This window comes from Rhodobacter sp. NTK016B (assembly GCF_017303295.1).
Lineage (GTDB): Bacteria > Pseudomonadota > Alphaproteobacteria > Rhodobacterales > Rhodobacteraceae > Pararhodobacter.
Genome location: NZ_JAFKOK010000006.1, coordinates 52,916 through 108,736, shown reverse-complemented (window position 1 = coordinate 108,736; position 55,821 = coordinate 52,916). Strand labels below are relative to the sequence as shown.

Sequence of the window (55,821 nt, the reverse complement as noted above, 5' to 3'; positions counted from 1 at the left end):
ATCGGGTTCCTCGTGGTCTTCCTGCCTGCGGGTTACGTCTTCTACCGGCTTGCCCCGATCCTGCCCGCGGCGGCCATCGGCAACCGCCTCACCCTGCGCGAGGCATGGTTCCAGACATCGACCGGCGGCGGCGCAATCTTCGGGCTGACCCTGATTTCGGTACTGGCCAGCTGGCTGGTTCAGGTTCCGGGCACGCTCCTTGGCCAGATCAGCGTGCCGCTCGGCCTGTTATGCATGGCTGTGGTGCAATGGCTGGTGATGCTCGTCGGGGTCAGTATCATGACCACCCTCTACGGCCATTACATCGAGAAGCGAGACCTGAATGCCTGACCTGCGCCAATCCGGACGCCCCGAACTTCTGCGCGGGGTCGTTCATCCGTGGCACCACGACATTTTCGGCCACATGAATGTGCGCCACTACGCGCCGTTCTTCGACGACGCCTCGTTCTTCCTCTACACCACGCTGAACATCCCGATCTCGTGGATGATGGAGGAACACGGCGTGCATATCGTCTCGGCCAAGGCCGAAACCAATTTCATTCAGGAACTCAAGGCGGGTGACAGTTTCATCATCGACGGCGCCGCGCGCCGGCTGGGCGGCAAGTCGATGACCTTCCACCTGCGGATGATCCATGCCGAAACCGGCGCGTTGCACGCGACCTATGACCTGACCGAAGTTTTTTTCGACCCCAAGACGCGAAAATCCGCCCCCATGCCCGAGGCCGTGCGCACGCGCCTGACCCCGCACCTGATCGCGGATTGACAAAAGGGGCCGCCTCGCCGGCCGCCCCATCTTTAATCCAGAAATATCCCGGGGGGTGAGGCCGCAGGCCGAGGGGGGCAGCGCCCCCCTGCTGCCGGGATCAAAGCACGTAGCGGCTCAGATCTGCCGAGCGCGACAATTCGCCGATATTCGCCTCGACATAATCGGCGTCTACCGTGACCGTTTCGCCGCCCTTGTCGGGGGCAAGGAAGCTCAGCTCTTCGAAGACCCGTTCCATCACCGTGTAGAGTCGGCGCGCGCCGATATTCTCGACACTCTGATTGACCTCGGCGGCGATCTTCGCCAGCGCGCGGATGCCGTCCTCGGTGAACTCGATCCCTACGGCCTCGGTCTGCATCAGGGCCGTGTACTGGCGGGTGAGGGCATTGTCGGTCTCGGTCAGGATGCGGACGAAATCGTCTTCGCTCAACGCGCGCAGTTCGACCCGGATCGGCAGGCGGCCCTGAAGTTCGGGCAGCAGATCCGAAGGCTTGGCGACGTGGAACGCGCCCGAGGCGATGAACAGGATATGGTCGGTCTTGACGGCGCCGTGCTTGGTCGAAACCGTCGTGCCCTCGATCAGCGGCAGCAGGTCGCGTTGCACGCCCTCGCGGCTGACATCGGCGCCGCGCGTTTCGGCGCGGGCGCAGACCTTGTCGATCTCGTCGAGGAAGACGATGCCGTTCTGCTCGACCGCTTCCAGCGCGGCGGCTTTCACGGTTTCCTCGTCCAGCAGTTTGTCGGCTTCTTCGCTCAGTAGGATCTCGTGGCTTTCCTCGACCGTCATGCGCTTCTTGACCGTGCGCTGGCCAAAGGCCTTGCCGAAGATATCGCCTAGATTCATCCCTTGCGCCTGCATGCCCGGAAGCTCCAGCATCGGCATCGCGGGCGGCGCGTCCGAGACTTCCAGCTCAATCACCGTATCGTCCAGCTCGCCTGCGCGCAGCTTTTTGCGAAACAGGTCCCGCGTGCCCGAGCGCGCCTCTTTGCCGGCGATCGCGTCCAGCACGCGTTCCTCGGCGTTCTGTTGAGCGCGCGAGGCCACTTCGCCCCGCATCGCTTCGCGGGTCATCACCATCGCGCTGTCGACCAGATCGCGGATGATCTGCTCCACGTCGCGCCCGACATAGCCGACTTCGGTGAATTTCGTCGCCTCGACCTTCAGGAACGGCGCCTTGGCCAGCTTTGCCAGACGGCGGCTGATCTCGGTCTTGCCGACGCCGGTCGGGCCGATCATCAGGATGTTCTTGGGATAGACCTCGTCGCGCAGATCCGCGCCCAGCTGCTTGCGCCGCCAGCGATTGCGCAGGGCCACGGCTACGGCGCGTTTGGCGTCGGCCTGGCCGATGATGAAGCGATCCAGCTCGCTGACGATTTCGCGGGGGGTCAGGTCGGTCATGGGAACTCCTTCGTGCGTCTCCCACTTGGGCGCTCACCGCCCGGATGGCAAGAGGCAGGGCGGTTTCCCGCCCCGCCCCGGCCCGCAAGCAGGCGCGTTCAGTCCTTCAGAAAGTCCAGAAGGGCTGCGTTGAATGCGTCGGGATGGCTGGTGTTGCAGCCATGCGGCGCGTCGGGGATCGTCACCAGTTCGGCATGGGTCACCATCCGGTGCGTGCGCTGGCCCGACCCTTCGAACGGGACGATCCCGTCGGCCAGCCCGTGCAGCACCAGTGCGGGGATTTCGATCTTGATCAGGTCGTCGCGGAAATCGGTCGTGGCCCAGGCCTGCATGCATCCCAGAGCTGCTTCAGGCGAGCTTTGCAGGCAGAGATCGAGCGCTTCCTTGCGCTCGTCCTCGGTCACCTTCAGCGTGTCGCCTGTGGTGAAGAAATCCTTGGTGAATTGCTCGAAAAACGCCTGCCGGTCGGCGGTCAGATTTGTCTCGAATTCGTTGGCCGTCGCATCGTCCAGCGGGCCTTCGGGATTGTCGTCGCTCTGTTTCAGATAGGGCGGCACGGCCGAGGCGAAGACCACGCTATGCAGCCTTTCCGCGCCATGCGTGGCGACATAGCGCGCGACCTCACCACCGCCCATGGAAAACCCGACCAGCGTCGCATCGCGCAGGTCCAGATCGGTCATCAGCCGGTCCAGATCCTGCGTCAGCGTGTCGTAATCATATCCGGTCGCAGGCTTGTCGGACCGACCGAAACCGCGCCTGTCATAGGCGATGACGCGGTAACCGGCCTCGCTCAGGGCGGGGATCTGCTTGGACCACGCGGCCGAGGACAGCGGCCAGCCATGGATGAGGACGACGGGACGACCCGTCCCGCCGGTATCCTGATAATAAAGGGGCATGCGGTTTTCTCCTGTTCATTGTCAGACAGAAAACCGGCAGGCCCGGGTCAGGGTTCCTTGCGGATCGTTTCGACCGTCAGGTTGCCATTGGTGTAGACGCAGATCGAGGCGGCGATTTCCATCGCCTTGCGGGCGATCTTTTCGCCGTCCCAGTCGGTCTCCATCAGGCCCCGCGCGGCCGAGGCGGCAAAGTTCCCGCCCGACCCGATCGCGGCGATGTCATATTCGGGTTCCAGCACGTCGCCCGCGCCGGTCAGCACGAACAGCTCGGCCCCGTCGGTGACGATCAGCATCGCTTCGAGATTGCGCAGATACTTGTCGGTGCGCCAGTCCTTGGCCAGCTCGACACAGGCGCGCGCCAACTGGCCCGGCGTCGCTTCCAGCTTGTTTTCCAGCCGCTCGAGCAGCGTGAAGGCGTCGGCGGTCGAGCCCGCGAACCCCACGACGATTTCGCGCCCCGGGGCGCCCACGCGGCGCACCTTGCGAGCGGTGCCCTTGATCACGGTCTGGCCAAGGCTCACCTGCCCATCGCCCGCAACCACGACCTGTCCGCCCCGGCGAACCGCCAGAATCGTCGTGCCGTGCCAGCCGGGAAACTTGTCGTCTGCCATTACGCATCCCTTTCCTGTTCCGGCCCTATATGGCTTCGGGGTCGCGCTGTCGCAAGGCACGGCCCCTCTGGCAGCGCCCGCGCAGCGCGGCTAGTCTGCGTGCATGACCATGGTGCACCCCCCCGTTTTCCTGCCCGACCCCGAGGCCACCGACGCGCTGGCGGCGCGGCTGGCCGCCTGCGTGGGGGCGGGCGACGTGCTGCTGCTCGACGGGCAGATCGGCGCGGGCAAGACGCATCTGGCGCGCGCCCTGATCCGTGCACTGGGCGTGGCCGAGGATGTGCCGTCGCCCACGTTCACGCTGGTGCAGGTCTATGACGCGGCGACGACCGAGATCTGGCACGCCGATCTCTATCGGCTGGGCGATCCGGACGAGGTGATCGAGCTGGGCCTCTCGGATGCGTTCGAAACCGCGCTTTGCCTTGTCGAATGGCCCGCCAAGCTGGGGCCCGAGCGGCCCAAGGGCGCGCTGGAGCTGCGGTTCACGCTGGAAGGGGACGGTCGGGCGGTCGCGTTCCTGTCCGATGATCCGGCATGGGAGGCGCGGCTTGCAGATCTTTGAACCCAACGGCGCGCCCCGCGTCTTTGGCGTGGCCCCCGGCGCGGATTTCCCCGCCGAGCTGGCGCGCGGTTTGCGGGCGCGGTTTGCCGGTCAGCCGCCCGAGGCGCTGGCGCGCTGCGACGTGCTGGTGAACACCGCGCGAATGCAGACCCGGCTGAGGGAAGCGCTGATGACCCAAGGTCCGGGCTTTCTGCCCCGGATCCGGTTGCTGACCGAGATCGCGGGCGGCGAGGTCGATCCGCCCCTGCGCACCCGGTTCGAACTGTCCCAGCTGATCCGCCAGTTGTTGCAGGCCGAACCCGATCTGGGCCCGACTTCGGCGGCCTTCTCGCTGGCCGAAAGCCTGTTCGGCCTGCTCGACGAGATGCAGGGCGAGGGCGTGTCGATGGAGATCCTCGACGATCTCGACGTGTCGCAGCATTCGCTGCACTGGGATCGCTCGCTGCGCTTCATCCGGCTGATCGCGCGGTTTCTGGGCCCGGCCTCAGGCGGGCAGGCCCGGCTGCGCGCCGCCGTGACGCAGCTTGTCGCCGACTGGCAGGACGCGCCGCCCGCGCACCCGATCATCGTCGCCGGTTCCACCGGTTCGCGCGGGCCGAATGCGATGCTGATGCACGCGGTCAGCCGTCTGCCGCAGGGCGCGCTGGTCCTGCCGGGTTTCGATTTCGACCTGCCGGACGCGGTGTGGCGGCAGCTTGATGAGCCGCTGGAATCCGAAGACCATCCGCAATTCCGCTATGCACATCTGATGGCCGCGCTCGACCTGCCGCCACGGGCGGTTCAGGGCTGGTCTGAGGCCCCGGCGCCCGATGCCGCGCGCAACACGCTGATTTCGCTGGCGCTTCGGCCCGCACCTGTGACCGATCAATGGCTGCGCGACGGGCCTGCGCTGGGCGATCTGCACAAGGCCACCGCGCATCTGTCGCTGATCGAGGCCCCCAGCCCCCGCGCCGAGGCACAGGCGATTGCGCTGTGTCTGCGCGACGCCGCCGTGTGCGGCAAGCGTGCTGCGCTGATCACCCCCGACCGGACGCTTGCGCGCCGGGTTACCGCTGCGCTCGACCGCTGGCACCTGACACCCGATGATAGCGCCGGGCGGCCGCTGGGCCTGTCTGCGCCGGGCCGCTTCCTGCGCCAGACGGCCGAGTTGCTCACCGGCACCGTGACCGCCGAGGCGCTGATCGCGCTGCTCAAGCATCCGCTCGCCCATAGCGCGGGCGGGCGGGGCGATCACCTGCGCCATCTGCGCGATCTGGAGCTTTATCTGCGCCGCTTCGCCGTGCCTTTCCCCGACGCCGACGCGTTGGCCGATTTCGCCGCCAGGGGGCCCGAGCGCGGTGACTGGGCCGCGTGGCTGTCCGGGGCGCTGGAGACAAGGCCCGAGGAGGGTGAGCGCCCGCTGGAAGACTGGGTCGCGGCGCACGAGGCATTCGCCACGCTTCTTGCCGGCGGCACCGAGGAGGGCACGGGCGAGCTGTGGCTGAAAGAGGCAGGCCGCGCCGCCCGCGCGCTGTTCGACGAGCTGACGCTTCACGCCCCGCATGGCGGCGCCGTCACCGGGCGCGATTATCTGGCCATTCTGGACGCTCTGTTCGTCGGCAAAGAGGTGCGCGAGATCACCCAAAGCCACCCTGAGGTGATGATCTGGGGTACGCTGGAAGCCCGCGCGCAGGGGGCGGATCTGGTGATCCTTGGCGGGCTAACCGAGGGGACATGGCCCTCGGCCCCCAGCCCGGACCCGTGGTTCAACCGGCAGATGCGGCGCGATGCCGGGCTGTTGCTGCCAGAGCGCCAGATCGGTCTGTCCGCGCATGATTTCCAACAGGCCGCCGGGGCGCCCAACGTGGTGCTGTCGCGCGCCGCGCGCAATGCCGAGGCGCAGACCGTGCCGTCGCGCTGGCTCAACCGGCTGACCAACCTGATTGCGGGGCTGCCGGGGCAGGGGGGCGATGCCGCGCTGGCGGCGATGCGCGAACGGGGGCGCCACTGGCTGCAGCAGGCACAGATCCTCGACGCCGATCTGCGCGCGGTGCCGGAGGCCAGCGCGCGCCGCAACCCGCGCCCTGCGCCCGCGCCGCCTGCAAAGGCGCGGCTGAGCGGGCTGCCGGTGACGCGGGTCGAGATGCTGATCCGCGACCCTTACCACATCTATGCCGAGCGGATTCTCAAGCTTTCGCGGCTGGACCCGCTGTCTCCGCAGGCCGATGCGCGACTGCGCGGCACGGTGCTGCACCGGGTGCCCGAGGAATATCTCAAATCCCATCCGCCCGGCACGCCGCCCGACCGCGAGGCCTTTCTGCGGATCGCGGAACAGGTGCTGGACGCGTATTGCCCCTGGCCCGCGACCCGCCAGCACTGGCGCGCGCGGCTCGATCCGGTGGCGCAGGATTTCGTCACCTGGAACGCGGCGCTTCCCGGCACCCCGGTGCTGAGCGAACAGAAAGGCGCGATGACACTGGCCGAGCCGCCCTTCACGCTGACCGGGAAACCCGACCGCATCGACCGACTGCCCGACGGGCGGCTGCAGATCTACGATTACAAGACCGGCGCGCTGCCCGGCGCGAAGGAGGTGGTGCATTTCAACATCCAGCTCAAACTGCTGGCGCTGATGGCGATGCAGGACGCGTTCGGCATCGGCGCGGGCGACGTGGCTCTGGCTGAATTCGTCTCGCTCGGTTCGAAATTTGCGCGGCGCGACGGCGAGGCCGACCCCGACAGCGTCGCCGATACCCGCGCGCGGCTGTTGCGTTTTATCGCCACCTACCGCAAGCCGGATCAGGGTTTCACCGCCCTTCGCGCGCCGAAATTCGAAGACCGCGCAGGCGATTACGATGCGCTGTCACGGCGCGGCGAATGGGAGATCACCGACCGGCCCGAAACCCTGCGCGTCGGAGACCACGATGAATGAAGCCTCGCTGAACCAGATCCGCGCGGCCGATCCGCGGGCCTCGACATGGCTGTCGGCCAATGCCGGTTCGGGCAAGACCAAGGTGCTGATCGACCGGGTGGCGCGGCTCTTGCTGAACGGCACTCCCCCGCAGCGCATCCTGTGCCTGACCTATACCAAGGCCGCCGCCAGCGAGATGCAGAACCGGCTGTTCGCGCGGCTGGGCGGCTGGGCGATGCTGGACGACGCGGCGCTGATCGCGCAGCTGCGCGAGATGGGCGAAGCGCATCTCGACCCCGACATCCTGCCCCGCGCCCGGCGCTTGTTCGCCCGCGCGATCGAAACGCCGGGCGGGCTGAAAATCCAGACGATTCACGCCTTTTGTTCGGCTCTGCTGCGCCGGTTTCCGCTGGAAGCGGCGGTTTCGCCCGATTTCACCGAGATCGAGGAACGCAGCCTGCAGCAATTGCGCATGGATCTGCTGGATCGGCTGGCCAGCGGCCCCGATGCGACCATCCTGCGAGCCGTCCTGACCCTGCTGGGGGAAGAGGCGTTCGCCAAGCTGCTCGCGGATCTTGGCCGCCACCGCGACGCCTTTACCGGCGATGCGCCCGATCTGGACCGGCTGTTCGACGTGCCCAAAGGCGCGACCCTGGACGGGATGCTGGCCAGCGTTTTCGACGGGGACGAGGGGGATCTCTTCGCGCGTCTGATCCCCAAGCTGCGGCAGGGCGGGGCCAACGACAACAAGCTGGCGGATGCGCTGTTCGGGCTGGTGCCGGGGCTCGAAGCGCTGCCAGTGCTGGAAGAAAAGCTGCTGACCGGGGCCGGGGCGAAAGAGCCCTTCACCGCCAAGACCGGCAAACACGCGACAAAGCCCACGCAAAAGCTGATCGGCCCCGACGATCTGGATGCGCTCGATCAGCTTGGTGAACGCGTCGAGGCCGCGCGCCTGCTGCGCCTTTCGCTTGCCTCGCGCGATGCCACCGCCGCTTTGCATGCCTTCGCGCGCGCATGGCTGCCTGCGCTCGATGCCGCGAAGGCCGCGCGCGGCTGGCTGGATTTCGACGACCTGATCCGCCTTGCGCGCGATCTGCTGTCGAAAAGCGAAGTCGCACAATGGGTTCTGTTCAAGCTCGATGGCGGAATCGACCATATCCTTGTCGACGAGGCGCAGGATACCTCGCCCGGACAGTGGCAGGTGATCGACCTTCTGACGCAGGAATTCACCGGGGGTGAGGGCGCGCGCGAGACCGAGCGCACGATCTTCGTCGTCGGCGACCGCAAGCAGTCGATCTATTCGTTTCAGGGCGCCGACCTGCAGGGGTTCGAGACCACGCGCGACCGTTTCGACGCGCGTATGGCCGCGTCGCAGCAGCATCTCAACCGGATGGAGCTGAAGCACTCGTTCCGCTCGTCGGACGCGGTGTTGCGGCTTGTCGATCAGTGTTTCGCGCAGGATGCCGGCGGCCTTGGGGGCACGCCCGAGCATCTGGCGTTTCATCCCGCGATGCCGGGCCGCGTCGATCTGTGGCCCGCGATCCCCAAGCCCGACAAGGCCGAGGAAACCGACTGGGAAGATCCGATCGACCGGCCGTCCCCCGACAATGCCGAGGCCGAACTGGCCCGCCGTCTTGCCGCCGAGATCCGCGCCATGCTGGACCGGGGCGAGCAGATCCAGACCGGTGACGGCCCGCGCCCGATCCACGAAGGCGACGTGCTGATCCTTGTTCGCCGCCGTCGGCTGCTGTTTCACGCCATCATCCGCGCCTGCAAGGCCGAGGGCCTGGAAATCGCCGGGGCCGACCGGCTGGCGCTGGGCGAGGTTCTGGCGGTCAAGGATCTGATCGCGCTGTTGCGCTTCCTTGCCTTGCCCGAAGACGACCTGTCGCTGGCCACGGTGCTGCGGTCGCCGCTGTTCGGGCTGGACGAAGACGCGCTGTTCCGTCTGGCGCAGGGGCGGCCGGGCTATCTGTGGGAAAAGATGCGCAAGGACCCCGCCGGTCATGAGGCGATCCTGAGCGTGCTGAACGACCTGCGCGATCAGGTCGATTTCCTGCGTCCCTACGAACTGATCGAGCGCGTGCTCACCCGGCACGATGGTCGCCGCCGCATCCGCGCTCGTTTCGGCGCCGAGGCCGAGGATGCGCTGGAAGCCTTCGTCGATCTGGCCATGGCTTACGAGCAGGGGCATGTCCCCTCGCTCGACGGGTTCCTTGGTTGGCTCGATGCCTCGGATGCCGAGGTTCAGCGACAAGCCGAAGGCAAGGGGCGCTGCATCCGGGTGATGACGGTACATGGCTCGAAAGGGCTGGAATCGCCCATCGTCATCCTGCCTGACACCGCCTATCGGCAGGACCCGCGCGGCGGTGCCGTGACCGTGGCTGCGGGTGTGCCGATCCTGCGCGCGACGAAGGACAACGCGACCGATCTGCAGCGCGAGGCCGATCAGCACGATCTGGATCTGCGCAGCGAAGAGGGCGACCGCCTGCTCTATGTCGCGCTGACGCGGGCGGAAAGCTGGCTCATCGTTTGCGGCGCGGGCGAGGTCGACAAGCCCTGCTGGTATCAGAGCGTCGCCAATGCTCTGCCTGCGCTGGGCACTGTGCCGCTGGAATCACCCACCGGACCGGGGCAGCGGCATGTCCATGGCGACTGGCCCGAAGCGCAGCCCGGTTCCGCGCGCCAGACGACCGAGGCCGCGCCGTTTATCGACCTGCCGCCCGTGCCCGTCCTGCCGCATCGCGCGCCCGTGCTGACGCCGTCCGCGCTGGGCGGGGCCAAGGCGTTGCCGCTGCTCGATGGCGGCCCGCCCGAGGATAGCGAGCAGGCGATGGCGCGCGGCACGCTGATCCACGTTCTGCTGGAACATCTGGCGCCCCTGCCGCCCGATCTGCGCGCCGAGCGGGGTGAGATCCTGATCGCCGGGCATCAAGGCGGTCCCGAGGCATTGGCGCAAGCGCTGGCCGTTCTGGACGCGCCCGCGCTTGCGTCCGTCATGGGCCCCGACGCGCTGGTCGAGGTGGCGCTGTCGGGCACGTGGAACGATCAGCCGATCTGGGGCGTGATCGACCGGCTGATCGTCACGCCCGACCGGGTACTTGCGGTCGATTTCAAATCCAACCGACAGGTTCCTGCCAGTGCCGATGCGGTGCCCGAGGGGCTGTTGCGGCAAATGGGCGCCTATGCGCATCTGCTGTGCGGGGTTTATCCTGATCGCCGGGTCGATTGCGCGCTTTTGTGGACCGCGACCGCGACGCTGATGCCGCTTTCGGCCGAGGTGGTCGTGGCGGCGCTCGAACGGGCCGCCCTTGACCCCGATCCGGGGGGTTCCTAGTTAGAAGCAGACCCGAAGTTAAGCCCCCCACAGCACCCGATTCCGTCAGGAGATTCCGACATGGCTACTTTTCCCGTGACCGACGCCACTTTTGACGAGGAAGTGCGCAACAGCGACCTGCCCGTCGTCATCGATTTCTGGGCCGAATGGTGCGGCCCGTGCAAGCAGATCGGCCCGGCGCTGGAAGAGCTGTCGGAACAGTTCGAAGGCCGCGTCAAGATCGCCAAGGTCAATGTCGATGAGAACCCGCAGGTGACCGCCGCCATGGGAATCCGTGGCATCCCGGCGCTGTTCCTCGTCAAGGACGGCCAGATTGTCGCCAACAAGGTCGGCGCGGCGCCCAAGGCTGCGCTGCAAAGCTGGATTGAAGGCTCGATCTGAGCCCTTCACCCAAGTTGGCAGGGAAACGCCGGGTCGGAGGACCCGGCGTTTCTCGTTTTAAGGGGGCGCATGTCCGCCGGTCGTGACCCGCTCCGTCAGGCGCTGGCGCGCAGAACCTGCGCGCGGCTGCTTTCCGGTGCCGGTCGTTCGCGCGGGGCGAAAGTGATCATGACCGCCCCGGTCGAGGTACGCCGCGCATCGACCTGCAGCGTCTCGCCATCCGGCAGCCGCATCAGCCCGCGGATCGCCGTCGCTTCCGAGCGCGGGGCGCGGGTCAGGGCCGCGACCTTGTTCCACAATTCGGGGTCGTCCCCGGCCTCGCGCCAGTTTTCCAGCGCCTCGGGCAGGGTGACGGCGGTCAGGGTCTCTTCCCCGTCAAGCGTCCAGAGTTCGGAAAAAGCGGTATTGGTCAGCAGCAATTCGCCATTCGGCGCAAAGACCGCGATCGCATCGTCGAGCTGGTTCAGCACCGACTGGCTCGTTTCCATTTCGGCGCGGACATTGCGCGTCAGATGCGTTTCCGAGGTGATGTCCTCGATCAGGAAGGCCAGCGCGCCGTCGGGATGGGGATTGGCGCTGACGCGGAACGTCTGGCCCGAAGACAGGCTCCATGTTTCTTCGAAACCGCCGGTGGGCGCGCTCATCTCGATATCCAGCAAGCGCTTGGCCCAGCTGCGATAATCACGCGGCTCGGGCAGGACGTGCTTGTCGCGCATCCGGTTGAGGAACCCTTCGATCCCCGGCTTCGACAGCAGGAATTCGGGTTCCAGCCCGGTCAGATCCGTCAACGCCGGATTGAACATCTGCAGCCGGCGCGAGCGGTCGAAAACTGCCAGCCCGATCGGCAACGTGGCGAAGGTCTTGGTCAGCGTCTGCACGAATTCATGCTTCGCGCGTTCGGCCCGGTGGGCGGCGTCGGCGGGCACGGCGAAATTCAGCGTGCCCGAGGGATGTTCGACCCGCGAGATATCGAACCACGACTTGCGCGCGCCGATATGGGTGGCGCGGGCCGGCGGGCTGCCGGGTTCGTTCACGCTGTTGAACAGAACCGGCATCGGCCACCGCAGGGCTTCGCCCGGCCGCGCGTCGGTCAGGCATTTCAGATAGGCGGCATTGGCCCAGGTGATGCGCGACTCGCTGTCTTCGCGCCACAAAAGAAGCGGGGCTTGTTCCGTCACCTCACGCAGCAAGGTCAGTTCGTCTTGCAGCGCGCGATAGCTTAGCCGGTCCAGCACAACACTGGCATCTTCGGCGCGGGTGTCGATCACCACCACCCGGACCGCGCCGGCGACCCATTCCAGCGTCAATTCCAGCCCGTTGTCGTCGCGGCCCGGAACCCGAGCCTGCTGAGAGACGGGCAACCCGTCGAGCCGGTCCTGAAAATCGGGGAATTCGGTCATCAGGAAGCGCGACAATCGCGTCCAGTCCTCGCCCGCGCCCTTGTCACTGTGCCGCAGGGAATCCAGCAGGGACGCGCCCCGCGGATTGACATCGATCAGCGCGCCGGAATCGATCAGAAAGGCGGCATCGCCGCCGGGACCGAGTGGCTGAATTGCCGAGCCCCGCGGCCCGCGAAGCGCGCCGACCAGCAACAAAATACCCAGCACCGTCAGCGCCGAAGTGCCTGTAAGAACGAGCGCGAAGGTTAGTGACGCGGGCATGAATTCCCCCAAATTCGCGGACCAGGAGACGCGGCGCAGTCGCTTTCGCTTGACGAAGAGCCGATTCCCGGGAGGAACCCAGATTTCGTCAGAATGGTTAAGTCGGGGTAAACATCGGCAAGAATCCGCCTGCCATCAATGGATAGGCGCGTTATCGCCCAAGGCACGGCGCGGATCGGCCTGAATCGCCGATAGCGGCCAGCGGACCTCGGCCAACGCGCCGCACCGCACGCCCGGCGCCATGCGAGGATGTCCGTTGCCCGCGCAATTGCGAAACCGCACCTCGGCCCCGGTCCGAGCCAGCAGCGTCTTGGCGATGAACAGCCCCAGCCCCATCCCTTCGTATTCGGGCCGCGTCTGGTCACGCGGGGTGGCGCCATGGCGGTCGCGCAGATAGGGGTCGCCGATCCGGGTCAGCAGATGCGGCGGAAAGCCCGGGCCGTCATCGATCACCCGGACGGACAGGGAATCGGGTGTAAGATCGGCCTCGACCCAGACGCTGGACTGGGCGAAATCGACCGCGTTCTGGATCAGGTTGCGCAGGCCGTGGATGATCTCGGGGCGGCGCTGGATCTCTGTCAGCCGCGCTTCGGCGCCCGCAATATCGACAATCAGCGCCTTGCCTCGGTCGGCATGCGGCGCGGCGGCTTCCTCTAGCACGGTCTCAATGGGCGCGTGATGGACATGCAGGTCGGTCTTTCCTGCCTGACCCATTGAGCGCAGGATCGCACGGCAGCGGTCGGCCTGTTCGCGCAGAAGCCGCGCGTCGTCCTTCAGGTCGGGATCGTCGAGCGCGTCGATCAGTTCCGACGAGACCAGCTTGATGGTCGCCAGGGGTGTGCCCAGCTCATGCGCGGCGGCGGCGACCACGCCGCCCAGATCGGTCAGCTTCTGTTCACGCGCCAATGCCAGCGAGGTCGCCAGAAGCGCCTCGGTCAGCGCATGCTTCTCGGCCGCGACCGAGCGAGAATAGAGCCCGATAAAGGCGATGCCGATCACCAGCGCGATCCAGAACCCGAAGCGAAACAGGTCCGGCAGCACCAGAATATCGCCGTTCACCGTGCGCAAAGGCTCGAACGAGAAGGCCAGCAGCGAGGCCAGCGCCACCGCCAGCCCGCCGAGGATCAGCACCGAGCGCAGGGTCAGCGCGGTCGCGGCGATGGTCACGGGCGCAATCAGCAGCAGGCCGAACGGGTTGTTCATGCCTCCGGTCAGGAACAACAGCAGCGCAAGCTGCGTCGTGTCAAAGACCAGCGTCAGCAGCGCTTCAGATTCCGACAGCCGGCGCGAACGCGGAAAAACCACGGTCGACAGCAGGTTGGACGCCGCCGACACCGCAACGACGGCCAGACACAGGCTGAGCGCGAAATACAGATCGAACACGTAATGCGCGATCAGCAGCGCGAAAACCTGCCCGCTTGCCGCCAGCCAGCGCACGCGAGTCAGGGTCTGCAGGCGTACCCACTGGCCCTGAACATCGCGGTTCATCAATCCCTGGGCTTGTCTGTCCATCGGCGTCCTGTTGTCGCGGAGAGGGATTTGCGCCTTGTTACGCTCGCTGGCCTGAGGCATCAAGCGCGGGAAAGCGACATGAGGAATGCCGGAATGACACGCAGCTATGCCATCGGGGCCGCCGCCTTTGTAACGCTGATGCTTGTGACGCTGGCGGTGCTGGCCTTTCTGCAGCCGCCATGGATGCGCCAGCTTCTGGGCATGTCCGACGATCCCTTCGCGCCCTGCCGGACCTCGGTGGCGATGGGCGGGCTCGACCAGATCGGCGGCCCGTTCGAGCTGATCAACGCTCAGGGCGAGACGGTCACCGATGCCGATGTGATCACCGAGCCGTCGATCCTGTATTTCGGCTATACCTTCTGCCCCGATGTCTGTCCGCTCGACAGTGCCCGTAACGCGCTGGCGACCGAGATTCTCGAAGCCGAGGGCGAGATCGTGCAGCCGGTCTTCATTTCGGTCGATCCCGCGCGCGACACGCCGGAAGTGGTGGGTGAATTCGCTTCGATCTTTCATCCGCGCATGGTCGGCCTGACCGGAAGCGACGAACAGGTCCGCGCCGCGTCGCGCGCTTACCGGACCTATTTCAACCGCAATGACGGCGAAGGCTCGGACGAGTTCTACCTCGTGGACCATTCGACCTTCAGCTATCTGGTGCTGCCGGGTCACGGAACGGTCGAAATCTTCCGCCACGACGAAAGCGCCGAAGCGGTCGCCGAAAAGACGCAGTGCTTCCTGTCGCGCGCCTGAAACGGGTCCGGTTCCTGACGGGCCGCCGCGGCGCGAGGGGCCGGATGCCGCAAAACGCATCCGGATTTGATTTTCGCGCGTAAGCTGACTAGATCGTTTGAAGAAACGCGAGGACCTGCGCATGAGCGACGACATCCTGCTCGATCTTGGGGACGACCCGTCCCTTCTGTTGGTCGATGATGATGAGGTGTTCCTCAAGCGCCTCGCCCGCGCGATGGAGCGGCGCGGCTTCGTGGTCGATACCGCCGGGTCCGTCGCTGCGGGCAAAGCGCTCGCCGTCTCGCGCCCGCCCGCCTATGCGGTGATCGACCTGCGGCTGGAAGACGGCAACGGGCTCGACGTGGTCGAAGCGCTGCGCGCCAAACGTCCCGATGCCCGGATCGTCGTGCTGACTGGTTATGGCGCCATTGCCACCGCCGTCGCGGCGGTCAAGATCGGCGCGACGGACTATCTGTCGAAGCCCGCCGATGCCGGGGAAGTGGTCAACGCCCTGCTGCAGCGCGAAGGCGACGTTCTGCCCGAGCCGCCGGAAAACCCGATGTCCGCCGACCGTGTCCGCTGGGAGCATATCCAGCGCGTCTACGAGCAATGCGACCGCAATGTCAGCGAGACCGCGCGCCGTCTGTCGATGCACCGCCGCACGCTGCAACGCATCCTCGCCAAGCGCTCGCCGCGCTGAGCCGGGCGCTCTTTCAGCCTTTGCTGTCGATCTCGGCCATCAGCCGGGCGTGACGGGCGATGTAGTCGGCGCGCACTTCGGCCGGCGGGCGGGGCTTGATCGTGATGCCAGCGACCGCGTCGTTGGGGCGGCCGAAAATCCGGTTGGCCTCGCCTTCGGAAAAGCCCGCGATCTGTGTCGCTTCCAGCCAGGCGCTGAGCGTGTCGGCGCGCTTGATCCGGGCCTTGACCGTTTTCGGCAGCGCCGAGGGCAGGCCGAAGCGCAGATGGATTGCCGTCGTCAGCCGCGCGTCCAGCAGGCCATAGCTGGGCCCCACCGCCGCCTTCACGGGCGAGATCATGTCGCCGATCACGTATTCCGGGGCGTCGTGCAGCAGCGCCGCCAGACGCCAGCGTGCGGGCCAGCCGGGATTGAGCCGCTCGACCAGCGTTTCCACCAGCAGCGAATGCTCGGCCACCGAATAGGGCCAGTCGCCGGTCGTCTGCCCGTTCCAGCGCGCGACGAAGGCCAGCCCATGCGCGATGTCCTCAAGCTCGATATCCATCGGCGTCGGGTCCAGCAGATCGAGCCTGCGGCCCGACAGCATCCGTTGCCAGGCACGCGGCTGCTTCATGATCGTCTCCGGGAAGCGCGAGGGGGGGACTCGCGTTGAGGGGCGGCGCGGGGCCGTTTCCCGGTCGATACCCAATCGCGCGCCGTCTCTCAACCCGTCAGGCAAGGGGCCGGGCGGGAGGGCGGGCGTGGCGGTTCGCGAAACACCAAGACCCCCCGCCCCGCCCGCAGGAAAGGCCTGACGGCAGCGGGATGGCGCAACGCAAAAGGGCCACCCCGTCGGGTGGCCCTTTGGTCAGATGTCTGACGCGGTCCTGAGATCAGGCCACGGCATCCTTAAGCGCCTTGGCGACGGTGACCTTCACCGCGCGGTCGGCGGGCTTCGTCAGCGTCTCGCCGGTGGCGGGGTTGCGCACTTCGCGCTCGGGGCGAGCGCGGCAGGCAACTTTGCCGATGCCCGGCAGGGTGACGGCGCCGCCGGCGGCGACTTCGCTGGCGACGATCGAGGCCAGGGTATCGAGCGCCGAGGCGGCGGTCTTCTTGTCGGCGCCCATCTGTTCGGCGAGGGTCGCGACGAGCTGGGTCTTGGTCATCGGCTTGGTGGTCATTCTCTTGCTCTCCGTATGTCAAGCGACGGTGGCGGGGTTCTGAGGTCCCGCTGATGTGGTGCAGCGCGTCTATCTTCTGCGCGCGGATCAGGCAATCGCAAAGGCACTGGTACAGGCGAAATTACACCGAAAACACGGCGTTTCGCTTGGAAATCCGGCCTTACAGAAAGGCCGTTTCCTCGAAGCTGCGCAGTTTGCGAGAATGGATGCGATCCAGAGGCATCTCGCGCAGACGTTCCATCGCCCGTACACCGATCAGAAGGTGGCGCGCAACCTGCGTCTTGTAGAAAGCCGAGGCCATGCCGGGCAATTTCAGCTCGCCATGCAGCGGCTTGTCCGACACGCATAGCAGGGTCCCATAGGGCACGCGGAAGCGGAAACCATTGGCCGCGATCGTTGCGCTTTCCATGTCGAGCGCGATGGCCCGCGACTGGCTGAGCCGTTGCACGGGGCCGGAATGGTCGCGCAGCTCCCAGTTGCGGTTGTCGACAGTGGCGACGGTGCCGGTCCGCATGATGCGCTTAAGCTCGTAATCCTTGAGCTGCGTCATCTCGGCCACCGCTTCCTGCAGGGCGATCTGGATCTCGGCCAGCGCGGGGATCGGCACCCAGATCGGCAGATCCTCGTCCAGCACCTTGTCCTCGCGCAGGTACGCATGAGCCAGCACGAAATCGCCCAGCGACTGCGAGTTCCGCAGCCCCGCGCAATGGCCCACCATCAGCCAGGCATGCGGGCGCAGCACGGCGATGTGGTCGGTCGCGGTCTTCGCGTTCGACGGGCCGACGCCGATATTGACCAGCGTCACGCCCTGACCGTCCTTGCGCTTGAGGTGATAGGTCGGCATCTGCGGCAGGCGCGTCAGCATCGGTATCTTGCCGTCTTCGCTGTCGATCACGTGATTGCCCGGCGAGACGAAGGCGGTATAGCCGCTGTCGGGATCGGCCAGTTGAAGCCGCGCATAGGCTTCGAATTCGTCCACGTAGAACTGGTAATTGGTAAACAGGACGTGGTTCTGGAAATGCTCGGGGTCGGTCGCGGTGTAATGCGCGAGCCGCGCCAGCGAGTAATCCACGCGCTGCGCGGTAAACGGCGCCAGCGGGATCGACCCGTCGGCGTTGCGCACGCCTTCGCCGTTGACGATGTCGTCATTGGTAATCGACAGGTCCGGCACGTCGAACACGTCGCGCAGGGTAAAGGCCAGCTCGCCCGCCATCGCCACATCGTCGCGCCCGGCCATGGCGAAATGCAGCGGGATCGGCGTGTCGGAATAACCGATGACCACCGGCTGGCCGTGGTTCTTCAGCAAAAGGTCGATCTGCTGTTCCAGATAATGCCGGAACAAATCGGGCCGTGTCACGCTGGTGGCATAGGTGCCGGGTTCGGGCACATAGCCGAAGGCAAGGCGGCTGTCGGGCAGGTCGAACGTCGTCGTGGTCAGGCGAATTTCCGGATAATAGGCGCGCGAACGGGCCTTGGGCATCCCGTCGGACACGGCTTCGCGGAACTGGGCGGCCAGAAAATCGGTCGCGCGGTCATAGAGCATCCGCAGATGCGCCACGGCCTCTTGCGCGTCGGTAAAGGATTGCGGCTCGGCATCGGGTGCCGTCTGGATCGGCAAAGAGCGGGTCGGTTTCATGCATCATCTCGTTTCTTATAAGTGTCCCCTCCCTGCCGCAGGGTTGCGGCGGGCCTATGACACAAGGCTGAGGGGAAAAGTGGTTCCATGCTCCAAGATGGCGGTGAAAGCCGTGTTCGGCAAGGGGTATCGGGAAACCTGACGCAGCGCTGTGCGGCACGGCGCCGGGCTTATCCGCGCTGGACGCCGTCAGGCTGCGCGCAGTTCCGCCCGCACCTGCATCAGCAGCTGTCCCAGCCGGTTGAGCCCCGTTCCCTCCGCGCCGCAGCCCCAGTAGCCGTCGCCGGGCGCGTTCTCGACGATCGGGCGCTGGCCGGTCGACAAAAGCAGGTCGCGCGGAACCGGATGCGTGGCGAATTTCACCCGCAGCGCGTCCAGCATGATCGCGTCCTTCACCGCGTCCCAGTCGTCGCGCAGCGGCAGGTCGCGGGTCATGCCCAGCCCCTTGGCCTGTTTCGGCGTCGACGCGCGGCGTATCTTCTCGCGGTAGCGCGCGTCGTGGAATTTCTGCGCCTGAAAGTAATGCTCGACCGTCGGCCAGTAGACGCCCGCCATTGCCACCCCATAGGGGGCGAAGTTCGAGAATTCGGCATAGGGATCGGTCTGGGCGTAGAACCAGATAGTGTCGGGCGAATGGGTCATGTCGGGTCGTATTGTCGGATATTGCCGTGATCTTGTCATCGGTCGTCCGGCGCGACGGACCGGTTCAGTGAAGACGCATCGCAAAATCGTGGCGGCAGCCGAAAAGCACCCGGAACGCGCCATGGTGTCGTCCTGCTTGAAGCCTCAAGGAGCAGGGTAAACAACGCTTTAGCCATGAGGCCGGGGTACGGTGTCCGGCAAGTTTCATCTTTCCCTGACCGTTTCCGCTTCGGCCATGTCGCTTGCCGCCGGGTCGGCGTTGGCTACGGGCCCGGTAACGATATCCGAGCGCGTCTCCCTCGCCGCTTCGATCAGCGCAGAGCGGGGCTGGACCAGACAAGCGGGCTGGGCGCCCGCATCGACACCGCGACGCTGCGCGTGGGTTTCCGGTTCTGAGATCAGAGCATCAGACAGAAGGACGGCCGCACCTTCGGGCACGGCCGTTTGCGTTCAAAGCGGCAAAGGTTACGCCCGCTTCGCGCCGATCCGGGCAACCCCCAGCACGTCGAGCACCTTCGCTTCGATATCCGCCGCCGTCAGGCCCGCCGCCTCGTACATCTGCGCGGGCGAGGCCTGGTCGATGAAGATGTCGGGCAGAACCATCGAGCGGTACTTGAGGCCGGTATCGAACACGCCCTCCTCGGCCAGAAGCTGCGCGACATGGCTGCCGAAACCGCCGACAGCGCCTTCCTCGATGGTGATCAGCGCTTCGTGGTCGCGGGCCAGCGTCAGGATCAGATCGCGGTCGAGCGGCTTGGCGAAGCGGGCATCGGCGACGCTGGGTTCGATGCCGCGGGCCGACAGCGCCTCGGTCGCCTTCATCACCTCGGACAGGCGGGTGCCGAAGGACAGGATGGCGACGCGCTTGCCCTCGCGGATCATGCGGCCCTTGCCGATTTCCAGCGGCACGCCACGTTCGGGCATCTCGACGCCCTCACCCTCGCCGCGCGGGAAGCGGAAGGCGATGGGACCTGTTTCATGCGCGGTGGCGGTGGCGACCATGTGGACCAGTTCGGCCTCGTCTGCGGCGGCCATGACCACCATGTTGGGCAGATTGGCCAGATAGGCCACGTCGAAGCTGCCGGCATGGGTGGCGCCGTCCGCCCCCACGAGGCCGGCGCGATCGATGGCGAAGCGCACGGGCAGGTTCTGCAGCGCGACGTCGTGGACGACCTGATCGTAACCGCGTTGCAGGAAGGTCGAATACATCGTGCAGAAGGGCTTGAGCCCCCCCGCCGCAAGCGCCGCGCAGAAGGTCACGCCGTGCTGTTCGGCAATGCCCACGTCGAAGCAGCGTTCGGGGAAATGCTCGGCGAACAGATCCAGCCCGGTGCCGGTCGGCATGGCGGCGGTGATCGCGACGACCTTGGTATCGGCCTGCGCTTCCTTGATGAGCGATTGCGCGAAGACTTTGGTGTAGCTCGGCGCGTTCGAGGGCGCCTTGTGCTGCTTGCCGCTGATGACGTCGAACTTGGCGGTTGCGTGGCCCTTGTCGTCGGCCAGCTCGGCGGGACGATAGCCTTTGCCCTTCTTGGTCAGCACATGGATCAGCGTCGGCCCCGAGGCACGGTCATGCACGGTGCGCAGAACCGCCAGCAGGCTGTCCATGTCGTGGCCGTCTACCGGGCCGATATAATTGAAGCCCAGCTCTTCGAACATCGTGCCGCCGACGGTCATGTGCTTGAGCATGTCCTTGGCGCGATGCGCGGCATCCTGGAACGGCGGCGGGAAGAAACCCAGCGCGCCCTTGGCGACGGCTTTCAAATCCTGCAGCGGTTTCTCGGCATAGAGCCGCGACAGATAAGACGACAGCGCGCCGGTGGGGGGCGCGATGGACATCTCGTTATCGTTGAGGATGACGAACAGCCGCTTGCCCATATGGCCCGCATTGTTCATCGCCTCGAACGCCATGCCCGCCGACATCGAGCCGTCGCCGATCACCGCGATGGCGTCGCCCAGCGCCGGGTCGGGCGTGCCGCCCAGATCATGCGCGACCTTGAAGCCCAACGCCGCCGAGATCGAGGTCGAGCTATGCGCGGCGCCGAACGGGTCATAGGGGCTTTCGGTGCGCTTGGTGAAGCCCGACAGCCCGTCCTTCATGCGCAGCGTGCGGATGCGGTCGCGGCGCCCGGTCAGGATCTTGTGCGGATAGGATTGGTGCGACACGTCCCAGATCAGCCGGTCGCGCGGCGTGTCGAAGATCGCGTGGATCGCCACGGTCAGTTCGACCACGCCAAGACCCGCACCCAGATGTCCGCCGGTTTCGCTGACGGCGCTGATCGTCTCGGCCCGCAACTCGTCCGCAACCTGTCTGAGCTGGGAATCGCTCAGCCGTTTCAGGTCGGCAGGACTGTGCACGGTGTCGAGGAGCGGAGTGGCGGGTCGGCTGGTCATGTACGCTCCGGAACTTATCTGTCGCGGCTGATAACGAAACGGGCCGCCTGCCGCAAGGAATCCGCCCGCGCGCCATAAGGCGCCAAAGCGTCACAGGCCTGTGAGATCAGCCCCGAGGCGCGGTCCTTGGCGGCCTGAAGGCCCAGAAGCGAAACGAAGGTGGCCTTGCCCGCCTCGGCATCCTTTTGCAGGCGCTTGCCGGCGGTCGCGGCGTCGCCCTCGGTATCAATGATGTCGTCGGCAATCTGAAAAGCAAGCCCCAGAGCCTTTGCATAGGCAGAAAGCGGCGCGGTATCGGCGCCTGCCAGCATCGGTCCGGCGATGCAGGACCACCCAAACAGCGCGCCGGTCTTGCCCTGCTGCAGGTGGACGATCTGGTCCAGCGTCAACGGCGTGGCGGCGGTTTCGGCCTCGATATCCAGCGCCTGTCCCAGCACCATGCCCTGCGCCCCGGCGGCGCGGGCCAGCGCGCCGGTCAGCGCTGCGTCGCCGGTCAGCGCGCACAGCTCGAACGCCAGCGTCTGCAGCGCGTCGCCCGCAAGGATCGCGGTCGCCTCGTCATAGGCGATATGCACGGTGGGGCGACCGCGGCGCATGTCGTCGTCATCCATCGCCGGCAGGTCGTCATGGACCAGCGAATAGGCATGCATCGCCTCGATCGCGGCGGCGGCGGCAAGCGCCTTGCTGCGGTCCACGTCGTGCAGCGCGCAGCTTTCCAGCACAAGGTAGCCGCGCAGCCCCTTGCCGCCATGCAGCGCGTGGCCCATGGCATCGCGCACCCGGCTGGGCGGCAGCGCTTCCAGCGCGGTGGCGAGGCGGCCAGCGACGGCGATGGTGGCCGCGCTCAGATCGTCGGGAAAGCTCATTTCGCGTCGAAAGGGGCGGTGCCGTCGGGCTGGCCGTTTTCCGCCAGCGTGATCTGTTCGATCCGCGCCTGCGCCTGCGCCAGCTTGCTTTCGCAATGCTTCTTCAACAGCGCGCCGCGTTCGTAAAAGGCGATGGATTTCTCAAGATCGACATTGCCGCTTTCGAGCTGTCCGACGACCTGCTCAAGCTCGCGCAGAGCCTCTTCGAACGACATCTCGGCCACGTCTTTCATGCGCCCTGCTCCATCAGTACCCGGACATGCGCCAGCGCCGAGGCGGCGAGCGCGTCGAGGTTATATCCGCCTTCCAGCGCGCTGACCACCCGGCCTGCGCAATGCTGCTTTGCCATCTCGCAGATCCGCCGCGTGATCCAGACGAAATCGTCCTCGGTCAGGGCAAGCTGGGCCAGCGGGTCGTCGATATGGGCGTCGAACCCGGCCGAGACCAAGATCAGCTCGGGTCGGAAATCCTCGAGGCGAGGGAAGACCATGCTGTCCCAGGCGTGGCGGAAATCGTCGCCCCGCGTGCCCGGCGGCAGGGGCAGGTTCACAAGCGTGCCGTGGGGGCCGGTTTCCTCGGCCCTGCCGGTCCCGGGCCATAGCGGGAACTGGTGCGACGAGACGAACAGCACGCGCGGATCGGATTGCAGCAGGTCCTGCGTGCCGTTGCCGTGATGGACATCGAAATCCAGCACCGCGACGCGTTTCAGCCCGTGATGGTCGAGCGCACGTTTCGCGGCGATGGCGACATTGCCGAACAGGCAGAAGCCCATCGGCGTGGCGGTTTCGGCATGGTGGCCGGGCGGGCGGATTGCGGCAAACGCGTTGTGCGCCTCGCCCGCCATCACGGTATCCAGCGCGGCAAGCAGCGCACCCAGCCCGCCCAAAGCCGCGTCCCAACTGCCGGGCGAAAGCCAGGTATCGGCGTCAAGCTGGGCTTGTCCGCTCTCGGGGATCGCCGCGCGGATCCGGTCGACGTATTCCTGCGGGTGACAGCGCAGAAGCTCGGCTTCGGGTGCGGGCTGGCTGTCGCGGCGGTCAAGCTCAAGCGGTGCCAGCGCGTCGAGCACGGCCTTCAGCCGCGCCACGCGCTCGGGGTGGCCATCGGGGGTGACATGGGTCAGGCAGGCGGGATCGGTGAAAAACGCGGTGCTCATGGGAAAGACGCTAGCGCCCGACCCCGGTCACGGCAAGCGGCGCTCAGTCCAGCCCGGCAATATCGCGCAGATCGGTCATCCGGCGCGAGAACACATGCTCGAAGGAATTGGCGCGGGCGAAATCGACGGCGCGGCGGCTGGCTTCGATGATCTGCACCCGGTCGCGGTCAAGCTCGGCGATGCGCGCGGCCAGCGCGCCGGGCCGCCCGTGACGGCAGACCCAGCCCGCCTGCGATTCCCGGTGCATCCGTTTCCATGTCCGGTTGCCATAGCCCACGATCGGCAGGCCGCAGCCCAGCGCCTCGATATAAAAGCTTTGCGGCGACGACAGGCGGCGCGGCGCGAGGAACAGGTCCGCCTGCTTGCGCAGATGGGGCACCAGAACCGGGTCAAAGGGGCCGGGTTCCTTCAGCGACATCACGTCCTGCAATCCCAGCGCCGCGATACCGTCATGGATGCGCCCGCTCAGGGGGCCGGTGCCGAACATCTCAAGCCGGAAATCGACGCCATGCTGGCGCAGAAGAAACGCCACCTGCAACAGATCGGCGGCGCCCGACATCGGCTCGACATGGCCGAACCATGCCAGTTTCAGCGGCTCACCCAGATGCAGCCGGGTCGCGCGGTCCGATTGTTCGCCGGGACGCGCGGTCATCGGTACCCGCATCCGGTTGTCGTGGTAGCGAAGCGAGCGCGCGGCGATACGGCGATAGGCGGTTTCGGCGGGATAGCCGTCGAAATGCACGCCGTCCGCCGCCGCCAGCGCCCGTCTGAGCGCCCGTTCATGGCGCAGGTTCCACAATGTCGCGCCCATCCGGCGGCGGATCGAGGGTGTCGCGGCAATGGCATGGCGGATGCGCCCGCCCAGCGCGTCCTCGACGGTGTAGACCAGCTTGCCGACCCGTTTCTGCATGGCCTTGGGCAGATCGAGATACTGCATGTCATCGGCGGCGACATAGAGCATCGCGGCCTCGTCCAGCAGGGTTTCGGGCACCGGCGCGTCGGGATCGAGCACCAGCAGCTCGAACCCGAGCTGCGCCACCGAGTAGCGCATCGGGGTGTCGATATGGGTGGCTCCGCGCCGCATCACGCAGCGCACGGCGCCGGGCCACAATTGGCAATGCAGTTTCATCCCCTCGACGAATTTCACGTCGAGGATGACTTCTCCGCCCGGCAATTCGATCATCGGAGCGGGGGAGAGCATGACGAGGGAGGCCATACTGCCGATAAAACCCTTGGCTACCTGTACGCACGCAGAAAACGCTGGAAAGTCAGGAAAAGTCCATCCTAAATTGCACCCGGCGCAGCACAGGAGACCCGGCACCATGCCCTTCAAGCCTCTTTCCGCAGCGCTCCGGGCGCTTGTTACACTGATCGTTCTGGCCGTTGCCGGCACGGCCGGCGCGCAGATCGACACCGCCGCCCGCGAGGGCCGGCGCGCGCTGGGCATGAACCTGGCCGAAGTGGTCGGCTGGTCGACCGAGCTGCCGTTCATCGACGTGATGCACAGCGCCGCGCGCTGGACCGGGCATACTGGCAGCGGCTGGGGCGGGATGGACGCGGACGCGCTGGAGGCCTCGGGCGCGCTGGATGCCGATGGCTGGGTGCCGGAATTCCCGCATTCCGTACGGCGGCTGTCGACCTTCGTGCTGGTGGACCTGCCTGCAGAAATGACCTCGGCTGCCGGAACGTGGCACGCGACGTGGGAGGGCACGGCGTATCTCGGCTTCACCGGCGCGGCGCGCAATGTGCGCTACGGCGACAATTCGGCGACCTTCGAATTCACGCCCGGTCAGGGCTCGGTGCTGATCGAGTTCAACCGGGGTAGTCTGCGCAACCTGTCGATCGTGCATGAGCGCAATCTCGAGCGTCACGCGGCGGGCGAGATCTTCAACCCCGACTGGCTCGCGCGGGTGGCGGACATGGAGATCTTGCGCTTCATGGACTGGATGCTGACCAACAATTCCACGCTGTCGCATTGGCGCGACCGTCCGCAGGTCGGCGATTACACCTATGCGCGTCACGGGGTGCCGGTCGAGATCATGCTGGCGCTGGCCAATCAGACCGGGGCCGAGCCGTGGTTTACCCTGCCGCATCTGGCCGATGACGATTACGTCCGCCAGTTCGCGCAGATGGTAAAGGACGGGCTGAACCCCGATTTGCGCGCATGGTACGAATTTTCCAACGAAATCTGGAACTGGGGTTTCACGCAGGCCGACTGGGCCGAGCAGAACGCCCGCGCACGTTGGAATCGCGACTGGGCTTGGGTGCAGTTCGGCGCAGTGCGCGCGGCCGAGGTGATGCGTGTGATCGACACGGTCTATGCGGGTGACGAGGATCGGCGCGTGCGCGTGCTGGGCCTGTTCACCGCGTGGCTGGGGCTTGAGCATGACATGCTCGAAGCGCCCGATTACATCGCCGAGGATCCCGCGCATCGTCCCCCGCACGAAGCTTTCGACGCGCTGGCGGTCACCGGCTATTTCAGCGCCGAGCTGCATTCCGAGGACAAGGCGCCGCTGATCCGCGACTGGCTGCGCGAAAGCCGGGCCGAGGCCGAAGCCGCCGCCCGCGCACAGGGGCTTTCGGGCGGCGCGTTCGACGATTACGTCGCCGCGCATCGCTTCGACCGGGCGATCGACCTGGCGGCGCAGGAACTGACGGATGGTTCGGTCTCGGGCGATGCCGAACATTCGGTACGCGACCTGATCGACCGCACGCTGACCCATCACGCGCAGGTGGCCGAGGAATACGGCATGGCGCTGGTGATGTACGAGGGCGGCACGCATGTGGTGGTGTCGCCGTCCGAGCATTCGAATGAAGACCTCGTCGAATTCTTCGAGGCACTGAACTATTCCGAGGCGATGGGCGTTGTCTATGGTGTGCTGCTGGAGGGCTGGCAGCGCCTGACGCCGTCGCCCTTCGTGGCGTATATGGATATCGGCCAGCCCTCGATCTGGGGAAGCTGGGGACATTTGCGCCATCTGGACGATGATACGTCCCGCTGGCGCGCCTTGATGGAAGCAACCGCACCGTGACCGCCAATCTGAGCGTCATTATCCCTGCCAATAACGAAGAACGGTATATCCATGCCTGTCTGTCGGCGCTTCTCGCCAGCGAGGGGCCCGGGACGCTGCAGGTGATCGTCGTGGCGAATGGCTGCACCGATCAGACCGTTTCGCTGTCGATGGCGCGCGGCGCGGCCTTCGCGGCGCGCGGCTGGCGGCTGGAAGTGCTGGATTTGCCCGGACTGGGCAAGATGGGCGCGCTGAATGCCGGCGATCAGGCCGCGGCCTATCCGGCGCGGGTGTATCTGGATGCCGATGTCGTGGTCTCGCCGCCGCTGCTGGCGCAGTTAGGCGAGGCGCTGGATGACGACCGCGCGCTCTATGTCTCGGGGCAACCGCATGTCACCGCGCAGGGATGGCTGTCGCGGGCTTTCGCGCGGTTCTGGGTGCAGGTGCCCTTCGTTGCCAACGGCGTGCCGGGTTTCGGGCTGTTCGCGGTCAACGGTGCCGGGCGCGGGCGCTGGGACAAATTCCCCGAGATCATCTCGGACGACACCTATGTGCGCGTCCATTTCGCGCCCGATGAGCGGATCAAGGTGGCCGCCAGCTATGACTGGCCGCTGGTTGAGGGATTCGAGACGCTGGTGCGGGTGCGGCGGCGGCAGGATCAGGGCGTGGCCGAGCTGGAACGCCTGATTCCCGACAAGATGGCGAACGAAGCCAAGGACACGCCGCCGCGCGGCTGGCTGATGCAGCGCGCGCTGGCCGATCCGATGGCGTTCGTGGTTTACGCGGCGGTCAAGCTGGCGGTCCGGCTGGGCTGGGCGCGTCAGGACGGCTGGGTGCGCGGGCGCTGAGCGAAATGCTCGGCCAGCTTGCCGGCCTCGATATCGATATTGTGGCGCATCAGCACGCGGGCACGCGCGGTCGATCCCATCCGCCTGAGCTTGTCGTCGGCACAGGTGGCAAGCTGGGTGATGGCCTCGGCCAGTTCCTCGGCATCGCCGGCGGGGACAAGCCAGCCGGTGCGCCCGTCCTGCACCAGTTCGGGCACGCCCGCGACCCAGGTGGCGATGGCAGGACGCCCGGTGACCATGGCCTCCATCACGACCATTGGCAGGCCCTCGGCGAAGGAAGGCAGGGCAAGCGCGTGCGAGGCTTCGATTTCGCGCCGCACACCCGCTTCGTCCAGCCAGCCGGTCAGGGTGACGCGGTCGCCAAGTCCGGAACGCGCGATCGTACGCTCGATCGGCAGGCGCATCGGGCCGTCGCCGACCAGAACCAGCCGCGCATCGACGCCGCGCTTGGTAACCAGCGCCATCGCTTCGATCAGGATAAGCTGGCCCTTCTGCTCGACGAAGCGGCCGATATTCACCATCTGGATCGGGCGCGAGGACGGCATCGGACGGGCGGATTCGTAGTGATGCGGCTCGATCCCGCAATGCACGACCTTGATACGCGGCCAGTGGCGATATTCGACCAGACGGCACAGCTGAGAGCGCCCGAAGGACGAAATCGCCACAGTGAAATCCGCCTTGCGCAGCTTCAGGGGCAGCGCGATGGCGGCCGGTTTGTCGAATTCCTCGGGGCCGTGCACGGTGAAGGAAAAAGGCTTGCCGCTGATTTCCGCGACCAGCATCGCCACGGTGGCCGAGTTGGTGCCGAAATGCGCGTGCATTCGGTCGATCCGCAATTCCTCGATGCGGCGCGCGACATAGGCGGCCTCGAAGAAATAGATCAGGTGCTTGAACAGCCCGGCTTCAGACCCGCGGCTGGCCTGAATCGCAAGGAACAGCGCCTTGTAGATCCGGACAGGGCCGCGCAGGCCGATGATGAAGATGGCCATGATCATTGACGCCACGCCCTTCGACAGAACGTATTCGGTCGCGCGCTTTTCCTCGCGGTCCGAAGGGTCGGGCAGATCGCCGTCAAAGGCGCGCATCGCGAAGCGTTTGACCGTCACGCCGCGCCGTTCAAGCGCGCGCATCTCGCGGCGGATGAAGCTTTGCGACGGCGACGGGTAGGTATTGAGGATATAGGCTACTTTCACACCGGCACCTATCTGTGGTTGATCAGGGGCTAGGGGGGAAACAAGGCAAATTCAAGAAAGCCTGAGGGTAATGAAGCGGCGCCGAACAGGTCATATTGGCGCCTCAATTAACCTTCAGGTAGATGGTGTGCCGTCATCACCCTGTCTTTCGGTGCAGGGTGCTTTAACTATTTAGCGGAGTACGCCGACGTGTCCCATGCCGCCACGATGACCAGCGAGCCCGAAAAAGCCAGCCTGACCGGACGCATCATGCGGTCCTCGATGTTCACCATCGCGGGGTTCGGCTTTCAGCAGGCGATCCGCTTCGGCTCGAACCTGATCCTTGCGCGGCTGCTGTTTCCCGAAGCCTTCGGGACGATGGCACTGGTGACGGTGCTGCTGGTCGGTCTGACCATGCTGTCGGATCTGGGCATCCAGCCCGCGATTCAATCGTCCAAGCGCGGCGACGAGCCCGATTTTCTCAATACCGCCTGGACCTTGAACATGATCCGCGCGGTGGTGCTGTTCGCCGCTGCCTGCGCGCTGGCCTGGCCGATGGCGTGGTTCTACGACGAACCGATGCTGCTGCAACTGATCCCGGTCGCCGCGATCAGCATGCTTTTGCTGTCGCTCGAGCCGACGCGGGCCGAGACCGCCTCGCGCCACATGCTGCTGGGGCGGGTGACCCTTCTGGAAATCTCGGCGCAGGTGATCTCGATCGCGGCGATGCTGCTTCTGGCATGGTGGACACAATCGATCTGGGCGCTGGTCGTGGGCAACCTCGTGAATGCAGGCGCCCGCGCGGCGCTGGCCTGGGTGATTCTGCCGGGGATCGTGAACCGCCCGCGGATCGAGAAAGAGGCCGCGCATGAGCTTGTGCATTTCGGCCGCTGGATCTTTTTCTCGACCATGGCGGGCTTTCTGGTTCTGCAATCGGACAAGCTGATTCTTGGTCGCTTCCTGTCGATGGAAGAGCTGGGCCTCTACAATATCGGCTTCTTTCTGGCCGGGTTTCCGCTGATGCTGGGCCAGCTTCTGGTGCAGCGGCTGATGATCCCGATCTATCGCTCGTCTCCGCCGTCGGAATCGCGCGAGAATTTCCTGCATCTGCGCCGCATCCGCTTCATGCTGTCGGTGATGCTGTTCCTTGGCGTGGCGCCGCTGGCGCTGGGCGGGGTGTATATCGTCGATCTGCTCTACGACGCGCGCTATGTCGAATCCGGCGCAGTGACGATGCTGGTCTCGATGGCGCTGCTGCCGCAGATGCTGGGCCTGACCTATGATCAGGTGACGCTTGCCTCGGGCGATTCGCGCGGCTTCTTCACGCTGAACGCAACCCGCGCCGTGGTGCTGGTGGTGCTGCTTCTGGTGCTCGTGCCGATGCTGGGTATTCCCGGCGCGCCGATCTCGATGGCGGCGACCGCGCTGATCAGCTACCCGCTGCAGGTCCGGCTGGCGCGCAAGTACGGCGCATGGGACCCGCTGCACGATGTCATCATGGCCAGTGCCGCGGCGCTGCTGCTGACGGTGATGCTGATGGTGCATGGCGAGCGGCTGGCGGCGATTTTCGCCGGCTGATCGCGCCCAGCCCTGTCTTGGCGGCGACAATCACCTTGCTTCTGCCCAATTTGTGACAGGCTTCCCGGTCACCTTTTTCCTGGAAATGGTATAGAGAGCGCGCAGCGCCGTTTGCGAGCGCCTGCGCGCCAGAGGGTCAGGTATGGTCAACACGCGTATTCTGGAAGAACGCCTTGGCTGGCGCACCACCGAGGACGGCGAGGCGCCGACACCGCCAAGCCGCGCCATCGGGCATCAGCCGATGTTGCAAGGCCGGGTCGACAGCGCCACGCGCGGACGCGGGCGCCGCGTCGGCCCCAGCCGCCTGAACCGCAAGAGCGAGGCTGAAGAGGCCTGGGCCTCGATCCCCGTGATTCTCGACGATCTGGACCGGCTCGCCGCCCGGGGCCATGCGCCCTCGATCGCGCGGGGCTCGGCGGCGGCGGTGGCGATGGATCAGCTGCGTACGCAGATCCTGCGGGTGATCGACGACAAGGGCCTGCGCCGGATCGGCATCACCTCACCCGCGCGGGGCGCCGGGCGCAGCTTTGTCGCGGCCGGTCTGGCCGCCAGCATCGCCCGGCTTGATGCGATGCGGGTGGTTCTGGTCGATTCCGATCTGGAATATCCGGGCCTTGCCGACCTGCTGGATCTGGACCCGCCCGGCCCGCTGGAAGCGGTACTTTCCGAACAGGTCGCCCCCGAAGAACAGCTGCGCCGCGTCGGCGGCGACGATCACGGCGGGCTGGCGCTGGCGCTGAACGCCGCGCCGGTGGTTCAGGCCGCCGAACGGATGATGACGCCCGAAGCCATCCTTGCGCTGCGGGCGATGATCGATTGCGTGGCCCCGGACGTGGTGATCCACGACCTGCCGCCGCTTCTGAACGATCCGGTCGCCCCGTCCCTGCTGTCCCAACTCGACGCCGTGCTTCTGGTGTCGGATGGCAAACGCTCGACCGCGCAGGACGTGCTGGAATGCGAGCGCGTGCTGGAAGGGCAGGTGCCGCTTCTGGGGATCGTGCTGAACAAGTCCGAAGACCGCGATCCGCGCCGTGCGCGCGGCCGCCACTGACAGGGGGGCCGCCGGATGGGACCGATCCAGAATCTTCACGAATTCACAAGCTGGCTGCGCCGCCGCTGGCGCATCATGGTGCTGCTGACGGTGATCGGCGCGCTGGGCGGCATCATCATGGCGCTGCAATCCCAGCGGATCTATTCCGCCAGCGCCGTCATTCAGGTGATCAACCCGGTGATCGTCGCCAGCAGCGAAGACGACACCGCCGCGACGCCCGATGTCACCCGCCGGGTGCAGATGATCGAACAGCGGCTGATGTCGCGCGAGGCGCTTCTCGACCTTGCGCAACGCTACAACCTGTTCGACGGCGCCCCGCTGAGCCCGGTCGAGCAGGTCGCGCTGATGCGCCAGAGCTTCTCGATCACCTCGATCGCGGCCGCCCAGCAGGGCTTCGCGCGCGACGGATCGCTGTCGGCCCTGATCGTCTCGGCTTCGGACGCCAACCCGGAAACCGCCGCCGCGATCGCCAATGAACTCGCCGATCAGCTGGTCGAGCAATCGGTCAGCGCGCGGCAATCCAACGCCCAGCAGGCGCTGGTGTTCTTCGAGGCCGAAGAAGCCCGCCTGGAAGAGGCGATCTCGGCTCTGGAAGACGACATCGCCGATTACCGCTCGGAGAACGAAGCCTTTCTCGCCGATTCCGTGGCCCTGCGCCGGACCGAGCGCAGCAGCCTGACCAGCGCCCTGCGCGATTTGCAGGCCGATCTCAGCGCCCGCCGCAGCGAGCTCGACTCGCTCGATGTGGATTCGACGCGGATCGTTGTGCAACGGCAAGTCGAGGCCCTGCAGATCGAGATCGAGCAACTGGAACAGCAGGAAGCCGAGATGCGCTCGCGGATCGCCGAGATTCAGGACATCCTGACCCGCGCCCCGGTCTACGAACAGCAAGTTACGGCGATGAACCGCCGGATGGAACAGCTTCAGGCGCAATTGATCGCCGCCTCGGATCGTCGCCGCGAAGCCGAACTCAGCTCGCGGATCGAGGATGATCAACAGGCCGAACGTTTCGAACTGCTTGAACGCGCGCTGGTGCCGGAATTCCCGGTCTCGCGCAGCCGCAAGATGATCGCGGCGCTGGGCCTCGTTGCCGGGATCGGTCTGGGCGTGATGCTGGCCTATGCGATGGAATGGATGCAGCCGGTGATGCGCACCGCCCAACGGATGGAGCGCGATTTGCAGCTGCGCCCGGTCGTGTCGATCCCCTATTCGATGCCGGTGCGCGAGAGGCGTCGACGGCAGATGATCTGGGGCTTCGGCACGCTGGTGCTGATCCTCGCCGGTCTGGGCATGGCGCTGACGCTAACCGGCGCGATCTGAGCCATTCGGGCCCGTGTTCCTGATCCAGCCGTCGCAAGCGCCGCCCGCACCCCCTTTCCCAAGGCCCCCGCTTGGCGCTAGAAGCGCTCTGGGCCTTGGAAGGATCACGATGGCGCAGGACATTCCCGTCTGGATCGACGCGCAACTGCAACCGATGGACAAGCTCGACGTCCACCGCCGCGGGCTGAAACACCCGGCGGTTTCGGTTTTCGTGGTGGCTGATGGCAAGCTGCTGATCCAGCAGCGCGCGCTCGAGAAATACCATACGCCGGGGCTGTGGGCGAATACCTGCTGCACGCATCCGTTCTGGGGCGAATCCCCCGCCGATTGCGCCACGCGACGGCTGGATCAGGAACTCGGGCTGGAAGGCATCGCGCTCGAACATCGCGGCGTCGTCGAATATCGCGCGGCAGTGGGCAACGGCATGATCGAACACGAGGTGGTCGACCTGTTCCTCGGCCATTGCGACACGCCCCCCGCATTGGATCCCGACCCAACCGAAGTGAAAGCAACACGCTGGATCGCGCCCGCCGATCTGCGCGCCGAGATTGCAGATTTCCCAGAACGCTTCACGCCGTGGCTGCGGGTCTATCTGAGCGAGCATGCCGACCTCGCCCTCGCCGGACTTTGAGAGCCGTGCAGAAGGGGGGCTTTGCCCCCCTCGGCCTGCGGCCTCACCCCCCAGGATATTTTTGGATTAAAGATGCGCGCCTTCACCCCTTATCAAGGTTAACACGCCAAGCGGGTCAGCGGGCACAAGCGGTGACGCCGATGGCCGTGAACGAAGATGGCGGCGCGATCCGGATCAGGGTCGCGCCGTTTTGCCCATCTTTAGTCCAGAAATATCCCGGGGGTCCGGGGGCAGCGCCCCCGCCCTTCGGGCTCAACGTGCCACAAGCAGTAATTCAGCGGTGATGCAGATCCCGTTGGCTCCACGTTCGAGGCGACCGTTGTGGCGCGTGGATCCGAGGGTGATGAGGTCGATATCCAGATCCGCCACGCCGCCGGCAAGACGCCCTTCCGTCACCAGCAATTCGGTTGCGAAGCTGTCGATGCGTGGCTGGCCCTGAAGCTTGGGGTGCACCACGGAGCCAAGACCGAGGATGCGGGCTTCCGTCATGCCCGCAGAGGCGGCGGCGGTTTCGATGGCCGTAAGCAGGTCCTGATTGGGTCTGAGCGTCAGGAGCGCCGCGTTGGTCGGTGGACGGGGCCCGACCGCGCGGGGTTGGAACAGCGGGAAGGCGGTTTCCGGGTCGGGCATAACCTCGAGCCGGGCCCCGCGTATCGCCCAGCCTTTTGCCGTAACGGGCCGGGACAGGCGGCTTTCCAGTGGCATAACATGGCCGAAATCGGGGCCCTTCCAGTCGGGCGCGGCAACGCTGCCATGGCCGTGGATCCACGGCGCGCCGCCCTTGCGCCCGACATGCATGCCCAGTTGGCGGATGGTCCCTGCGCCCATCTGGTAGGGGCCGGCATACCACGCGGCATGGGCGCCGGTCGGGTCCTCGCCCGGGATGACGATGTCGAGATTGGCAAGCGGCGCGTCTTCGATCACCAGCCAGCCGCCATCGTAATCCGCCAGCGCCAGCGCGGCCGATTGCGCGAGGGTATCGGCGGGTGGCAGCGTCACGGTGACCGGCTCGGCGTGGCAGGGGGCGAGGGCGAAGCGGTCGGGAGTGGCGGCGCCGGGATGGGCGAGGGTTCTGATCATGCGGGCGGGATCTCGCCGCGCGCGTCAAGCGTTTCGCGGATCATCTTCTTGGTGATCTTGCCGTAGGCGGATTTGGGCATTTCCTCCCAGAAGACCACATGTTGCGGCAGCTTGTATCGCGCGAGCTTGTCGCCCAGCCATGACAGCAGCTCGGCGGCCTCAACGGGTTCGCTGCACACACAGACGGCCATGCCGACCTCGCCCCATTTGCGGTGCGGGACGCCCAGTACGGCGACTTCGGAGATGGCCGGGTGCAGCAGGATTTTCTCTTCGATCTCGCGCGGATAGATGTTCGAGCCGCCCGAGATATACATGTCCGAAGCCCGTCCGGTCAGGTAAACGAAGCCCTCGTCATCCATGTGGCCCAGATCGCCGGTCAGGAACCAACCGTCCTTGAAGCTTTTGGCATTGGCGTCGGGGTTGTTGAAATAGCCGGCGAAGACGGCGGGGCCGGTGGCGCAGATCTCGCCGGTCTCGAAGGGCGCGCATTCGCTCCCGTCGTCGCGCCGGATCGTGACCTGCATCCCCGTGCGCGCGAAACCGCAGGTGCCCAGCTTCATCTCGCCCGTCGAGTGATGCACCGGGGGCAGGACGGTGATGTTGCCGGTCACCTCGCCCAGCCCGAAATACTGCACCAGAACCGGTCCCAGCTTGTCGAGCGCGGTGATCTGATCGGCGCGGTACATCGGAGCGCCTGCGTAGATCACGTAGCGCAGGCTGGAATGGTCGTGCTGATCCACCGCCGGGTGTTCGACCAGCAGTTTCACGATCGTGGGCACGGTGAACATGTTGGTGACGCGGTGCTTTTCCACCAGCGCCCAGATTTCCGCCGGGTCCAGCTTCGCGCCCGTGGGCAAGATCGAGGGCACGCCATGCGCGACCTGCGCCAGCTGGTGGATACCCGCGCCGTGGCTCAGCGGCGCCACGACCAGCGACGCATCCTCGGTGCCCCAGTCGGGTCCGGTTCCGGGCATCAGGTCGCACAGGTGGTTCGTTACGACAAATCCCATCTGGCCATGCGTCAGCACGGCGGCCTTGGGGCGCCCGGTGGTGCCCGAGGTGAAGAAGAACCAGCAGGGATCGTCGCGCTGCACGGCGGCGGCGGGGCGCGCCGAGCCGAGGAAAGGGGCGATCAGCGTTTCGTAATCCCCGGCGAAATCGCTTTCGCCGATGGCGATGGTGAAATCGAGATGCGGGGCGCAGGCCCGGGCATGGGCGGCGAATTCCGCGCCGACCAGCATGCCGCGCGCCTGCGAGGACTGTGCGAGGAAGGCGACATCCTCGGGTGTCTGGCGGAAATTGGCGGGCACCCAGACGCAACCCGCGCGCCAGCAGCCGAACATCGCCTCGAACATCTGGTTGTTGTTGGCCGACTGGACGAGGATGCGGTCGCCCTTTTGCACGCCGAAGCGGTCGATCAGCGCCTCGGCAAAGGCCGCCGCGCGCTGTTCCATCTGCGCCCATGTCCAGCTTTGCTCGCCCCAGATGAAGCCCGGCTTGTCGGGATGACGGCGGGCCACATCGGTCAGGAAATGCGACAGGTTCATCACCCGGGTCGAGACCGGGGTGATGCCTTGGGACAGGTCCAGCCTCACCTGACGCGCTCCAGGATCGAGCAATAATTCGCGACCGCGACGCCGCCCATGTTGAACACGCCCGCCACGCTGGCGCCGGGTACGGCCATGTCGCCAGCTTCGCCCGAAAGTTGCATCGCCGCCATGACATGCATCGACACGCCGGTCGCGCCGATCGGGTGGCCCTTGGATTTCAGCCCGCCCGAGGGGTTCACGGGCAGTTTGCCGTCCTTGGCGGTGACGCCGTCGCGGATTACGCGGTGGCCCTGCCCGCGTTCCGCAAGGCCCATCGCCTCGTATTCCAGCATCTCGGCCACGGTGAAACAGTCATGCGTTTCCACCAGCGACAGGTCGTCCAGTGTCAGCCCGGCCTGATCCAGTGCGCCCGCCCACGCCTTGCGGGCGCCCGCGAATTCCAGCACGTCGCGCTTTGACATCGGCAGGTAATCATTGGCCTGTACCCGGCCCCGGAAGGCGATGGCGCGTTTGAGGTCCTTCGCCGTTTCGTCATCCGCCAGAACGAGGATCGCGGCCCCATCCGAGACCAGCGAGCAATCGGTGCGGCGCAGCGGGCCCGCGACATGGGGGTTCTTGTCGGACGGCGTGTTGCAGAACTCGAAGCCGAAATCCTTGCGCATGTGCGCGTAAGGATTGGCCATGCCGTTCTTGTGGTTCTTGGCCGCGATCATCGCCAGCGCGTCGGACTGATCGCCGTAGCGTTGGAAATAGCTCTGGGCGATCTGGCCGAAGAGACCGGCGAAACCGGCGGGGACATCGGCCTCTTCCTTGACATAGGACGCGCCCAAGAGGATGTCGCCCACCTGCGCGGTGGGGGTGGCGGTCATCTTTTCCGCGCCGACCACCAGCGCGATGCGGCCCCGGCCGGATTCGATGAAATCCATCGCGCCGTAAAGCGCGGCCGAGCCTGTGGCGCAGGCATTCTCGTAGCGGATCGCCGGGGTGTAGCGCAGCGCCTCATCGGCCAGCGCGACCAAGGCGCCCTGAAAATCCTGCCGCGAAAAGCCGCCGTTGAAGACGCCCACAAAGATGCCGTCCACGGCGCTGGCCTCGACGCCCGCGTGCTCCAGTGCGGGGGCAAGGATACCGGCGATCAGGCTTTCGGTATCGGGGGCGTCGGCCTTGCCGAACTGGCTGTGGCTCCAGCCGACGATCTGTGCGCGGGGCATGGGGGATCCTCCTCTTCCTCGGCAAGAATGCAACACATCCACGGCGCCTTGCACAGAGGGAACGTGCAATAATCTTGCGCACTGGACACCCAACCCTGCGCTTTCGTAATCCCATAGGGAACGAGGGGCCCCCGATGAAACGCGCCAGAGCTTTGCCCAAGATCGACGCCGTGGTCATCGGCCGGAACGAAGGCGCGCGGCTTGTCGCCTGTCTCGACTCGCTTGCGGGCCATGTCCGGCGGGTGGTCTATGTCGATTCCGGGTCGACCGATGGCTCACGCGAGCGGGCGACCGAGCGCGGTGCCGAACTGGTCGAGCTGGACCTGTCGAAACCCTTTACCGCCGCGCGGGCGCGCAACGCGGGGCTGAAACGGCTGGCGGCGGACCCGCCCGATTACGTGCAGTTTCTCGACGGCGATTGCATCCTGCGCGACGGCTGGATCGAGCGGGCGGTGAGCTTCCTGTCCGAGAACCTGCGCGCGGCGGTGGTCTGCGGGCGGCGGCGCGAACAAAAGCCCGAGGCGAGCGTCTACAACCAGCTGATCGACGCGGAATGGAACACCCCGGTCGGGCAGGCGCTGGCCTGTGGCGGCGACGCGATGATGCGGTATCAGGCGGTCAGCGCGGTGGGAGGCTATCGCGACGACCTGATCGCGGGCGAAGAGCCCGAGCTGTGCCTGCGGCTGCGCGCGCGGGGCTGGACGATCTGGCGTATCGATGCCGAGATGACGTGGCACGATGCCGATATCACCCGCTTCCGCCAGTGGTGGAAGCGGACCGAGCGCGCGGGCCATGCCTTTGCCGAGGGCGCGGCGCGGTTCTCGACCCGCCAGCAACCGCATTGGCAGGCCGAGGTGCGGCGCATCTGGATCTGGGGCCTGTGGCTGCCCGCCGTGATCGTCGTGGGCGCGCTGATCCATCCCGCCGCTTTGCTGCTGGCGCTGGTCTATCCGCTGCAGGTGGTGCGGCTGCAGCGGCGGCTGGGCTGGGCGGGGGCGCTGTTCAATGTGCTGGGAAAATTCCCCGAGGCTTTGGGCGCGTTGCGGTTCTATTACCGGCGCTGGCGCGGCGGTCAGGCGAAGCTGATCGAATACAAGTAGCGCCGCTTCAGTCGTCGCGTTCCAACTCGACCCGCAGATCGCGCAGCACCGGCAGCGTGGCGCGGACCTTTTCGATGCCGATCTTGTTGGCCAGCTTGCCGATCACCGGCGCGATCGCCTGCAAAGCCGCGTCGCGCGCCTGTCGGCCCGAGGGCGAGATCGACACGAATTTGCGCCGCGCATCGTCCCAGTCGGGGCGGATATGGATATGCCCGGCGGCTTCCAGCTTGGAAAGCGTGTTGGTCATCGCCCCGCGCGTGACGTGGAACGACTTGGCAAGCTGAGCGGGGGTCCGTTCGCCCTGTTTGCGGGCGAGATGGTTGAGCACGCTGAAATGCGACAGTTCCATGCCCTTGGGCAGCACCTTGGACAGCCGCGCGCGCGCCAGCTGGTCGGTCATGAAGAGTTCCGCGAAAAGCGGGACCGCAAGGTCGTCGGCGGGCTTCACGCGATTGTCTCCGGCGGGTCGTAGGGCCGGTCATGGGTCAGCGCCGGCACGCGGGCCCGGGCTTTCTCGACCTCGTTCATGTCGAGATCGGCAAAGATCACACCCGGCGCCGTGCCCGCATCGGCCAGAACCTCGCCCCAGGGCGCCACGGCCAGCGCATGGCCATAGGTAGCGCGCTTGCGGCCCGTGGTTTGCGGATGCTGGCCGGTCTGGGCGGGGGCCAGAACATAGCAGCCGGTTTCGATGGCGCGGGCGCGCAGCAGCGTTTCCCAATGCGCCTCGCCCGTCACCGGGCTGAAGGCGGCAGGCACGGTCAGGACCTGCGCCCCGGCCTTGGCCAGCGCGCGGTAGAGATGCGGGAAGCGGATGTCGTAACAAACACTCAGGCCCAGCGTGGCGAAGTCGGTGCGCGCGGTCACGGCCCGGTCGCCGGGGCGGATCCCGTTCGATTCGCGGTAGGTTTCGGTTTCCGAGACCTGCACGTCGAACAGGTGGATCTTGTCGTAGCGCGCGGTAACGGCGCCATCGGGGCCGATCAGGACCGAGCGGTTGGCAAAGCGCGGGTCGCTGTCGTCGCCGGTCTTGACGATGACCGACCCCGCCAGCAGCCAGATCCCGGCGCGTGCCGCCTCGTCGCGCAGCATGGCAAGGACCGGGTCCTCACCCTCGGGGCGCAGGACCTGTTGCTGGTGCTTGCGGTCGGCCGAGATGCAATTCGTGCATTCCGGCGTCAGCACGAAGCCCGCGCCGCCCGTCACCGCCGCGCGCACGGCCTCACGCACCGGGGCCACGTTGTCGGCGGGCAGATCGCCGACGCTCAGTTGCAACAGACCCGCGCGCACCGGATCAACCCGCCAGAAGCGGATCGAGCCCGCCCTGCCGGTCGAGCGCATGCAACTCGTCGCTGCCGCCGATATGGCGGTCGTCGATGAAGATCTGCGGCACCGTGCGGCTGCCCTTGGCGCGCTCGATCATCGCGGGTTTGATCGTGGGGTCGCTCATCACGTCGTACTCGGTGAAGTCGACGCCTTTATTGTTCAACAGCCGCTTCGCCGAGTGGCAGAAACCGCAGAAAGGCGAGGTATAGATTTCGACCTTGGCCATGACGCATCCTTTCTCATTTGCAACGGATGTAATGCGCCGGGGGGGTGTTGTGAACCGCGAAGGCGCTCAGGTCGCCGTATTGAGGCCATCCTCGCGCAGAACGCGGGCCAGAACGACCACATCGACATCGTCCGCGCCCGCCGCGAAACAGGCCTCGGCGGCTGCGGCGAGTGTCGCGCCCGAGGTCATCACGTCATCGACCAGCAGAATATGGCGGCCGGTGATACGTGTGGCGCGCGCCGGGCGGGCGGCGATGGCTTGGCGCAGATTGTCGAACCGGGCGGCACGGGTGCGTCCGTCCTGAATCGCGGTGGCACGCGTGCGGATCAGCAGATCGGGGCAATGCGGTCGGTCCAGCACGCGGGCAAGCCGCGCGGCCAGCAGCGCGGACTGGTTGTAGCGGCGGTGGAACAGGCGGCGGTAATGCAGCGGCACCGGGGCGACCAGCGTATCGGGCCGGATCAGCGGCGCGGCGGCACGGGCCATCCAGTGCCCGGCGGGGCGGGCGATATCGTGCCGGTCGCCGTATTTCAGCGCCAGCACCAGCTTGCGCGCCACCGCGCCGTAGACCAGCGGCGCGCGCGCGTGACTCCACGGTCGGGCGATATGTCCGCAATCGTCGCACAGGACCGGCGCATCGGCGACCGAGCCCGGCAGCGGCACGGCGCAGCGGTCGCAGGCCAGCCCGGTGATGAAGGGCGTCCCGGCCCAGCAGGCGGGGCAAAGCGTACCGGGTTCGGTCACCGCCGCGTCACAGGTGAGGCAGCGTGGCGGGTAGAGCACGTCGAGAAGCGCCCGCACGGCACGCTTGACTTCGCCGCCCCGGGCGCCAAACACATCCGACATGACGACCACCGCCCCCCCTGCCTTGACCGACCGCCCGGCGCTCGAGCGTTTTCGCGCCCGGGCCCGCCGCGACCCCGCGCTGTTCCTGCACGAGGATATCGCGGACGAAATTCAGGAAAGACTCGCCGAGGTTAACAGGACGTTTACAGCGCCCGCCGTGGTGACGCCCTTTCCCGCGCTCTGGCAGGACCGTCTGCCCGGCGCGGTGATCGTGCCCGACGCAGCTGTCCTGGCGCTGGAACCCGGCGCGCATGACGTGGTGATCCACGCGCTGGCGCTGCACTGGGCCGACGACCCGCTGGGCCAGATCATCCAGAGCGCCCATGCGCTGAAGCCCGACGGGCTGTTCATCGGCGCGCTGTTCGGTGGCCAGTCGCTGCACGAATTGCGCGCGGTGATGGCGCAGGCCGAAAGCGAGGTCACCGGCGGGCTGTCACCACGCGTGCTGCCGATGGGCGAGATCCGCGATCTGGGTGCGCTGCTGCAGCGCGCGGGGCTGGCGCTGCCGGTGGCCGACAGCTTCACCCGGCAGGTGCTGTATCGCGACCTTCTGCATCTGGTGTGCGATTTGCGCGCGATGGGCGAGGTCAACGCAATGGCGGGCCGTCACCGGCGCACGATGCCGCGCGCCATGCTCGCGCGTGCGGCGCAGCTTTATCACGAGGGTTTCGCCGATGCCGACGGGCGGCTGCCCGCGACGGTCGAGACGCTGGTGCTGACGGGGTGGAAACCCGCCGAGGGCCAGCAGCAGCCCTTGCGCCCCGGCTCGGCCGCGCAGAGGTTGGCCGAGGCGTTGGGCACGCAAGAGACAGGGCTGGAGCCTGCGCCCATTGCCGCACCCCGGCCTTCAGACGACTAACCGCCATTGACCCGCGTCTCGTTCCCGCTAGGTCAGGGGCGCACCGCCAGAGGATTCCGCATGACCGATAGCCAAGGCTCCACCCCGATGGGCATCCGCCCTGCGCATGCGCCCGCCGATCATCCGCCCGTACCGGCGCCGAAAATCGGTGTGCTGATCGCCAATCTGGGGACCCCCGACAATTATGATTACTGGTCGATGCGGCGCTATCTGGGGGAATTCCTGTCCGACAAGCGGGTGATCGATATCCCCAACTGGAAATGGCAGCCGCTGTTGCAGCTGATCATTCTGACCAAGCGGCCCTTCACCTCGGGCAAGAATTACAAGTCGATCTGGAATCACGACAAGGGCGAAAGCCCGCTGATGACGATCACCAAAGCCCAGACCGAGGCGCTGGCGCAGCGGATGGAGGGGATGTTTGGCGATCAGGTGATGGTCGATTTCTGCATGCGCTACGGCAATCCGTCGACCGAGAGCGTGGTCGACCGGATGGTGAAGGCTGGCTGCGAGAAGATCCTGTTCTTCCCGCTTTACCCGCAATATGCGGGCGCGACGACCGCCACCGCGAATGATGAGTTCTTCCGCGCGCTGATGGGGCAGAAGCGCCAGCCCGCCGCGCGCACGGTGCCCGCCTATTTCGACAGCCCGCACTATATCGAGGCGCTGGCGCAATCCATCGAGCGCGCCTATGAGGCCGCCGAAGAGCGCCCCGAATTGCTGCTCGCCAGCTATCACGGGATGCCCAAGCGCTACCTGATGGAAGGCGACCCCTATCACTGCCAGTGCCAGAAAACGACTCGCCTTTTGCGCGAACGGCTGGGCTGGGACGCTGATTCGATCCACACGACGTTCCAGTCGGTGTTCGGGCGCGAGGAATGGCTCAAGCCCTACACGGTCGAGCATGTGGCCGAACTGGCGAAGTCCGGCGTGAAGCGCATCGCCGTGGTGGCGCCCGCTTTCAGCGCCGATTGCATCGAGACGCTGGAAGAGGTCGAGGGCGAAATCCGCGAGGCGTTCGAACATGCGGGCGGTGAAAGCTTCACCTATATTCCCTGCCTGAACGACGATCCGCTGCACATGGATGTGCTGGCGCATCTGGCGGCCGAGAACCTGTCGGGCTGGACTGGCTGAGGCGCAGAATTATTCTGCAGTGCAGAAAAAAGCGAGGCCCGGCTGGGGATTACCCGCCGGGCCTGACGCAAGTTCTGTGTCCGGAACCACCATTGCGGCGCCCCGGAAAACCGAAAGGGGTCAGGCAAGCCCGACCCCTTTGGTTTGGATCGCGTGAGCGGATCAGCTCGCCAGAGCGGCGACGACGATCAGCAGCAGCAGCGGGACCACGATGCCGCCAACCGACGACGACGAGTGGGCCACAACAACTTCCGGCTCGACGTAGGGCGCCGGCTCAACGTAGCCGGTGGCCATAGCAGCGGTGCCGGCGACGGCCATCAGGCCAGCGAGAGCGAGTTTCTTCATGTTAACCTCCAGTATTCGCATGCCCCTGTTTTTGTTTGAGGACAGGAACATGCACCCAAGACGATACCTCGTACCCGATCTGAAAGCAGTTTGCGCGCTCAATTGCAACGGGGGACGTGAGGCTTTTCGCGTGGTTCGCGGCGATGTCGTCAAATTAGCAACACCTGTGTTCCGACCCGTGCGAAAGAATAAAGCTCTGCAATATGCTCGTTGTAAAGGCCGATACAGCCGCTTGACGAGCGGCGACCGATCTTGCGCGTGTCGTGAGTGCCATGGATGCGATAGAACTGCCAGCCAAGATAGAGCGCATGCGTGCCCAGCGGGTTATCCGGCCCGGGCGGCACATAGGGCGGCCATTCGGGATAGCGTTCCAGCATCGACGGCGTGGGTCGCCAGTCGGGGCCCAGAACCTTGCGCACGACCTCGGTCCGGCCCCGGCGCGTCAGTTCGTCGGTCATTGGCACGGAGGACGGATAAATACGGTAGGTGCCGCCATCCTCGGACCAGAAATGCACGCAGCGGCTGATCGTATCGGCCAGGATCGCGCCCCCTCGCAGCGACGAGAAATGGTCGCGCCATTCAAGCGTGCGGAAGCTGGAGATGTTGCGCGGGGTTTCCTGCCGGATGTCCGATTCCATCTCGGTGGAATTGTCCAGCGCGCTCTGGGCATCGGCACGGGATGCGCCGAAACCGGCCCCCAGCATGGCGGAACCCAGAAGAAGACCGCGACGGGAAACCCGCGCGAGGGGATTTTCTGACATGGGAAGGCCTCGACTGCTCTTATATTTTTTTGAATATATACAGCGAATCGGCCTTGATCGCAACGTTCTCGGCAGGGCTCTGACCGTAAACGCGCGGGGTGTTGATCGCCTTGGGGTTTGAGTTCGCAGGGGGAATTGGCTATGCCAAGACCGGCTCGCATTATGGCAGGACCCCGATGACCGGACGCGCCCTTCTCGCTGTTGTCGCCCTTCTGGCGCTCGCCGCCTGTGGCGCGCCGCCGCCCCCCGCCGCCACGCTTGGCCCGGACGGGCGCCCGGTGCAGACGATCTACGCCATCGGCTCTGCCGATATCCCCGAGATTCAGGCGCGCCTGCGCGACGCGCTGAACACCGTCCGCCAGCAGCAGGGCCGGATGCCGGTCGAGTTCGACGTCAACCTGACCTCGGCTGCGGCGACCCATGCACGCGACATGTCGGTTCAGGCGCGGGCATGGCATTTCGGCTCGGACGGTTCGTCGCCGATCGACCGGGTGCGCAGGCTGGGCTATGGCGGCTATTTCATCGGCGAGGCCGTGTCGGAAACCTATGAGACCGAGATCGAGACGCTGACCGCCTGGCTGTCGCAGGAAGACACGCGCGAGATCCTGCTGGACCCGCGCGCAACCGATCTGGGTTTCGCGTGGCATCAGGACCCGAACGGCAAGCTGTGGTGGGTGATCGGGCTGGGCGCGCGCACCGTTCCGGCGGGCGCGGCGCAAACGATCGAACAGCAGGCGCCGATCGCCGATACCCGGCCCAACCGCTAAGCCTCTATGCCGTCAGGATAATGCGCGTGCCGTTCTCGACCATGGCGTAGATCTCTTCGATCTCGCGGTTGGTGACGGCGATGCAGCCATTCGTCCAGTCCCCGCGCCGATGGCGACTGAAGCGCGATCGCGTGCCGGTGCCATGGATGAAGATGTCGCCGCCCGGGTCCTGACCGGCGGCCTCGGCCCGCGCGCGGTCCTCGGCATTGGGATAATCGAGACCGAGCGACAGGTGAAACGCGCTTTCGGGGTTGCGGCGGTCGATGGTGTAGACGCCTTCGGGCGTGCGCATGTCACCTTCGTGCTGCTTGTGGCCCAATGGGTTAGCACCCAGCGCGATATCGTAGCTTTCGAGCCTTGTGGCGGCGGACCACAGCTCCATCCGGCGGTCGGATTTGTGCACCCGGATCTCGGTCACCGGCGGGCCGTCATAGCTGCGAAAACGCGATCCGCCCGCGCAGGCGGCGAGCGGCAGGGCGGCGGCGCTCAGCAGCAGGTTGCGGCGGGCGATCACGCCAGCCACCGGATCGCACGGGCCACGAACTCGGCATCGCCGTCATTGCCGACGATCTCGGCGGCCTCGTAGGGATCGGCCCAATGCGCGGAATGACCCGGTTCCGTCGGCGGGCCCAGCGGTCGCACCGGAAAGGCCAGATAGATCATGCAGACCTTTTCGGCCCACAGATCGTATTCGGGCATGTAGGTGAAGCGGCGAAAGGTGCCCATGCGACGCGGCGCGGCGATGCGCCAGCCGGTTTCCTCGTACACCTCGCGGTGCAGGGCCTGAACCGGGCTTTCGCCGGGATCGATCCCGCCGCCCGGAAGCTGGAATTCCGGCCATGGTTCAAGCTGATGCGTCAGAAGTACCTGCCCGCCGCGCCACAGCACGCCATAGGCGCCCGCACGGCGGGTATAGCGGCGCCCGGCTTCGGGCCCCGGTCCAAATCGCGGGTTCATACCCGTCTCCTGTTCGTTGCTCGCAAGAGGCGAATCAGCATTGCCCCTTGGCCCTGCGCCAAGGATTCCTATATGACGGCCTCAAAACCAAGCCCCTTACGTGAAGGTTTCAACATGACCCTCGGTGCGCAAATCGCCTGGGACGATACGATCCTGCCCTTTCAGCTGGACAAGGCCGATGTTCGCGGGCGGGTCGCGCGCGTCGATGGCGTTCTCGATACGGTGCTGTCGCAGCACAATTACCCGGCCCCGATCGAAGATCTGGTGGCCGAAGCCGCGCTGCTGACCGCGATGATCGGCCAGACGCTGAAACTGCGCTGGCGGCTGTCGCTGCAGGTCCGTGGCAAGGGTGCCGCGCGGCTGGTCGCGACCGATTATTATGCCCCCGCCGAAGAGGGCGCGCCCGCGCGGATCCGTGCCTGGGCCAGCTATGATGCCGAGCGGCTCGAGCTGGATCAGGAAGGGTTCGGTCAGATCGGCGAAGGCTATCTGGCGATCATCATCGACCAGGGTGAAGGGATGCAGCCCTATCAGGGCATCACCCCCATCGCCGGCAAGTCGCTGTCGGATTGCGCCGAAGCCTATTTCGCCCAGTCCGAGCAGCTGCCGACGCGGTTCTCGACCGCGTTCGGGCGGTCGATTCTGGCCGGGCAGGAAGAGCGCTGGCGCGCGGGGGGCGTGATGCTGCAGCACATGCCCAAGGCAAGCCCGCATGCGCAGGGCGGCGCCACCGGCGATGACGGTCTGCTGCATGCCCGCGATCTGGTCGAAGGCGACGACGCCGAAAACTGGAACCGCGCCAATGTGCTGTTGGACACGGTGGAAGAGCTTGAACTGATCGGCCCCTCGGTGCATCCGACCGACCTGCTGCTGCGTCTCTTCAACGAGGAAGACCCGCGCGTCTACGATCCGCAGCGGATCGAGTTCGGATGCTCGTGTTCCGAGGACAAGGTGCGCCAGTCGCTGTCGATCTACTCGGCCCGCGACATTGCCACGATGACCACGGATGATGGCGAGGTCACTGCCGATTGCCAGTTCTGCGGCGCGCATTACGTTCTGGACCCGAAGACCGTGGGTTTCGAGGCGGAAAAGTCCGGGACCGATGATGGTGACGCGCAATGAGCTGATCCGCAGGTTGCGGGCCGCGCTGAATGGCGACGGCCCGCAATCGAGCGATTTCGACCTGAATCCGCAGTTTCGCCCCAAGGGTGTGAAACTGCGCCCCGCTGCGGTGCTGATCGCGCTGGTCGAGCGGCCTGAAGGCTGGTGCGTGATCCTGACGATGCGCGCCTCGACGCTGAAGCATCATCCCGGTCAGATCGCTTTTCCCGGTGGCAAGGTCGATCCCGGCGATGCCGGTCCCCAAGCTGCCGCCCTGCGCGAGGCGCGCGAAGAGGTCGGGCTGGACCCGGCGCAGGTGACCGTTCTGGGCGCGATGCCGCCGCACGAGACCGTCACCGGCTTTACCGTCATCCCCTTCGTTGCCGTGGTCGACGGCGAATTCAGCCCCGTTTGCGAAGAGGGCGAGGTCGCCGAGACGTTCTTCGTGCCGCTGACGCATCTGCTGGACGAAGGCGCTTATTCCGTCCAGCGCCGCCAATGGCTGGGCCAGTGGCGCAGCTATTTTACCGTGCCGTGGGGTCCTTATTACATCTGGGGCGCGACCGCCCGGATGCTGCGCGCGCTGGCGGCGCGGGTGGCATGAAGATTTCGGGCGAATGGCTGGAAAAGCCCGGCACGCAGGCGGTGATGGCGATGCTGACGGACGCCGGACATCATGCGCTGGCGGTCGGTGGCTGCGTGCGCAACGCTCTGTTGCGCGTGCCGGTGACGGATGTGGATATCGCTACCGATGCCCTGCCTGAACGGGTGATGGAACTGGCGCGCGATGCCGGTCTGAAACCCGTCCCGACCGGCATCGCGCATGGCACGGTGACAGTGGTTTCGGACGGCGAGGGATACGAGGTCACGACCTTCCGCCATGACGAGGAAACTTTTGGCCGCCATGCCCGCGTGAGTTTCGGCGCGACGCTGGAACAGGACGCGGCACGGCGCGACTTCACCATGAACGCGCTTTATGCCGATGCGACAGGCGCGGTGGTCGATCCTCTGGGCGGATTGCCCGACCTGCAGGCGCGCCGCCTTCGCTTCATCCGCGACGCCGATGCCCGCATCCGCGAGGATTACCTGCGGATCCTGAGATTCTTCCGCTTTCACGCGCAATACGGCGACCCGGAACAGGGCCTTGATCCTGACGCGCTGGCCGCCTGCGCCGACCATGCCGACCAGCTGGGCACGCTGTCGGCCGAGCGGATCACCGCCGAGCTGAAAAAGCTGCTGGCCGCGCCGGATCCGGCGCCCTCGGTCGCGGCGATGGCGCAGGCCGGGGTTCTCAGGCAGGTTCTGCCCGGCGCACAGGCGCAGGCGCTGCCGGTGCTCGTACATCTGGAAGACGGGAAGCCCGGCGGGTTCCTGCGGCGGCTGTCGGTTGTGACCGATCGGGTCGATACGCTGCGCCTGTCGAAAGCCGAGGCGCGCGATTTCGACAAGCTCCGCGCGGCGTTTTCCGGCATGGATAGCCCCGCCGCGCTGGGCTGGACGCTGGGTCTGCGGCTGGGAACAGATGCGCTTCTGGGGCGCGCCGCGTTGCTGGAAATGCCACCCGCGCCCGATTGGCGCGCCGAGGTGATGCGCGGGGCGCAGGCGGATTTTCCGTTGAAGCCCAAAGACCTGATGCCCATGCTGATGGGGCCCGCGCTGGGCCTTGCGCTGACGCGGGCGCAGACGCATTGGCTCGAACGCGATCTTCAACCGACGCGTGACGACCTGCTGGCGCTTCTGGGGCTGGCCTGACCCGCCTCGTCGGCCTAGATTGCCCTTCGCGTGTGAAGCACCGCGCGCTCTTTTCATTCCGACAGAACCCAAGACGACCGGGGACGCGCACCGTGTTCAGATTCTTTGAAAACCTGGTCGACCCCTATGTCGCCTATACCGAAACCGACACCCCGCCGCGGCGGCTTTGGCCCTTCATGGCGGGTTACGCGCGTCCGTTCCGCAAGGTCTTTGCCGTCACCACGATCTTCTCGGTCACCATCGCCTCCATCGAGATCGGGCTGTTGTGGTATCTGGGCCGGCTGGTCGATCTGCTGGACGAGACCGGCATGCAGAGCTTCTGGGCCGAGCACTGGCACGAGATGGCGGCGGCGGCCCTGTTCCTGCTGGTCCTGCGGCCGGTGCTGCAGTTTCTCGATGTCGGGCTGATCAACAACGCGATTATGCCCAATTTCGGCACGCTGATCCGCTGGCGCGCGCATCGTCATGTCCTGCGGCAATCCGTGGGCTGGTACGAGAACGACTTTGCCGGGCGGATCGCCAACCGAATCATGCAGACGCCGCCCGCCGCGGGCGAAGCGGTGTTCCAGATCTTCGACGCGCTGACCTTCTCGATTGCCTATATCGTCGGCGCCGCCGTGCTGCTGATGGGGGCCGATCTGCGGCTGGTGCTGCCGATGCTGATATGGCTGGCGCTTTATGTGGTGCTGTTGCGCTGGACCATCACGCGGGTGGGGCCCGCGTCGAAAGCGGCGTCGGATGCGCGCAGCGCGGTCACCGGCCGGGTGGTCGATGCCTATACCAATATCCATTCGGTCAAACTGTTCGCCCAGCACGATCTGGAAACCGATTATGCCCGCGAGGCCATCGAACATGCGCGCGACACGTTCCAGAAGGAAATGCGCATCTTCACGGTCATGGACCTGTGCCTTGTGGCGCTGAACGGCTTCCTGATCGTCGCCGTGGTCGGCTGGTCGATCTGGCTGTGGTCGGTGGGATCGGCCAGCGTGGGCATCGTCGCCGCCGCCTCGGCGCTGGTGCTGCGGCTCAACGCGATGACCGGCTGGATCATGTGGGCGGTGTCGTCCTTCTTCCGCAATCTCGGCGTCGTGGCCGAGGGGATGGAGACCATCGCCCAGCCGATCACCCTGACCGACGCCCCGGATGCCAAACCGTTGGATTTCCGCGAGGGCCGGATCGAGATGACGGGCGTCAGCCACCATTACGGGCGCGGGCAGGGCGGGCTGGATCATCTCAGCCTGACCGTCGCGCCGGGCGAAAAGATCGGGCTGGTCGGGCGCTCGGGTTCGGGGAAATCGACGCTGGTGAAGTTGCTGTTGCGGTTCTACGACCCCGAGGGCGGCACGATCCGCATCGACGGGCAGGACATCACGCAGGTGACGCAGGACAGTCTGCGCGCGCGGATCGGCATGGTGCAGCAGGACACGGCGCTTTTGCACCGTTCGGTGCGCGAGAATATCCTCTATGGCCGCGCCGAGGCGACCGAGGCCGAGATGATCGCCGCCTGCGACCGCGCCGAGGCGTCCGACTTCATCGCCAGCCTTGCCGATGCCGAGGGGCGGCAGGGGTTCGACGCCCGCGTCGGCGAGCGCGGGGTGAAGCTGTCGGGCGGTCAGCGGCAGCGGATCGCCATCGCGCGGGTGATCCTGAAGGACGCGCCGATCCTCGTGCTGGACGAGGCGACCTCGGCGCTCGACAGCGAGGTTGAAGCCTCGATTCAGGAAACGCTTTACGGGATGATGACCGGCAAGACGGTGATCGCCATCGCGCACCGGCTGTCGACCATCGCGCAGATGGACCGGATCGTGGTGATGGATGACGGCAAGATCGTCGAAGAGGGCACGCATGCCGCGCTTCTGGCGCAGGGCGGGCTTTATGCCGGATTCTGGGCCCGCCAATCGGGTGGGTTCATCGGCACCGAGGACGACGCGGCGGAATGAGGGAAGACCGGGGGCGCTGCCCCCGGACCCCCGGAGTATTTGAGGCAGAATGAAAGGGCGCGGGATGGGCCGCGCGACAGGCATGGCGATTTCGACACTGATCAAGCCTTTCCGCCCCGCCGAGGGCGCCCCGCCGCGCACGCTGTGGGCTTTCATTCGCTGGGCGCTGATGGGGGCGTGGCCGGGGATCAGCCTTGCCACGGTGATTTCGGCGCTGGGCGGCGCGACCGAGGTTATGACCGCCTGGGTGCTGGGCGCGGTGGTCGATGCTGCGACATCGGGCGATGCGCTGGGCTTCTTCGCCGATAACTGGGCCTTGCTGACGATCTTCGTGGTGTTCTTTCTGGCGATCCGGCCGCTGGCCTTCGGTCTGAACAGCGCCGCGAATTTCATGATCATCGCGCCCAATATCGACCCGCTGATCCTGTCGCGGCTCAATCGCTGGTCGATGGGGCAGGACATCAACTTCTTCGACAACGATTTCGCCGGGCGTATCGCGCAGAAACAGGTGCAGACCGCCCGCGCGCTGACCGAGGTGGTGAGCGAATCGATCAACACCGTGGCTTTTGCCCTGTCCTCGGTCGCGGGGTCGGTGGCGCTGATGGCGGCGATCGACTGGCGGCTGGGGCTGGGTCTGGCGGTCTGGGCGATCGGCTATCTGGCGCTGATCCGCGGCTTTATTCCGCATATCCGCAAGCGCGCCGCTGCGCGCGCCGGGGCGCGGGCGCAGGTGACGGGGCAGGTGGTCGATACGATCACCAATATCCGCACCGTGAAGCTGTTCGCCCATGCAAGGTTCGAAGACAGCAACGCGCTGGATGCGATGGGTCATTACCGCGAGAAGGTGCTGGCTTTCGGCAAGCTGTCGGCGATGTTCCGCGTGTCGCTGATGCTGTTCGCGGGGCTGTTGCCCGTGGGTCTGGTGGGCGGCACGCTGTGGCTGTGGTCGGGGGGCATTGCCTCGACCGGGGATATCGTCGCGGCGGGGTCGGTGGCGATCCGTCTGGCTCAGATGACCGGCTGGGTCAGTTTCACGCTGATGGGGATCTACGCCAATATCGGCGAAGTTGAAGACGGGATGCGCACGCTGGCCGTTGAACACGCGTTGACCGATGCCGAGGACGCGACCGAGATGCCGCCGGTGCTGGGCGAGATCGTGTTCGACGATGTGAGCTTTGCTTATGGGCGGCGCACCGGCGGCGTGGAAAAGCTGGACCTGACGATCCGCCCGGGTGAGCGGATCGGCATTGTCGGCGCCTCGGGCGCGGGGAAATCGACGCTGGTGTCGCTGTTGCTGCGGCTCTACGACACCGAGCGTGGTGCGGTGCGGATCGACGGGATCGACGTGCGCGATGTCACGCAGGAAAGCCTGCGCCGCCAGATCGGCATGGTCACGCAGGATACGGCGATGTTCAACCGCTCGGCGCGCGACAATATCCGCTACGGGCGGCCCGATGCCAGCGAGGCCGAGGTGGCCGCCGCCGCCGAAGCCGCCGAGGCGCATGAATTCATCGGCACGCTGCGCGACAATGCCGGGCGCAAGGGCTACGACGCCCAGCTGGGCGAGCGCGGGGTGCGGCTTTCGGGCGGGCAAAGGCAGCGGATCGCGCTGGCGCGGGCCTTTCTGAAGGACGCGCCGATCCTTGTGCTGGACGAGGCGACATCGGCGCTCGACAGCGAGGTCGAAGCGGCGATTCAGGAAACGCTGGACGAGATCATGGCGGGCAAGACGGTGCTGGCCATCGCGCACCGGCTGTCGACCATCGCGCGGATGGACCGGATCATCGTGCTTGACGCCGGTCGCGTCGTCGAAGAAGGCACGCATGACGCGCTGCTGGCGCGGGACGGGCAATATGCCCGCTTCTGGCAGCGCCAGTCGGGTGGATTCCTTGGGATGGACGAGGACGCATGATGGATCTGGAAACGGTGGACCCTGCCACCTTCGGGCGCAGCCTGACGGGGTTGGGCGTGAACCTGCTGACCCGCGATGTGCGGGCACTGGCGGGGTTCCTGACGGGTGTCTTCGGGCTGTCCGCGCATCGGCTGTCGGATGATTTCGCGCTGATCCGGCATGGCGATGTCCTGATGCAGCTCCATTCGGACGCCACCTTCGGCGCCCATCCGCTGCTGGGCCTGTTGCCCGAAAGCCCGCCGCGTGGCGCCGGGGTGCAGGTGTACTTGTTCGGGCTGGACCCGGACGCCTGCTGCACGCGGGCCGAAGCGTTCGGCGGCACGGTGATCGAAGAGCCGCGCGACAAGCCGCATGGCCTGCGCGAGGCGGTGATCCTGTCGCCCGAGGGCTATGCCTTTTCGCCCGCGAGGGAGAGCGCATGATCACGATCGAGCGTCTGAATACCCGCGCCGATGGCGTGGGCGCCGGTGTCAGCGTCGCGCGCGCCTTGCCCGGCGAGGTTGTCGAGGGCACGCCCGAGGGCGGGCGCATCGCGCAGCCGAAAATCCTGACCCCAACGCCCGAGCGGGTCGCCGCGCCCTGCCGCCACTACAAGGCCTGCGGCGGCTGTGCGTTGCAGCATGCCTCGGACGCGTTTGTCGAGAATTGGAAGACCGATGTGGTGCGGCAGGCTTTGGCCGCGCAGGGTATCGAGGCGCCGATCCGGGGCATCCATACCTCGCCGCCGCGCTCGCGCAGGCGGGCTGTGCTGGGCGGACGGCGGCTGAAATCCGGCGCGCTGGTGGGGTTCCATGCGCGCGCTTCTGACAGCGTGACGGCGATCCCCGATTGCCTGCTGCTGGACCCCGCGCTGATTGCGGTGATCCCGGCACTGGAAGCGCTGGTGACTGAGGGCGGCTCGCGCAAGGGCGAGATGCGGCTGGCAGTGACGCTGTTCGAACAGGGGATCGAGGTCTCGGTCACCGAAGGAAAGCCGCTGGACAAGGCCCTCTCGCTGTCGCTGCCCCAGATCGCCGGCGCGCATGGCTTGGCGCGACTGGCGTGGAACGGCGAAGTGCTGTTGCAGGAAGAGCCGCCGGTGCTGCGGATGGGCCGCGCGCGCGTCTCGCCCCCGCCGGGCGCGTTCCTGCAAGCCACGCCGCAGGGCGAGGCCGCGCTTCTGGATTGCGTGACCGAGGCGGTCGGCGACGCCAAGCAGGTGCTCGATCTGTTCGCAGGCGCGGGCACCTTTACCCTGCCGCTGGCCGAGCGGGCCGAGATCCACGCGGTCGAGGGTTATGCGCCGATGCTGGCCGCGATGGACCGGGGCTGGCGCAACGCGCAGGGGCTGAAACGTGTGACGAGCGAGGCGCGCGACCTGTTCCGCCGCCCCTTGATGCCCGATGAGCTGAAACGCTTCGACGCGGTGGTGATCGACCCGCCGCGCGCGGGCGCCGAGGCACAGATCGCCGAGCTGGCGAAAGCCGCAGTGCCGGTCATCGCGCATGTATCCTGCAACCCGGTGACTTTCGCGCGCGACGCCAAGACGCTGCTGGCGGCGGGTTACCGGCTGGATTGGGTGCAGGTGGTGGACCAGTTCCGCTGGTCCGCGCATGTCGAGCTTGCGGCGCGGTTTTCGCGGCCCCATATGGGCTGAAACACCTCGGACCCTTTATGACCCTTCGCGACCGTATCCAATCGATCCTTGCCCGCCCGATGGTGAGCAACGCCATTATCGTGGTCATCCTGATCAACGCCGTTGTGCTGGGGATGGAGACGTCCGACCCGCTGATGGCGAATTTCGGCCCGCTGATCGTGGCCATCGACACGGCCTGTCTGGCGGTGTTCGTGGTCGAGTTGCTGGCAAAGATCTATGTCCAGCGCCTGCGTTTTTTCCGCAATGGCTGGAACCTGTTCGATTTCGTCATCGTCGGCATATCGCTGGTGCCGGGCGGGCATTCGCTCAGCGTGCTGCGCGCGCTCAGGGTGCTGCGTCTGCTGCGCGTGATCTCGGTCGCGCCGGCGCTCAGGCGGGTGGTCGAGGGCTTCGTGCGGGCGATCCCCGGCATGGGCTCGGTCATCGTGCTGATGGGGATGATCTTTTACATCTCGGCGGTGCTGGCCACGCAGCTTTTCGGCGCGGGCTTTCCCGAATGGTTCGGGGATCTGGGCGCCTCGACCTATTCGCTGTTCCAGATCATGACGCTGGAAAGTTGGTCGATGGGCATCGTTCGCCCGGTGATGGCGGTCTATCCCTACGCCTGGGCGTTCTTCGTGCCCTTCATCCTGATCACCACCTTCGCGGTGGTGAACCTGCTGGTTGGCCTGATCGTGAATTCGATGCAAGAGGCCCATAACGAGGAAAGCAGCGCGCGCACGGATGAATACCGCGACGAGGTTCTGGTGCGGCTGAAGGCGATCGAGGCGCGGCTTGAGGCGCGCGAAGACAACGATCAGAACCCGAAGCCGTAATCGAACAGCGCAAGGCTGATATCGTCGGGGAAATCGTCGTCGCCGTGCCAGCGGCCCAGCTCCCATATCAGCGCGGTCAGCAACTCGGACCCCTGAAGGCCTGCCAAGCCGCGCAGCATCCGTTCCAGCCCGTCCTGACCCAGCTCAACCCCGTCGCGATTGGGGCATTCGGTAACCCCGTCCGAAACCAGAAGCAGCCGCTCGCCGGGTTTGAGCGTGGTCTCGATCCCCGACCAATGCGCGCTGTCCAGCAGCCCGATGGGCAGGCCGCCGTCGCCCAGCGCGGTGAAACTGCCGTCATTGTGCAAGATCAGCGGATGCGGATGGCCGGCCTGCACCAAGCGCACGCGGCCGTTATTGCGGTCGATTTCGGCATAGATCAGCGTCAGGTAGCGTTCGGTGTCGATCTGCGTCAGCAACATCCGGTTCAGCGCGGCGGCAACCTGCGCCGGGGGGCGGCCGACCGGGCCGAACGGGGTGGCGACGATGGCGATGTTCTGGCCGGGTGAATTACTCGACAGATAGCCCGAAAGCCGGGCGGTCAGCAGCGCCGAGGCGACGCCGTGGCCCGATACATCAAAGGCATAGAAGCCGGTGACGCCCGGCGAAATCTCGAAAAAGCCGACCATATCGCCGCCGACATGTCCCGACGAGCGCAACAGCAGGCTGATGCGGCCTTCGTCATAGACATGTTCGCTTTCGCGCAGCAGCGATTGCTGCAGGCTGCGCGCTTCGCGCAGGTCGCGGTCGAGCGAGTCATAGAGGCTGCGCAGCCGGTCGAGCGTGTCGGTCAGCAGCGCATTGTTGCCCCTGAGCGCCCGCTCCATCGCCAGAACCCGTTCGCCCGCGCTGATCCGCGCGCGCAACTCATCGGCATCGGGCGGCTTGGTAAGGAAATCGTCGGCACCGACATCAAGCGCTTCGGCCACCGCGCCCTTGTCGGATTTCGAGGTCAGCAGGATGAAATACACATACCGATCCGAGGGCAGGGCACGAAGCGCGCGGCAGAATTCGATACCCGTCATGCCGGGCATCACCCAGTCCGACAGCACCAGATCGATATCGACGCGCGCACAAAGATCCAGCGCTTCGGCGCCCGTCGAGGCATGCAGGATTGTCAGGTCTTGATCCCGCAGGGCGGTTTCGAGCACCATCCTCTGAGCGCGCGAATCATCCACGATTAGCACGTTGCGTATTGCCCGGCTGGCTGTGGACAGGCCGCCGGATACATCCGAAGACGCATCGACAGACGTGCCGATTGACCGCGATTGGGTCGATGAAGTGGCGAATGCGGACAATTGGCACCCAAGGTTTCGGTTGCGGCCACGGTGGGATGTAATACTTAACAAGTGTTGAAAGGTTGAATTGTTTTCATCGTCTGTCTGGCGTTAGGCTTTCGCACAGACAGTGCGTTAATTATCGGATCAGCAGGAAGGAGAGACCATTATGGTCACTGCCATGATCGACTGGGCCCAGGTTGACGAACTGCGCTCTGATATGGGCGACGCCTTTGGCGATGTCGTGAAGGTCTTCATGCAGGAAGTCGAAGAGGCGCTTGCGACGCTGTCTTCCGAAGCCGATGCCGGAACGTTGAAGGAAACGCTGC

General features: G+C 66.2%; 54 protein-coding genes (2 of these 54 only partly in view). 27 read left to right on the top strand and 27 right to left on the bottom strand.

Going from position 1 to position 55,821, the window contains the following annotated elements; genetic code table 11:
* Both JI664_RS09565 and JI664_RS09560 read left to right on the top strand, forming a co-directional pair.
* A protein-coding gene (locus JI664_RS09565; protein ID WP_207013515.1) for a hypothetical protein crosses the window boundary here: on the top strand, positions 1-330 show its 3' portion. The gene continues 435 nt to the left of window position 1, outside the view; only the last 330 of its 765 coding nucleotides appear in the window; its start codon lies beyond the left edge, outside the window; the stop codon is at positions 328-330.
* Positions 323-763, top strand: a complete 441-nt coding sequence (locus JI664_RS09560; protein WP_207013514.1) for an acyl-CoA thioesterase — start codon at positions 323-325, stop codon at positions 761-763. Before JI664_RS09565 ends, JI664_RS09560 begins: the two co-directional genes overlap by 8 nt.
* A gap of 100 nt (positions 764-863) precedes the next feature.
* On the opposite strand, the gene hslU is transcribed toward JI664_RS09560, so the two are convergent.
* From hslU to hslV, 3 genes are all read right to left on the bottom strand, one after another.
* Positions 864-2,162: an ATP-dependent protease ATPase subunit HslU gene (gene hslU / locus JI664_RS09555; RefSeq protein ID WP_207013513.1), complete on the bottom strand. Its 1,299-nt coding sequence runs from the start codon at positions 2,160-2,162 to the stop codon at positions 864-866.
* A gap of 98 nt (positions 2,163-2,260) precedes the next feature.
* Positions 2,261-3,058 carry an alpha/beta fold hydrolase gene (locus JI664_RS09550; protein ID WP_207013512.1) on the bottom strand — a complete coding sequence of 266 codons (798 nt, stop codon included), beginning with the start codon at positions 3,056-3,058 and terminating at the stop codon, positions 2,261-2,263.
* A gap of 47 nt (positions 3,059-3,105) precedes the next feature.
* Positions 3,106-3,669: an ATP-dependent protease subunit HslV gene (hslV, locus tag JI664_RS09545; RefSeq protein ID WP_207013511.1), complete on the bottom strand. Its 564-nt coding sequence runs from the start codon at positions 3,667-3,669 to the stop codon at positions 3,106-3,108.
* A gap of 103 nt (positions 3,670-3,772) precedes the next feature.
* Here hslV and tsaE point away from each other — a divergent pair, with 103 nt between their 5' ends.
* The 4 genes from tsaE to trxA are packed head-to-tail and all read left to right on the top strand — an operon-like array spanning position 3,773 to position 10,836.
* On the top strand, positions 3,773-4,231 hold the full coding sequence (gene tsaE, locus JI664_RS09540; protein ID WP_207013510.1) for a tRNA (adenosine(37)-N6)-threonylcarbamoyltransferase complex ATPase subunit type 1 TsaE: 459 nt from the start codon (positions 3,773-3,775) through the stop codon (positions 4,229-4,231).
* Positions 4,218-7,139 carry a double-strand break repair protein AddB gene (gene addB, locus JI664_RS09535; protein WP_286173992.1) on the top strand — a complete coding sequence of 974 codons (2,922 nt, stop codon included), beginning with the start codon at positions 4,218-4,220 and terminating at the stop codon, positions 7,137-7,139. Before tsaE ends, addB begins: the two co-directional genes overlap by 14 nt.
* Positions 7,132-10,455 carry a double-strand break repair helicase AddA gene (addA, locus tag JI664_RS09530; protein WP_207013509.1) on the top strand — a complete coding sequence of 1,108 codons (3,324 nt, stop codon included), beginning with the start codon at positions 7,132-7,134 and terminating at the stop codon, positions 10,453-10,455. Before addB ends, addA begins: the two co-directional genes overlap by 8 nt.
* A gap of 60 nt (positions 10,456-10,515) precedes the next feature.
* Complete coding sequence (trxA, locus tag JI664_RS09525) at positions 10,516-10,836, top strand: thioredoxin (protein WP_207013508.1); 321 nt, start codon at positions 10,516-10,518, stop codon at positions 10,834-10,836.
* Positions 10,837-10,931: 95 nt separating this feature from the next.
* On the opposite strand, the gene JI664_RS09520 is transcribed toward trxA, so the two are convergent.
* Both JI664_RS09520 and regB read right to left on the bottom strand, forming a co-directional pair.
* On the bottom strand, positions 10,932-12,497 hold the full coding sequence (locus tag JI664_RS09520; protein ID WP_207013507.1) for a PAS-domain containing protein: 1,566 nt from the start codon (positions 12,495-12,497) through the stop codon (positions 10,932-10,934).
* A gap of 135 nt (positions 12,498-12,632) precedes the next feature.
* Complete coding sequence (gene regB, locus JI664_RS09515; RefSeq protein ID WP_207013505.1) at positions 12,633-14,009, bottom strand: sensor histidine kinase RegB; 1,377 nt, start codon at positions 14,007-14,009, stop codon at positions 12,633-12,635.
* Positions 14,010-14,102: 93 nt separating this feature from the next.
* Here regB and JI664_RS09510 point away from each other — a divergent pair, with 93 nt between their 5' ends.
* Positions 14,103-14,756, top strand: a complete 654-nt coding sequence (locus JI664_RS09510) for an SCO family protein (RefSeq protein ID WP_207013502.1) — start codon at positions 14,103-14,105, stop codon at positions 14,754-14,756.
* A gap of 121 nt (positions 14,757-14,877) precedes the next feature.
* Positions 14,878-15,435 (top strand): ActR/PrrA/RegA family redox response regulator transcription factor, encoded by a 558-nt coding sequence (locus tag JI664_RS09505; protein ID WP_207013500.1) that lies wholly within the window; start codon positions 14,878-14,880, stop codon positions 15,433-15,435.
* Positions 15,436-15,448: 13 nt separating this feature from the next.
* On the opposite strand, the gene JI664_RS09500 is transcribed toward JI664_RS09505, so the two are convergent.
* From JI664_RS09500 to JI664_RS09460, 9 genes are all read right to left on the bottom strand, one after another.
* Entirely contained in the window at positions 15,449-16,048 is a 600-nt protein-coding gene (locus JI664_RS09500) for an HD domain-containing protein (protein ID WP_207013494.1), read from the bottom strand.
* Between the two features lie 259 nt (positions 16,049-16,307).
* The gene (locus JI664_RS09495) at positions 16,308-16,595 is read right to left on the bottom strand and encodes an HU family DNA-binding protein (RefSeq protein WP_207013492.1); all 288 of its coding nucleotides are present in this window, start codon (positions 16,593-16,595) and stop codon (positions 16,308-16,310) included.
* A gap of 160 nt (positions 16,596-16,755) precedes the next feature.
* Positions 16,756-18,231, bottom strand: a complete 1,476-nt coding sequence (locus JI664_RS09490) for an AMP nucleosidase (protein WP_207013491.1) — start codon at positions 18,229-18,231, stop codon at positions 16,756-16,758.
* 189 nt (positions 18,232-18,420) lie between these two features.
* Positions 18,421-18,873, bottom strand: coding sequence for an NADAR family protein (locus JI664_RS09485; RefSeq protein WP_207013489.1), 453 nt, complete (start codon positions 18,871-18,873; stop codon positions 18,421-18,423).
* Positions 18,874-19,338: 465 nt separating this feature from the next.
* On the bottom strand, positions 19,339-21,267 hold the full coding sequence (gene dxs / locus JI664_RS09480) for a 1-deoxy-D-xylulose-5-phosphate synthase (protein ID WP_207013484.1): 1,929 nt from the start codon (positions 21,265-21,267) through the stop codon (positions 19,339-19,341).
* Between the two features lie 14 nt (positions 21,268-21,281).
* Positions 21,282-22,133, bottom strand: coding sequence for a polyprenyl synthetase family protein (locus tag JI664_RS09475; protein WP_207013483.1), 852 nt, complete (start codon positions 22,131-22,133; stop codon positions 21,282-21,284).
* Positions 22,130-22,366 carry an exodeoxyribonuclease VII small subunit gene (locus JI664_RS09470; protein ID WP_109531542.1) on the bottom strand — a complete coding sequence of 79 codons (237 nt, stop codon included), beginning with the start codon at positions 22,364-22,366 and terminating at the stop codon, positions 22,130-22,132. The genes JI664_RS09475 and JI664_RS09470 overlap by 4 nt, the downstream gene beginning before the upstream one ends.
* Positions 22,363-23,289: a histone deacetylase family protein gene (locus tag JI664_RS09465; protein WP_207013482.1), complete on the bottom strand. Its 927-nt coding sequence runs from the start codon at positions 23,287-23,289 to the stop codon at positions 22,363-22,365. Before JI664_RS09465 ends, JI664_RS09470 begins: the two co-directional genes overlap by 4 nt.
* Before the next feature lie 43 nt (positions 23,290-23,332).
* Entirely contained in the window at positions 23,333-24,505 is a 1,173-nt protein-coding gene (locus JI664_RS09460) for a glycosyltransferase (RefSeq protein ID WP_207013481.1), read from the bottom strand.
* A gap of 106 nt (positions 24,506-24,611) precedes the next feature.
* Here JI664_RS09460 and JI664_RS09455 point away from each other — a divergent pair, with 106 nt between their 5' ends.
* Both JI664_RS09455 and JI664_RS09450 read left to right on the top strand, forming a co-directional pair.
* Entirely contained in the window at positions 24,612-26,321 is a 1,710-nt protein-coding gene (locus JI664_RS09455; protein WP_207013480.1) for a hypothetical protein, read from the top strand.
* A complete protein-coding gene (locus tag JI664_RS09450; RefSeq protein WP_349768706.1) occupies positions 26,318-27,148 on the top strand; it encodes a glycosyltransferase family 2 protein in 831 nt (276 codons plus the stop codon). The genes JI664_RS09455 and JI664_RS09450 overlap by 4 nt, the downstream gene beginning before the upstream one ends.
* Here the strand turns inward: JI664_RS09450 and JI664_RS09445 are convergent.
* On the bottom strand, positions 27,121-28,341 hold the full coding sequence (locus tag JI664_RS09445) for a glycosyltransferase (RefSeq protein ID WP_207013479.1): 1,221 nt from the start codon (positions 28,339-28,341) through the stop codon (positions 27,121-27,123). The genes JI664_RS09450 and JI664_RS09445 overlap by 28 nt on opposite strands.
* 189 nt (positions 28,342-28,530) lie before the next feature.
* Between JI664_RS09445 and JI664_RS09440 the strand changes: the two genes are divergently transcribed.
* From JI664_RS09440 to idi, 4 genes are all read left to right on the top strand, one after another.
* A complete protein-coding gene (locus JI664_RS09440) occupies positions 28,531-29,898 on the top strand; it encodes an oligosaccharide flippase family protein (protein ID WP_349768705.1) in 1,368 nt (455 codons plus the stop codon).
* A 142-nt stretch (positions 29,899-30,040) separates the two neighbouring features.
* Complete coding sequence (locus JI664_RS09435; RefSeq protein WP_207013478.1) at positions 30,041-30,949, top strand: CpsD/CapB family tyrosine-protein kinase; 909 nt, start codon at positions 30,041-30,043, stop codon at positions 30,947-30,949.
* 15 nt (positions 30,950-30,964) lie between these two features.
* Positions 30,965-32,269 (top strand): GumC family protein, encoded by a 1,305-nt coding sequence (locus tag JI664_RS09430; RefSeq protein ID WP_207013477.1) that lies wholly within the window; start codon positions 30,965-30,967, stop codon positions 32,267-32,269.
* Positions 32,270-32,378: 109 nt separating this feature from the next.
* Positions 32,379-32,900, top strand: coding sequence for an isopentenyl-diphosphate Delta-isomerase (idi, locus tag JI664_RS09425; RefSeq protein WP_207013476.1), 522 nt, complete (start codon positions 32,379-32,381; stop codon positions 32,898-32,900).
* Positions 32,901-33,152: 252 nt separating this feature from the next.
* Here idi and JI664_RS09420 read toward each other — a convergent pair whose 3' ends face one another.
* Genes JI664_RS09420 through JI664_RS09410 form a run of 3 tightly spaced genes read right to left on the bottom strand, consistent with a single transcriptional unit; the run spans position 33,153 to position 36,741 of the window.
* Positions 33,153-33,980: a hypothetical protein gene (locus JI664_RS09420; protein ID WP_207013475.1), complete on the bottom strand. Its 828-nt coding sequence runs from the start codon at positions 33,978-33,980 to the stop codon at positions 33,153-33,155.
* A complete protein-coding gene (locus JI664_RS09415; RefSeq protein WP_207013645.1) occupies positions 33,977-35,569 on the bottom strand; it encodes an acyl-CoA synthetase in 1,593 nt (530 codons plus the stop codon). Before JI664_RS09415 ends, JI664_RS09420 begins: the two co-directional genes overlap by 4 nt.
* Before the next feature lie 2 nt (positions 35,570-35,571).
* On the bottom strand, positions 35,572-36,741 hold the full coding sequence (locus JI664_RS09410; RefSeq protein WP_207013474.1) for an acetyl-CoA acetyltransferase: 1,170 nt from the start codon (positions 36,739-36,741) through the stop codon (positions 35,572-35,574).
* 134 nt (positions 36,742-36,875) lie between these two features.
* Here JI664_RS09410 and JI664_RS09405 point away from each other — a divergent pair, with 134 nt between their 5' ends.
* On the top strand, positions 36,876-37,841 hold the full coding sequence (locus JI664_RS09405; protein WP_207013473.1) for a glycosyltransferase: 966 nt from the start codon (positions 36,876-36,878) through the stop codon (positions 37,839-37,841).
* A 7-nt stretch (positions 37,842-37,848) separates the two neighbouring features.
* Here the strand turns inward: JI664_RS09405 and JI664_RS09400 are convergent, their stop codons facing one another.
* The 4 genes from JI664_RS09400 to JI664_RS09385 form a co-directional block, all read right to left on the bottom strand.
* Positions 37,849-38,241 carry a MarR family winged helix-turn-helix transcriptional regulator gene (locus JI664_RS09400; protein WP_207013644.1) on the bottom strand — a complete coding sequence of 131 codons (393 nt, stop codon included), beginning with the start codon at positions 38,239-38,241 and terminating at the stop codon, positions 37,849-37,851.
* A 44-nt stretch (positions 38,242-38,285) separates the two neighbouring features.
* Positions 38,286-39,131, bottom strand: coding sequence for a carbon-nitrogen hydrolase family protein (locus JI664_RS09395; RefSeq protein ID WP_207013643.1), 846 nt, complete (start codon positions 39,129-39,131; stop codon positions 38,286-38,288).
* A 4-nt stretch (positions 39,132-39,135) separates the two neighbouring features.
* Positions 39,136-39,393 carry a glutaredoxin 3 gene (grxC, locus tag JI664_RS09390; RefSeq protein WP_207013471.1) on the bottom strand — a complete coding sequence of 86 codons (258 nt, stop codon included), beginning with the start codon at positions 39,391-39,393 and terminating at the stop codon, positions 39,136-39,138.
* Between the two features lie 66 nt (positions 39,394-39,459).
* Positions 39,460-40,239, bottom strand: coding sequence for a ComF family protein (locus JI664_RS09385; protein WP_207013470.1), 780 nt, complete (start codon positions 40,237-40,239; stop codon positions 39,460-39,462).
* Between JI664_RS09385 and JI664_RS09380 the strand changes: the two genes are divergently transcribed.
* Positions 40,238-41,098 carry an SAM-dependent methyltransferase gene (locus tag JI664_RS09380; RefSeq protein WP_207013469.1) on the top strand — a complete coding sequence of 287 codons (861 nt, stop codon included), beginning with the start codon at positions 40,238-40,240 and terminating at the stop codon, positions 41,096-41,098. The two genes, JI664_RS09385 and JI664_RS09380, sit on opposite strands and share 2 nt — an antisense overlap.
* Positions 41,099-41,158: 60 nt before the next feature.
* Positions 41,159-42,229, top strand: a complete 1,071-nt coding sequence (gene hemH / locus JI664_RS09375; RefSeq protein WP_286173991.1) for a ferrochelatase — start codon at positions 41,159-41,161, stop codon at positions 42,227-42,229.
* Positions 42,230-42,391: 162 nt separating this feature from the next.
* Here the strand turns inward: hemH and JI664_RS09370 are convergent, their stop codons facing one another.
* On the bottom strand, positions 42,392-42,574 hold the full coding sequence (locus JI664_RS09370) for a hypothetical protein (RefSeq protein WP_109531753.1): 183 nt from the start codon (positions 42,572-42,574) through the stop codon (positions 42,392-42,394).
* A 149-nt stretch (positions 42,575-42,723) separates the two neighbouring features.
* A complete protein-coding gene (locus tag JI664_RS09365; protein ID WP_207013468.1) occupies positions 42,724-43,335 on the bottom strand; it encodes a L,D-transpeptidase in 612 nt (203 codons plus the stop codon).
* A gap of 176 nt (positions 43,336-43,511) precedes the next feature.
* Between JI664_RS09365 and JI664_RS09360 the strand changes: the two genes are divergently transcribed.
* Positions 43,512-44,102: a CAP domain-containing protein gene (locus tag JI664_RS09360; RefSeq protein ID WP_207013467.1), complete on the top strand. Its 591-nt coding sequence runs from the start codon at positions 43,512-43,514 to the stop codon at positions 44,100-44,102.
* A gap of 4 nt (positions 44,103-44,106) precedes the next feature.
* Here JI664_RS09360 and JI664_RS09355 read toward each other — a convergent pair whose 3' ends face one another.
* A complete protein-coding gene (locus JI664_RS09355) occupies positions 44,107-44,613 on the bottom strand; it encodes a L,D-transpeptidase family protein (RefSeq protein WP_207013641.1) in 507 nt (168 codons plus the stop codon).
* The gene (locus JI664_RS09350; RefSeq protein WP_207013465.1) at positions 44,613-45,059 is read right to left on the bottom strand and encodes an NUDIX hydrolase; all 447 of its coding nucleotides are present in this window, start codon (positions 45,057-45,059) and stop codon (positions 44,613-44,615) included. Before JI664_RS09350 ends, JI664_RS09355 begins: the two co-directional genes overlap by 1 nt.
* A 114-nt stretch (positions 45,060-45,173) precedes the next feature.
* Between JI664_RS09350 and JI664_RS09345 the strand changes: the two genes are divergently transcribed.
* The 8 genes from JI664_RS09345 to JI664_RS09310 all read left to right on the top strand — a co-directional run bounded on the left by JI664_RS09345 (position 45,174) and on the right by JI664_RS09310 (position 54,215).
* The gene (locus tag JI664_RS09345) at positions 45,174-46,181 is read left to right on the top strand and encodes an Hsp33 family molecular chaperone HslO (RefSeq protein ID WP_207013463.1); all 1,008 of its coding nucleotides are present in this window, start codon (positions 45,174-45,176) and stop codon (positions 46,179-46,181) included.
* Complete coding sequence (locus tag JI664_RS09340; protein ID WP_207013462.1) at positions 46,165-46,764, top strand: CoA pyrophosphatase; 600 nt, start codon at positions 46,165-46,167, stop codon at positions 46,762-46,764. Before JI664_RS09345 ends, JI664_RS09340 begins: the two co-directional genes overlap by 17 nt.
* Complete coding sequence (locus JI664_RS09335) at positions 46,761-47,912, top strand: CCA tRNA nucleotidyltransferase (RefSeq protein ID WP_207013461.1); 1,152 nt, start codon at positions 46,761-46,763, stop codon at positions 47,910-47,912. Before JI664_RS09340 ends, JI664_RS09335 begins: the two co-directional genes overlap by 4 nt.
* A gap of 92 nt (positions 47,913-48,004) precedes the next feature.
* Entirely contained in the window at positions 48,005-49,852 is a 1,848-nt protein-coding gene (locus JI664_RS09330) for an ABC transporter ATP-binding protein (protein ID WP_207013460.1), read from the top strand.
* A 64-nt stretch (positions 49,853-49,916) separates the two neighbouring features.
* On the top strand, positions 49,917-51,764 hold the full coding sequence (locus JI664_RS09325) for an ABC transporter ATP-binding protein (RefSeq protein ID WP_286173990.1): 1,848 nt from the start codon (positions 49,917-49,919) through the stop codon (positions 51,762-51,764).
* Positions 51,764-52,186, top strand: a complete 423-nt coding sequence (locus JI664_RS09320) for a VOC family protein (protein ID WP_207013640.1) — start codon at positions 51,764-51,766, stop codon at positions 52,184-52,186. Before JI664_RS09325 ends, JI664_RS09320 begins: the two co-directional genes overlap by 1 nt.
* The gene (locus JI664_RS09315; RefSeq protein ID WP_207013459.1) at positions 52,183-53,400 is read left to right on the top strand and encodes a class I SAM-dependent RNA methyltransferase; all 1,218 of its coding nucleotides are present in this window, start codon (positions 52,183-52,185) and stop codon (positions 53,398-53,400) included. The genes JI664_RS09320 and JI664_RS09315 overlap by 4 nt, the downstream gene beginning before the upstream one ends.
* 17 nt (positions 53,401-53,417) lie before the next feature.
* Positions 53,418-54,215, top strand: a complete 798-nt coding sequence (locus JI664_RS09310) for an ion transporter (protein ID WP_207013458.1) — start codon at positions 53,418-53,420, stop codon at positions 54,213-54,215.
* On the opposite strand, the gene JI664_RS09305 is transcribed toward JI664_RS09310, so the two are convergent.
* Positions 54,197-55,393, bottom strand: coding sequence for a PP2C family protein-serine/threonine phosphatase (locus JI664_RS09305; RefSeq protein ID WP_349768704.1), 1,197 nt, complete (start codon positions 55,391-55,393; stop codon positions 54,197-54,199). The two genes, JI664_RS09310 and JI664_RS09305, sit on opposite strands and share 19 nt — an antisense overlap.
* A gap of 268 nt (positions 55,394-55,661) precedes the next feature.
* On the opposite strand from JI664_RS09305, the gene JI664_RS09300 reads away from it, so the two are divergent.
* Positions 55,662-55,821, top strand: partial view of an Hpt domain-containing protein gene (locus tag JI664_RS09300; protein ID WP_286173989.1) — the beginning only. Its footprint extends 179 nt past the window's final position; 160 of the gene's 339 nt are visible here — the first part of the coding sequence; its start codon is at positions 55,662-55,664; its stop codon lies beyond the right edge, outside the window.

Excerpts from the sequence above, each read along its gene's own strand:
- JI664_RS09350 (WP_207013465.1), bottom strand. The coding sequence starts at position 45,059 with ATGAACCCGCGATTTGGACCGGGGCCCGAAGCCGGGCGCCGCTATACC.
- JI664_RS09310 (WP_207013458.1), top strand. The coding sequence starts at position 53,418 with ATGACCCTTCGCGACCGTATCCAATCGATCCTTGCCCGCCCGATGGTG.
- JI664_RS09430 (WP_207013477.1), top strand. The coding sequence starts at position 30,965 with ATGGGACCGATCCAGAATCTTCACGAATTCACAAGCTGGCTGCGCCGC.
- hslV (WP_207013511.1), bottom strand. The coding sequence starts at position 3,669 with ATGGCAGACGACAAGTTTCCCGGCTGGCACGGCACGACGATTCTGGCG.
- JI664_RS09490 (WP_207013491.1), bottom strand. The coding sequence starts at position 18,231 with ATGAAACCGACCCGCTCTTTGCCGATCCAGACGGCACCCGATGCCGAG.
- JI664_RS09560 (WP_207013514.1), top strand. The coding sequence starts at position 323 with ATGCCTGACCTGCGCCAATCCGGACGCCCCGAACTTCTGCGCGGGGTC.
- JI664_RS09520 (WP_207013507.1), bottom strand. The coding sequence starts at position 12,497 with ATGCCCGCGTCACTAACCTTCGCGCTCGTTCTTACAGGCACTTCGGCG.
- JI664_RS09335 (WP_207013461.1), top strand. The coding sequence starts at position 46,761 with ATGAAGATTTCGGGCGAATGGCTGGAAAAGCCCGGCACGCAGGCGGTG.
- JI664_RS09345 (WP_207013463.1), top strand. The coding sequence starts at position 45,174 with ATGACCCTCGGTGCGCAAATCGCCTGGGACGATACGATCCTGCCCTTT.
- JI664_RS09405 (WP_207013473.1), top strand. The coding sequence starts at position 36,876 with ATGAAACGCGCCAGAGCTTTGCCCAAGATCGACGCCGTGGTCATCGGC.
- JI664_RS09410 (WP_207013474.1), bottom strand. The coding sequence starts at position 36,741 with ATGCCCCGCGCACAGATCGTCGGCTGGAGCCACAGCCAGTTCGGCAAG.
- JI664_RS09380 (WP_207013469.1), top strand. The coding sequence starts at position 40,238 with ATGACGACCACCGCCCCCCCTGCCTTGACCGACCGCCCGGCGCTCGAG.
- regB (WP_207013505.1), bottom strand. The coding sequence starts at position 14,009 with ATGGACAGACAAGCCCAGGGATTGATGAACCGCGATGTTCAGGGCCAG.
- hslU (WP_207013513.1), bottom strand. The coding sequence starts at position 2,162 with ATGACCGACCTGACCCCCCGCGAAATCGTCAGCGAGCTGGATCGCTTC.
- JI664_RS09325 (WP_286173990.1), top strand. The coding sequence starts at position 49,917 with ATGGGCCGCGCGACAGGCATGGCGATTTCGACACTGATCAAGCCTTTC.
- JI664_RS09510 (WP_207013502.1), top strand. The coding sequence starts at position 14,103 with ATGACACGCAGCTATGCCATCGGGGCCGCCGCCTTTGTAACGCTGATG.
- JI664_RS09365 (WP_207013468.1), bottom strand. The coding sequence starts at position 43,335 with ATGTCAGAAAATCCCCTCGCGCGGGTTTCCCGTCGCGGTCTTCTTCTG.
- JI664_RS09505 (WP_207013500.1), top strand. The coding sequence starts at position 14,878 with ATGAGCGACGACATCCTGCTCGATCTTGGGGACGACCCGTCCCTTCTG.
- grxC (WP_207013471.1), bottom strand. The coding sequence starts at position 39,393 with ATGGCCAAGGTCGAAATCTATACCTCGCCTTTCTGCGGTTTCTGCCAC.
- idi (WP_207013476.1), top strand. The coding sequence starts at position 32,379 with ATGGCGCAGGACATTCCCGTCTGGATCGACGCGCAACTGCAACCGATG.
- JI664_RS09370 (WP_109531753.1), bottom strand. The coding sequence starts at position 42,574 with ATGAAGAAACTCGCTCTCGCTGGCCTGATGGCCGTCGCCGGCACCGCT.
- JI664_RS09485 (WP_207013489.1), bottom strand. The coding sequence starts at position 18,873 with ATGACCCATTCGCCCGACACTATCTGGTTCTACGCCCAGACCGATCCC.
- JI664_RS09465 (WP_207013482.1), bottom strand. The coding sequence starts at position 23,289 with ATGAGCACCGCGTTTTTCACCGATCCCGCCTGCCTGACCCATGTCACC.
- JI664_RS09420 (WP_207013475.1), bottom strand. The coding sequence starts at position 33,980 with ATGATCAGAACCCTCGCCCATCCCGGCGCCGCCACTCCCGACCGCTTC.
- JI664_RS09475 (WP_207013483.1), bottom strand. The coding sequence starts at position 22,133 with ATGAGCTTTCCCGACGATCTGAGCGCGGCCACCATCGCCGTCGCTGGC.
- JI664_RS09360 (WP_207013467.1), top strand. The coding sequence starts at position 43,512 with ATGACCGGACGCGCCCTTCTCGCTGTTGTCGCCCTTCTGGCGCTCGCC.
- JI664_RS09400 (WP_207013644.1), bottom strand. The coding sequence starts at position 38,241 with ATGACCGACCAGCTGGCGCGCGCGCGGCTGTCCAAGGTGCTGCCCAAG.
- JI664_RS09550 (WP_207013512.1), bottom strand. The coding sequence starts at position 3,058 with ATGCCCCTTTATTATCAGGATACCGGCGGGACGGGTCGTCCCGTCGTC.
- JI664_RS09320 (WP_207013640.1), top strand. The coding sequence starts at position 51,764 with ATGGATCTGGAAACGGTGGACCCTGCCACCTTCGGGCGCAGCCTGACG.
- JI664_RS09435 (WP_207013478.1), top strand. The coding sequence starts at position 30,041 with ATGGTCAACACGCGTATTCTGGAAGAACGCCTTGGCTGGCGCACCACC.
- JI664_RS09495 (WP_207013492.1), bottom strand. The coding sequence starts at position 16,595 with ATGACCACCAAGCCGATGACCAAGACCCAGCTCGTCGCGACCCTCGCC.
- JI664_RS09460 (WP_207013481.1), bottom strand. The coding sequence starts at position 24,505 with ATGGCCTCCCTCGTCATGCTCTCCCCCGCTCCGATGATCGAATTGCCG.
- JI664_RS09455 (WP_207013480.1), top strand. The coding sequence starts at position 24,612 with ATGCCCTTCAAGCCTCTTTCCGCAGCGCTCCGGGCGCTTGTTACACTG.
- JI664_RS09500 (WP_207013494.1), bottom strand. The coding sequence starts at position 16,048 with ATGAAGCAGCCGCGTGCCTGGCAACGGATGCTGTCGGGCCGCAGGCTC.
- JI664_RS09315 (WP_207013459.1), top strand. The coding sequence starts at position 52,183 with ATGATCACGATCGAGCGTCTGAATACCCGCGCCGATGGCGTGGGCGCC.
- addA (WP_207013509.1), top strand. The coding sequence starts at position 7,132 with ATGAATGAAGCCTCGCTGAACCAGATCCGCGCGGCCGATCCGCGGGCC.
- JI664_RS09340 (WP_207013462.1), top strand. The coding sequence starts at position 46,165 with ATGGTGACGCGCAATGAGCTGATCCGCAGGTTGCGGGCCGCGCTGAAT.
- JI664_RS09470 (WP_109531542.1), bottom strand. The coding sequence starts at position 22,366 with ATGAAAGACGTGGCCGAGATGTCGTTCGAAGAGGCTCTGCGCGAGCTT.
- trxA (WP_207013508.1), top strand. The coding sequence starts at position 10,516 with ATGGCTACTTTTCCCGTGACCGACGCCACTTTTGACGAGGAAGTGCGC.
- JI664_RS09385 (WP_207013470.1), bottom strand. The coding sequence starts at position 40,239 with ATGTCGGATGTGTTTGGCGCCCGGGGCGGCGAAGTCAAGCGTGCCGTG.
- tsaE (WP_207013510.1), top strand. The coding sequence starts at position 3,773 with ATGACCATGGTGCACCCCCCCGTTTTCCTGCCCGACCCCGAGGCCACC.
- hemH (WP_286173991.1), top strand. The coding sequence starts at position 41,159 with ATGACCGATAGCCAAGGCTCCACCCCGATGGGCATCCGCCCTGCGCAT.
- dxs (WP_207013484.1), bottom strand. The coding sequence starts at position 21,267 with ATGACCAGCCGACCCGCCACTCCGCTCCTCGACACCGTGCACAGTCCT.